Genomic DNA, 48,934 nt, shown 5'->3' on the forward strand with positions numbered 1-48,934 from the left:
CATTTCGCAGCTCCTACCATAAAGATCGACTGTAATGATCGCCTTCGTGCGATCTGTAATCTTTTCTTCTATCCGATCCGGGTCGATCAGCAGGGTAAAAGGATCCGGCTCAACAAAAACGGGTTTTAAATGAAGATAGCTTACGGGCAATACGGACGCAATGTAAGTATTGGCCGGAACGATCACTTCACTGCCCTCCGGAAATTCGAACGCCTTCAATATCAAGGTAATAGCATCGAGCCCATTGGCGACTCCTACGCAATATTCCGCTTCACAATAATTGGCAAATGCTTGCTCAAAAACCCTTAACTCATTCCCAAGAATGTACCAACCCGACCGGATTACGCGCGTGCAGGCTTCTTCAACGGCTTCGAGATAAGGAGCGTTTACCTGATTTAAATCCAAAAAAGGGATCATTGAGATACGGTCTGTTTCTGTAGGTAAGGTTCGTCAATGTAATCCGCCTGGTCGTAATATTCATTGGAAAGTACAAGAAGGATGGCGTCTTCTGAGAAAGAATCCATGATATGCCAGTCTTTTGGTTCGAGGATCAGGCAGGAAGTCGGACTGTCTAACAAAAAATACTCTTCTTTTTGCCCGTCGTTGGAGTATATACGGCAACTTCCATGGATACAAATCAGCGCGTTCCAGGTCTTATGGTGCCTGTGTCCGCCGCGTTGAGTTTCACCAGCTCCATAGATATAAAAAACACGCTTTATAGTGCCGGGAATAATCTTTTCGAAAACTGTAAGATTACCGGAGTCAGTGTTGAAAGTATTGAGTTCAACTAATAGTGGCATATAGAAATTTGCATGTTAGGAGCCAAGTTCGGACATTTTTTGCTGAAAATACAAAAATACAGTTTACATAAAAAAACCGATTATCTGCAGGTCGATATCAATTATTTTTCAGTCAATCATTTAGAAAGAAAAGATTATCAATTCCCCAGGTAACCGATAAAGGTAATATTCATTTTTTAATGAAAAATAGAAATTGTCAAATAGTCAGTTAATCGAAAAAATTCCAGCATAACACCCGATCCAGGTACATCAAGCCTTTTACCGGAAAAGGTTCAAGCCAGAGGATTTTGTTATAACCCATATAAAACACCTGTGGATGGCAAACGCACACTACCATTGAAAAGAAGAAAACAATCCTGACAGACCGTAGTGATGCTGTTTTGAACAAAATAAATGCCGCCAGCAGAATAAAAGGAAAGCCGTAGGAAAGCGCCCTGTCAATGTCATGCACATAAATTCCGGTTGCCAGCAACACCGCAAAACCAATAAATAGTGCGAAAAGAACAAGGTAGCGTTTAGTAAGCCACAGGCTTAGTAGTGCTGCACCCATGATTAGCCAGGTCCCTTCGAAAGCGCCCCATACACTACTGCCAAGCCCATTACGATGCGCATCGGCGAACAGGACCGGCGTCCCGATCGTGGAATAGCTATGGTGCGGAAAGTATTTTTGCTGGACATATTCCCGGATACCGAAATAGACGATCCACGCGACCCATATCACTGCACTTTCTCCTGTGAATGCGGCTTTAAACAACGCTGAAAGGCTAAAATCGTTCTTATCATAGGCTTTCGTCACCATCCACCACAGCAGCAGGTAGCCACCTGCTACAACTGCCCTTTCATCGGTAAAAAAAGCAAATTGTACGGACAAGAATATGACGACAGGATTGCGGCTCAACAATGCAGTCAGCAGAAAGAAGTAGGCAAATTCATCGCCATAGCCATGTACATCCGCAAACGCCCACACGCTTACAAATATGTTGGCGAGCGACATGACGAATAAGGCAGTCGCAATTTTGTCGCCAGATACCGAAAAAACGTAATCCCCGGCCTTTTTCAGAAATAGAATGCCCAATATGCCTTGCAAAACCACGATCAATACCACATTATGGTTCGTCAGAAACGACAATAGCGGAAGTGTCCACCGGAAAATCATATTTTCGCGACGCACATCGTATTCCATATTCTTGGGATGGAACAGATCCTGTGCCTGATTTTGCACAAAAACCCAAGCATCCAGCTTACTCCCGTAAACACTCAAATGGTCCGCCAGAAGCGAATAAGGGGGAAAAGCAAGGAACAGAGAAACAAAAACCGAAACGAATGTGAGTTTCCACATCCAGTTTTTGTCCGCTAATTTGGCTTCAATCCAGAAAAAAAATATCTTGTAGAAGTTTTCTAAAAGCATAAAAGGTCAGAGGGCGAATTCCAGGTCAAATATACGGTTTTAAGCAGGATTCAAAATGGCCCCCATGTAACCGATACTAGCATAGAGATGAATAAAAATGACGGTAACTTCGGTTAATTATATTATTTTTGGAAAATTTTAGACTTTTTGAAAAGACTTGTACCCATAGCGCTTCTCGGTTTACTGCTGTACCATACCTTTGGATTAGCTGTGGCGGTTTTGTGTTTTGACAAGCAATTTGAAAATGTCTCCACTGCCTATGACACTGCCATTCCCGAAGTTATGGCTGTTGCAGTGCCCTCCCTACCTTACACAGATTCCTGGGAGAATGAGAACGGTACACCCGGCCTCGTCAAAAAGAATGGTGAATTTTACAATGTGATTCATCAGAAAATAGAAAATGATACGCTTTATGTGACGTTGCAGCCTAATGTATCCGCAAGAGAGCGGTTTGTTGAGCTTGCCGAAAACATGAACCACCTCAGTGATCAGAAACAAAAAAGTGAATCTACGTCGGATAGGGCTGTAAAACTATTGAACGAGCTGCTCAAATGTTACCTTCCTTTTTCCCCGAAATCAATTCTGCATCCCGATATTTACATTACTAATCTTTCAATCGACTTTCCCTATTGTGCAGGCTCTGCCACCGCACCACTTCTTTCTACCATTGTTCCCCCGCCCGATCGCGCTTAGTTTTTTTCTGTTAATTTCCTCTTCAATGGCTGCCTATACATTTATAGATCAGCACATTGTATTTACTTATAACTGAAAATATTAAGTCCCGATGAAAAAAATATATACCCTGTTACTGGTTCTTTGCCTGCTTAGTACTCATTTAACAACCAATCTGTTCGCTCAGGGCTGCGTAGCTATCCGTGGCATGAGCACTTGCAGCCCAGGTGCGACATCTGCCGACTTTTTCAAACAACAGAATGGCAAATTTCAGATCAATGCGGGTTACCGTTTCTTCCGCTCATTCCGTCACTTCCGCGGTGACCATGAGGAAAGCGAACGCGTTGAAAATGGAACCGAGGTAATCAATGTGGCGCATGCACTGGATTTAGGACTAACTTATCAGCCCAGCACACGTTGGTCTATTTCTGTCAACCTTCCGATTCAGCACAATGACCGTTCATCGCTATACGAGCATTACGGCAATCCTATCACCGCAAATCCTGAACAAAAGCGTTTCCACACCGGATCAAAAGGAATAGGTGACCTTAGAATATCGACGAGTTATTGGCTGCGCGACCCTCTGAAAATGCCCAAGTTTAATATTTCCATCGGTGGCGGGGTCAAGCTTCCAACCGGTGATCGGCATGTTGAAGGCGAATTTCATAAACTGGACAAAGAAGGCAACGATTACACCATCGTAAAACCGGTGGATCAGTCGATTCAGCTAGGGGATGGCGGCGTGGGAGCATTCCTGGAAACACAGGGTTACCTTTCGTTCAGTCACAAAGTAGCGTTGTATTTCAATGGATTTTATCTTTCCAATCCACGGGAAACCAACAAAGTGAACCGTAATCCGCAAGCAACTACCATTGACCCAAACACAGGCTATTTCAGCGTTGCAGATCAGTTTGCGGGCAGATTAGGTGTCAGTTATGCGCTGGGCCACAGTGGTGTATCGGTGATGCTGGGCGGTCGTGTAGAAGGAGTACCTTCTGATGACCTCATCGGCGGCAGCAAAGGTTTCCGTCGCCCGGGCTATGTAGTTTCGGGAGAGCCTGGAATCTCTTACATCAAAAATAAATTTTCAGCTTCTGCAAGCGTTCCGTTCGCATTGTACCGCAACAGGACCAAAAGTTATGCTGACAAACTGGATATTACCGGAAAAACGCAGGGAGACGCGGCTTTTGCTGACTACCTGATTTCGTTGAGTGTAAGCCGCTGGTTTTAAAAAAAGCAAGACTTGGTAAGTCTGAAAGACTTGCCAAGTCTTATTTCCAACTAGCCACAATGCGGCTACCCTCTTCACTCTCCTTAATACTCAGATAAGTCTGAATTTCCTGCTGCAAATCCTCCACGTGGCTGATGATACCCACGATCCGGTTCTCTTTCCGAAGCGATTTCAATGTTTCAAAAACCGTTTGCAGCGCATTTTTATCCAACGACCCAAAACCCTCATCGAGGAAGAAGAAGTTGTGTTTCGACTCATTGCGGACGTGAATGTGATCGGCAAGTGCTAATGCCAACGATAATGCAGCCTGAAATTTCTGTCCCCCCGACAATGTTTTGAGCAACCGCATGTGGCCACCATTCAGCAAATCTCTCACCCAGAAACTATTACCTTCTCCCAGTTCCAAATGCAGCTGCTGGTGAGTCATCTGATGAAAACGGTGATTGGCAGCCTGGATCAGGTTCTGCAAATAAATGCTCGACGCATAATCCACAAAGCCGCTGGAACGGAACAGTTTGGCCAATTCGCCCAAATGCTCTCTTCTCAATTCCAGACGACCTTTATCTTTGAGTAACAATGCTTTTTTAGCCAAATCCTCTGCCATTTTTTTCAAAAGACCGTCTAACCTGCCCTCTTCTTTGCGCTGGTTATGAAGAGTCCCGGCCAATAATTCCTTGGCCTTGGTCACTTCCTGGTGCTTTGCAATGTCATATAGTTGCTCAGGATTCTCATTGAGCACATTTTGCAAATCGCGTCCCGTTGTTTCCAGTGCAAATTTATATTCATCAATGGCCTTTCGCTCCATGTCAATCTGAATAGGTTTTGCAAGAATGCCATTCACCTGGGTTTCCGACTCAAATGTGTATTTGTTCAGTTGCTCTTCAATTTTCGCCTGTACTCCCAGAAGATCTTTCTTGCCGTTTTCCAATGCTACTAATAAGGTAGTCTGACTTCCCGACAATGTGTGTTTTTCTTTTTCAAGAATGTCGATTTGCTTTTCTGCTTGTTCAAACTGATCGGTGATCTGACGGTACCGCAATTTCAATTCATCGATTTTTTTCGCGATTGCAGGTTTTTCCTGCCCTTCAAAATCTGCTGGATTTACCTTCATCAATTGCTCTGCCAATGTGAGTACGGTGTTTTCCAATCTCAGCATCTCGTCTCTCAGGTTTTGCAATGGCTTCTCGATCTTTTCTGTTCTTTCGAGAATGTCAGCCTCAATTCTGCTGGTCAGCAATTTTATCGCCGCCTCCATTTCCTTAATCTCCGCCTGGTTTTTATTGACTTCTGCGAAATGTTTGTCAAAACCTTCCCGATCACTTTTATCAAATTTGGGCCATATAAATCCAGCCTGATGCAGTTCCAGCCGTGATTTCGCTTCTGCAAACCGCTCCCTGATCGCCACCTTCTGCTTTTCCAGGTTTTCGATTTGATTAAAAATCTTTTCAATGGGCGATTGAAGTTGCCTCATTTTTTTCTCCTGATCTTCCAATGCAATAATTTGCTTCTCAAGAGTTAGAATTTCAGCAGAAAGCCCATGATCTGAATGTAGAATCGCCGGGTGATGTTCCGAGCCACAAAGCGGGCAGGGTTCACCATTTTCCAAATCGCCCGCGTACTGATGCAAAGCCAGTTTGGTGTTGATTTGAAGTAATTGTTTGTTTAATGTTCTCTGTTGAGCCTCTCTGTTACCAAGAAATTCAGCGACAACATTTTGAAAAGATTCCTGAGTCGGAGTTTCAGTCAAGTCGAGCGAAGTTAATGCGACTATTTCTGCCAGTTTCTCTTTCAATCCTTCATGTTGTCTGACAATCTCTGCCTGCAAACTTTCCGCCTCATTTTTGACCAACAGGCGGCTTTCAGTCAATGCATCCAAAGTGTTGAACCAGGATTTTACGAGACTAATCTCCTGAATGTCTGAAATTTGATTCTTACGCAGCTCATTTTCCGTTTCCCTATCGAGTCTTTGTTTTTTAAGCAGGACAATGTTTTTCTCCTTCTCTTTCAACTGCTCCTCTCCACGCAATAATGCTTCTTTTCTTTTGACTAGTGCAGCCGTATTTTCCAATATCCGGATTACTTTTTCCAACTCGTCCGCAGTATCCAAAAGCTCCTCCCGCTTCTCATATTGCGATTTCAATTGGAGCAAAACCTCCTTTTGTTTTTCAAGAATTATGGTCATTTCGGCCGTCCGCACCCGATTGGCTTCGTACATTTTTTGATCCCTGCCAATGTTGCCGGACAGATTTGATTTTTGATCCAAAAGCGACTTAAAATGCAATGAACAGATCTCAAAAGTCCGCAGTATCTCCTCGCGCAACTGCATAGCGGGCCGCTGCGCTTCCAAAGACTGTAATTGAGTTTTCAGCAGCTGAATTTTCTCCGCAGTCAATTTCAACTTCTGAAACTGGCTTTCCAACTCAGTCTGAACGATTAACTCATCATTGATTTTTTTAATTTCAAGCCTGACCGCATCCCTTGTTTTTTCCTCCGCTTCCACCATTTCCAATGTCACTTCGCCGAGGCCCATCAACTGTCCGTCTACATTAGATAATGCGAGGTCGTTCTGCTTGCTCAGTGACCCAACGTTTCGGCTCAAATCATACTTTTCCAGTTGGAAAAGCTCCTTCATCATCCGCGTTCTCTCCGCATCTTTCAGTTCGATAAATTCCTGAAACCGTCCCTGCGGAATGATAATGGTACGACGAAAATTGTCATAGCTCAACCCTATGATACTTTCTGTTGATTGGTTTTCAGAAAGCGGTACCCAGGCATCATCCTGCCAGATATAAGCTTTTCGCTCAAAAGTTTTTACATCCTTAAAGTTCTTACTGTTCCTTTTGCCTCGTACCGTAAACCGGTAGCGATCACCATTCTTCCCTGCAATGCACTCAAAATCAATCAATAAATCATCCGACCGGAGATTCATCATGTTGTAGGTACGGTCATCACCCGACTTATTAAGCCGCTCGGTATCACCATACAATGCAAAAGTGATCGCTTCCAGAATAGACGACTTGCCGCTACCCACCGAACCGAAAATCCCAAACAGGGATGCCTCCGTCAAAGGATCAAAGTCGATCTCCTGCTCAGTTTGATAAGAATAAAGGCCTTTAATTTTAAGGTACTTAGGGATCATTTTGGCTTTCGGCTTTCGGCAGTCGACCGTCAGCTTTGGAAGAGTTGATAAAAATGAATGATTGGTGAAATTATGAAAAAGCAGAAAGCTGAGAGCCGACAGCCGAAGTTACCTAGATACTTGCCAACAAATCATCCAGATACTCCCTGGTGTTGCTAAGCCTTGGTACCTTATTCTGTCCGCCTAGCTTGTGCAGTTTCCCCATCCAGGAGTAAAACGTTCCGGCGGGGACAAAATGAATTAATGGAGGCAGCAGCGCCATGTCTTTGTATCGCTTGGCATCATAATCAGAATTCACTTCACGAAGTGACTCGTCCAGAATCTTTTCAAATTCTTTGCGATTTTCAGGCTCTTTTGTGAACTCAATGATCCATTCATGTCTGCCCCGCGATCCGTCGCCCATGTACACGGGCCCGGCGGTGTAGTTCGCCACCAGCGCATCGGTTTGCTGCGCTGCTATTTTAATCGCATGATCCGCATTTTCCACAATCACCTCTTCACCAAATGCATTGATAAAATGCTTGGTGCGCCCGCTTACTTTGAGACGAAAAGGATATTTGGAAGTAAATTTGACAGTATCACCAATCAGGTAACGCCATAAGCCTGCATTAGTTGAAATAACAAGCGCGTAGTTTTTACCTATCTCAACTTCATCCAGCAAAAGCGCTTTCGGGTGTGGCTTCCCAACCTCTTCGACCGGGATAAATTCATAAAAAATGCCGTAATCCAGCATCAAAAGCATTTCTCCAATCCTGTTCACATCATCCTGAATCGCAAAAAACCCCTCAGAGGCGCTATAAGTTTCCAGGTAAAGAACCTGGTCGGAAGGGAAATATTTGGTCATGAACAAATCACGGTAGGGCTCAAATGATACCGCTCCGTGGACAAAAACCTCAAAATCAGGCCATACTTCAAGCATATTCTTTTTGCCCGTCAACGCGAGGATCTGATCTAGCAGTACAATGGTCCAGGTAGGCACACCAAGAATGCTCGTAACATTCTCCTGAGAGCATATCGACGCCATTTTTTCAAGCTTGCTTTCCCAATGGTCCATTAATGCGACATCCAATGGTGGCGTACGCATAAATTCCGCCCAGGAAGGCAAATTCTGCATAATTACTGCCGACACGTCCCCTACTTGTGTATAATCATCAAAAGGATTGGCATGCAATGTACCGCCGATAGACAGCCCTTTCCCATCAAACACCATGGTATCAGGACGGTTATTGATCAGGAGCGTCATCATGTCTTTCCCGCCTTCGTAATGACATTCTTCCAACGCTTCGGGAGATACAGGCAAAAATTTGCTACGTGCATTGGTAGTCCCTGATGATTTGGAAAACCATTCTATTTGGGAAGGCCACAACACATTAGGCTCGCCTTTGAGAACCCGCTCAATGTAGGGATATAATTCTTCGTATGAAGAAACAGGCACCTGCTCCTGAAACTCTTTGATGGTCTTCATTTGACCGTAATTGTATTTACTACCCCATTCAGTGTAACGCGCCGTTTCAATTAATTCCGAAAACACGCGTTGCTGGGTTTCAATGGGGTTTTTCATAAACTGCTCGATCCTTTCAAAGCGCCGCTTTAAAAACCAGACAGTCATGTCATTCACCAGCTTCATATGCTATCAATTAGTTAGGATCCTCAAATTGCAAAGTTGTAAAAATAGCAATAAAAAATGGTGAGAGAACAGTTTTTACCGCTTCTCACCATCCTCAAATTATAAAGACTTTTATGACTTGCTGCTACTATTGATCATAGAACATATTGCTACCTCCTGCCTTTCTCTGGATGGTGGACGTGATCTCCAATGCCTCTTCATCCTGCAAAGTTCTGGCACCCTTCACCTGGCGTGTGATCCGCGTTCCGGTTATCCGAAAAAGCGCCTCACCGAGCAGCGGATCTTTGGGATTGCCATAAGGATACAAAATATTACCTTCACTCACCTGTGCATCGGGAACAAAGCCGGTATGGTAATTGGACTCATGCTTACTGTTCAGGGATTTGGATACAATCGGCTGCAGTCCCCATTTAATTCCCTTATCCTTCCCGCTCAATGTAACAGAACCGACATTTTTACCCACCGTTTTGCTACCTACCAGCGTCACATCCATATATGGCTTTAATCCATTGATCATCAATTCGCTGGCCGATGCCGAGCGAGATGAAACTAAGAAGACCAAATGTTTGAGATCCGCACCGATATTCTGGCTTTTGGTAACGAATTTGTCATAGAAGTAAGAATCGCCATACTTCTTCCGGCTCGTTTCCGTGACCTGCGCATTATATTCTTTGTAATAAAAAACATCATTGGCAGTAGCTTTCGCGATCAGGCTCGCAAAATTCGTAGCCGAGCTGACATAGCCTCCCGGGTTGTAACGCAAATCAATGATGAGCGAATTGACACTACCTGATTTGAATTTGGCAAAAATCGCGTCCAGTTTTTTATCATACTCCTTGTCATTCCCTTTGTAAGGCTCTGGAATGAACTGGTGGTAAACTACATAGCCGATTTTGTCAGCACCATAGCTAAACAGTGTATCAAAGAAAACTGGATCTTCCTGCAAGACAATTGGCGTCACATCGCGCTTTGTCGCACCTTCTTCCAGTACACCGTCCTTATCTATTTTTGCCAATGTGTAAGTCAGCTTTTCCTGTGTATTGAGCAACTGGCTATAATTAGAGCCAGTTAGTTTTTGTCCATTCACACTACTGAAAATGTCGCCTCTCGTAAAACCAGCCTTGGCAGCCGGCGAATCAGGAATCGTGTACAGAACGATACCGATCACATTATTAGTCCCAGAAGGGTAATATACGAGTTTGAATTCCATCCCGGAAGTCTTCGATTCGCCTCCTAGTGATGCTTCCAGCTCATCGGCACTTTCCTGAATCCATGAAAAACGGTCGCCGTCGGGGCGCAGTGTCGCGTCGTATTTGTAAAGTAATGATTCGAAAAAGGCGGCTGGGTCTTTTGTTAAATCCGGCTTGGCAGGGATGTGATCAGTCCAGTAGTACCAGTATTTCATGTTGTCGTAGATCCACTGATTGGTTTCTGTTTCCGTCGCCGGATCTACGTTTTTATCCTTGCATGAAACCAATGCTGCTCCAAGAAAAAGGACTGATAGAAATAGTTTTATTTTCATATAGTGCTATTCATTTCAAGAAAGACTTCATCAATAATATCGCAGGCCTGGTTCATTTGTTCCTCCTTGATCACCAGTGGGGGCGCAAAACGGATCTTGTTTCCATGAGTCGGTTTGCAAAGCAGCCCTTTTTCCATCATTTTGTAACAAAGGTCCATAGCCATGCTGCTATCCTCCTCGTCCTTGATCACAATTGCATTCAAAAGACCCTTACCTCTAACGACTTCAATCAGAGAAGATTGTTTCTGCAAAGCAAGAATTCTATCCCTGAAAAGTCGTCCCATTTTTTCCGCATTTTCGGCCAGATTTTCATCTTCCATCACCTGCAATGCGGCGATTGTCACGGCGCAGGCCAGCGGATTTCCGCCATAGGTGGAGCCATGTTCGCCAGGAGCGATCGTGAGCATAATTTCGTCGTCGGCCAGTGCAGCCGATACCGGCATTACCCCGCCTGATAATGCTTTCCCCAAAACCAAAATGTCCGGCTTCACGCCTTCCCAGTCGCAGGCGAGGCGCTTACCTGTGCGACCAATGCCTGTCTGCACTTCGTCCGCGATAAAGAGCACATTGTATTGGGTACACAGATCTCTTACTCCTTTCAAATAACCTTCCGCCGGAACTACCACACCCGCTTCGCCCTGGATAGGCTCCACCATAAAGCCCGCAATATCGGGATCAGCTTTGAATGCGTCCTCCAATGCAACGAGATCATCGTAGGGAATGATCTGAAAGCCTGGTAAAAAAGGCCCGTAATCATTGGTACTCGACGGGTCCGTAGAAGCTGAAATGGCAGCCAATGTTCGTCCCCAGAAGTTGCCCGACGCGTATACGGTTTTTGCTTTGTCGGGTGCAATGCCTTTTACTTTATAGGCCCATTTCCGGGTCAATTTTAAAGCAGTTTCGCCACCTTCCACGCCCGAATTCATCATCAGGACTTTGTCATACCCAAAATATTCGCAGAGGAATTTTTCACATTCTCCCAGCTTGTCATTATAAAAAGCCCTCGAAGTAAGCGTCAGTTTCTGGGCCTGCTCTATCATGGCATTCACAATGTGCGGATGGCAATGTCCCTGGCTTACAGCACTATATGCCGACAAAAAGTCGAGATACTGCTTTCCTTCTACATCCCAAACATACACCCCCAGTCCTCTTTCCAGGACGACCGGCATTGGTTTGTAGTTATGCGCCCCGTATCGGTATTCCAATTCCATCGCCTGTTGCGAAGCACTGATATCCATGGTGTCTGTATAGTTTGCCATTGCTGTATTGAGTATGCTAGTGAGTTCGTTTGAGTTATGTAAAAATAAGGAAATGTGAATTCATTATATTTGTAAATAAGAAAATTCAATTACACGAAACTGGCTTTCCAGCTGCAAATCACTCGAATGAGACTTCAGTACATATCAAATAGCAAAGGGGTGACAACCGGAGTATACATTCCAATCTCAGAATGGAATGCGCTGAAGAGTAAATATCTCGAAATAGAACAAGAAGAAACCAGCAGTATCCCTGATTGGCACAAAGACATTGTCTTGGCCAGGCTGGAAAATTATCAAGATGATCTTTCTGAACTTCTAGATTTTGAAACTACAATGGATGATCTTGATAGAGACCTTAATTTTGGAATATTACATACTAGCCTTAATCCTGACATTTGGAAAAAAAGGGTACAATAAATGCTGCTTTTCTTGAATGCTGCGCGTCTGAACATTACTTTTACAGAATATCTCAAGGGGTGCCCTACCGAACGGGCTGAGATCATACCCATATACCTGATCCGGGTAATGCCGGCGGAGGAAGAGAAAGCTTAATCATACAGCTGATCCTTAATTTTTTTATTGAAACATTGATAGGTGGCCCCTGCCTGTTGTAACCATTGATCGCAATGCGAAACGTTACTACCTATCTTTTCATGCTGATTCTCAGCATATATACTCCGGTTTTTGCACAAAAAACCATCACAGGACGCGTTACCGACGCGGAAGATGGTAAAGCCCTGCCGGGAGCAACGATCAAAGCAAGTGAAATCCGAGGTGCCAACACGGATAAGGACGGGAATTTTACTCTGAAAAATATCCCCGATAACATTACTTCCCTGGACATTTCATACATCGGGTACCAATCTGTCAAAACCGAAATTGCGTCGGGTGCATTCGACATCAAACTAAGCAAAAGCACTTACCAGGCCGACGAAGTCATTATCAATGCGACCCGAGTCAACGACAAAACCGGAATGGCTTATACCAATGTGAGCGCAGCCGCAATCGACAAGCAAAATCTGGGACAAGACCTGCCTGTACTGCTCAATTTTACACCTTCCCTCGTGAGTACGAGCGACGCGGGTGGCGGTGTGGGCTACACGGGTATACGGATCAGGGGCTCGGATGCGACCCGGATTAATGTTACGGTCAATGGAATCCCTTACAACGATGCCGAAAGTCAGGGTGTGTTTTGGGTTAATATGCCTGACTTCGCCTCCTCGGTAAGCAGCATTCAGGTGCAGCGCGGCGTGGGAACTTCAACGAATGGTGCGGGGGCTTTTGGAGCAACTGTCAATATTAATACCAATGCGTTCCGTCAGGAGCCTTATGCAGAGCTAAATAATTCGTACGGGTCTTTCAATACGTTCAAAAATACATTGAAAGTTGGCTCGGGATTGATCAAGGATAAATTCACATTTGATGCCCGATTGTCGCGTGTTTCTTCGGACGGCTTTGTGGATCGCGCTTCCTCGGAGTTGCATTCCTACTATCTATCTGGTGGTTATTTTGGTAAAAAAAGCTTTGTTCGTGTCAATGTATTTTCGGGAAAAGAAAGGACATACCAATCCTGGAACGGTGTTCCGGAAGCTAAGCTGCGTGGTGATCGGGAAGGTGTGTTAAGTTACATTGACAGAAATGGCCTCAGCGAAAAGGATGCTAAAAATCTGCTGGACTCCGACGACCGGACTTACAATTCATACACTTACAAAAACGAAGTCGACAACTACCGCCAGGACCATTACCAGATCGTTTCTTCCCATAACCTGAGCGATAAATGGACATTTAATCTCAATGCTTTTCTGGTGCGTGGCCTCGGCTATTATGAACAGTACCGCACCCAGGACAAATACAGCAATTACAATTTACCCAATGTCATTGCCGGAAAGGATACCCTCACCAAAACTGACCTGATCCGTCGTCGCTGGTTGGATAACTATTTTTACGGCTCAACATTTTCATTGGATTACAATAGTTTCAAGAAACTCACTGCCAGCATTGGCGGTGGCTGGAACAAATACGACGGCGACCATTACGGACAAATTATCTGGGCCCGCAATGCCGGAAATATTGAGAACGAACATCAGTACTACCAAAGTAAAGGCATTAAAAAAGACTTTAACATTTACGGAAAACTGTATTACCAGCTCACTGACAAGCTCAATGTATTTGCCGATTTACAGTACAGAAATGTTCGTCACAACATTGCTGGAACGGATAATGACCTGGTTCAATTGAACTATGACGAGACATATTCCTTCATTAATCCCAAAGCAGGACTTACCTACCAGCTAGCTTCTCAAAGCTCAGTATACGCTTCTTACAGCATTGGAAACCGAGAGCCAAACCGCGACGATTTCACTTCTTCGACAGCTGGATTGTTCCCAAAAAGTGAGAGAATGCAGAATGTAGAGGCAGGATTTCGCACCCAGCAAGGCAAGTGGGCCTTTTCAGGAAATTATTATTTGATGAGTTATAAAAATCAGTTGGTACTGACGGGGCAGATCAATGATGTGGGTAATTCAGTCCGCGTGAATGTTCCTAAAAGTTATCGGACAGGGGTCGAGCTGGAAGGTGCTGTTGCTTTTAACAAATTCCTGAAATGGAATGCGAATGTGACATTCAGCCAGAACAAGATCGACAATTTCACTGAATACGTCGTGAATTACGACGATGGCGGTTATAACACCATTAACCACGGAAAATCCGACATTTCCTTTTCTCCGAATGTGATCGTGGGAAGCCAGTTTTCTTACAATCTGAGAACAAACCTGGAAGTAGCGCTGCTGACCAAATACGTCGGAAAGCAATATTTGGATAACACCTCCACGGAATCGAGAAAGCTGGATGCCTACCTGACCAATGATGTACGTCTCTCATGGACGATTAAACCGGCCTGGACCAAGGAAATTACATTCAATCTGCTGGTCAACAACATCCTCGATGAAAAATACGAATCGAATGGATACACCTACGGCTATTTCGCTGGAGGCGCGCTGACACAGGAAAATTTCTACTTCCCGCAGGCAGGAAGAAACTTTTTGGTCGGGGTTAATTTTAGGTTTTGAGAGGTATTTTGATGTGTATGTGTCACCTCATACTATTTGATGCCTACCGTTCGGACTTTTGAATGTACTTACAGCAAGAAATTTCCATAAATTGCTATTGACATTAACCGTTCGTTATAGGTTAAACTACACACAACCACCCATCGATTATTTGAAGTCAGATACCGCTGCCATTTTCGGAGTAGGAACGGGGATTTATACTATTCCCGATATTTCGGCCATACTTGGTTTACCACAAGCCAAAGTCAAGCGATGGCTGCTTGAATACTGGAATGCCCGATTTGGAAAATCTAGCGGTTCTGCTTTCTCTGACGGCTCAGGTAGAGATCTTGTAACTAATTTTTACACCCTCATTGAATTTTTTGCATTCTACCAATTGCGCGAGGAAGGTGTGAGTACACAGAAAATTATCAAGGCGCACCAAGTTCTTGAGAAAATCTTGCAAACAAATTATCCATTTGCCAAGTCTAATATCTTTACAGATGGGAAACAGGTGCTATTTGCCGGAGTGGTTGGCGAGATCATAAAAGCCGATGAAACATTACAATTGACTATCAAAGAAATTTTTGAGCCATTTTGTAAAAAAGTGGATTTCAATAACAATCATCTCGCAGAGAGATTTTTCCCTTTGGGAAAAGATCATAAGATCATTATCGATCCTAAAAGACAGTTTGGACAGCCGGTTGTTGGTGGTACCAATGTTTTAACCGAAACAGTTTTTAATCTTTTCCGTGGAGGGGAATCCATCGAAGTAATAGTCGGGCTTTACGATTTGACCGTAGATCAGGTGAAAGATGCCATCAGCTTTCATCGTAATGCGGCATGAATAGAATTTATATTGATGAAAATATCTCTCCGCATCTGGCATCCGGATTACACATACTTGAAAGGCCTAATGGAGATGCATTTGAGGTTTTATCCATAGAAAGTGTTTTTGGAAGAGGCGCCTTGGATGAATATTGGTTGCCAAGAATTGGCCAAGAGAACGGTGTTGTGATCACACAAGATTTGAACATTCATCGTACCCGACGGCAGAGAGAACTATTTGAGGAGCACCATGTGGGTGTATTTTTTCTAAGTCCGCCTTCAAAAACAGGCTATCAGTACTGGGAAATGGTCGAGCAAATCATCAAGCGGTGGCGCAAAATCAAAAAACTTTCCAAAGGAAACAGACCCTTTGCATATCGCTGTACCCAGAGAAGTACCGATTTTGAGAGGCTTTAAACTACTCGTCTTTCCTATTTTGCCTGAAATCTATTCCAAGACCTTACTTAGCAAACTTCTCTTTGACCGCTTTCTGTTATAACTTTGCCGCATGAAATTGAAAAATGACCTATTGCTTCGGGCGGCGCGCGGAGAGAAAACGGAACGCACACCTGTATGGATGATGCGGCAGGCAGGACGGATTTTGGCGGAATACAGGGCGGTCCGGGAGAAAGCGGGAAGCTTTATAGCATTGGCTACTACGCCTGAAATGGCTGCGGAAGTTACATTGCAACCCGTCGATATATTAGGAGTAGATGCCGCCATTATTTTCTCCGACATTCTGGTAATCCCGGAGGCGATGGGATTGCCTTATGAAATGATCGAACAGCGCGGGCCTGTTTTTCCTGCCACCGTGCATACCATTCAGGATCTTGACAAACTGCACATTGCCGAACCGGAAACGGATTTGAAATATGTGCTGGACGCTATCAAGCTGACGAAAGAAGGCCTGGCTGGCCGGGTACCTTTGATTGGTTTTGCCGGCGCGCCTTTCACTATATTTTGCTACATGACCGAGGGAAAAGGCTCCAAGACTTTTTCCGTTGCGAAAAAGCATTTATATGCCGATCCTGAGTTCTCTCATTTACTGCTTCAAAAAATAACCGACAGTACCATTGCTTACCTGAAAGCGCAGATTGCTGCTGGTGCTGATCTGGTCCAAATATTCGACTCCTGGGCGGGAATTCTCTCTCCCGAGCAATACCGGATTTTCTCCTTGCCATACATCAAACAGATCTGTGATGCGATTACCGAAGTTCCGCTCACAGTTTTTGCAAAAGGCGCGTTCTTCGCCCGTAAGGAAATCAGCGAGCTCGACTGCTCGGTAGTAGGACTGGACTGGAATATGGACATCGCCGAATCCCGCGCACTGATCCCGAACAAGACTTTACAAGGCAATCTTGATCCTTGCGTCTTGTACTCATCTTATGATCAGATCAGGGCGGAAGTGAAGAAAATGGTTGGTCAGTTCGGTACGCAACGTTATATTGCCAACCTCGGTCACGGTGTTTACCCGGACACAAATCCTGACAAAGTGCGTTGTTTCATTGAATCGGTTAAAGAATATTCCTCCTAGTTTCAGCCTTATGTCTTTACCCAAAACAAAATGCGTATTCCTTGATCGCGACGGAGTACTGAACGAAGATTGCCCGGACTATTTGTATAATCTGGACGAGCTGGTGATCCCGGAAGGTGTTGCGGAAGGATTAAAATCGCTAAAAAGTGCAGGTTATCTGCTGATCGTCATTACTAATCAGGCAGGTATTGCAAAGGGACTGTACTCGGCTGAAAATGTGTACGCTATCCACGAAGCATTACAGAAAATATCAGATGGCGCACTGGACGACATTTATTTCTCTCCCTACCACCCGGCTCATTCCGGTAATTCTCTTTCCCGTAAACCAGGTTCGCTGATGCTGGAAAAGGCGATTGCAAAATATAATATTGATCCTGACCAATCGTGGATGATCGGTGATCGGGACCGGGATATGGAAGCTGGCAAAAATGCGGGGGTACGGACCATTCACATTGTCCGTGAAAATGAAACTTCAGCAGGAGATTACGCTGCGTTCAGTTTACTAGAAGCGGCAAAAAAAATAATATTGAGCCAGTAATTAGACCCTTTCAGTAGGTACTGGCTGCGTAGTTTTCGGAGTCGAACCATAAGCAGGGCAGGCATGCTTGGTGCAGGATGCAACCGCCAATGTTCCGCAGATAGCGATAAGAAATATTACTTTTTTCATTTTCCTGTTCGTATAAGATTTTGTCACCGCAAAAATATAAAAATAAATTCTTTGAATGAGACTTTTAGTTTGACTAATAACGAACTCATTCAAAGAACTTTATATATCACATCAGATTTTTGTTTCTGCTAATTCCTCTTCTGCTTCAACCGGTTGCATTTCGGTACTCTTGTTGGTATCGGCCACTGTATAGGATTCATCTTTGAAACCCAGGATTTTCAGCATGGAGTCGCTGTGCTGCTCTTCTGCGAAAACACGTGTCACTATCTTGCCGTCCTCATCTTTATCTACCAAAACGTGTTTTGGAGCGGGAATAAGGCAATGTTGAATACCGCCATAACCTCCGAGCGATTCCTGATAAGCACCGGTATGGAAGAATCCAATGTATTGCTTTTCAGAATCTTCTTCAAAAATCGGCATATACAAATCTGCACTGTGCATTTCACTGTTATAAAAATCCTGTGAATCGCAAGTCAGCCCGCCGAGGTTTACTTTTTGGTACGGACTATCCCAGTTATTGATCGGCAGCATGATGTATTTCTGGTTCATGCCCCACGAGTCGGGAAGCTGCGTAATGAATGAGCCGTTGATCATGTACCAAAGCTCTTTATCATTCTGCAGTTTCTTGTCAATGATCTCGTAAATCACCGCGCCGCTTTCTCCCACGGTATAGCTTCCGAATTCCGTAAAAATATGCGGAACAGGTACATTGTTCTTGTTACAGATCCACTGAATGTTCTCTATAATCTCATCGATCATTTGCTGATAATCATATCCAGCTTGCAATGACGTCTGAATAGGCAATCCGCCACCAATATCGATTGAATCAAGTTCCGGACAGATTTTCTGCATTTCACAATACTTGAACATAAAGCGAGTCAACTCACTCCAATAATAAGCACTGTCCTTGATACCCGTATTGATAAAGAAATGGAGCATTTTGAGCTTAAACTTCGGATTCGGCTCTATTTTCTCCTTGTAAAGCTGCTGTACATCATTATACCGGATACCCAAACGGGACGTATAAAAAGCAAAATTTGGCTCTTCATCCGTCGCAATGCGCATTCCAAAATTCACCGTATCCGCAGTTACCTGTTGCTCATAGGATTCGATCTCTTTCAGGTTATCCAATATTGGAATAACATTGAACCCTTCATTGATCAACTCGCTGAGGTACTGGGTATACCGGGGCAGTTTATAACCATTGGCAAGAATATAAGTGCCTTTGGTTACCTTACCACGGCGATATAGTTCGCGGATAATGGGGATATCAAAAGACGAAGAAGTTTCGAGATGTATATTATGCTTCAAAGCCTCTTCCAGCACGAAACTGAAATGTGAAGACTTTGTGCAGTAGCAATACGTGTAGCTTCCTTTGTAGTTATGTCTTTTGAAGGCATTACGAAAAAACATATTTGCATTTTCGATATGCTCCCCGATTTTTGGCAGGTAATTGATCTTTAACGGCGTACCATGTTCCTTGATGATATCCATCAGTGGTACATTGTTGAACAGCAATTCATTATTATCAACGTTAAATTCCATGGTAGGAAACTCGAACGTCTGCTGAATCAGGTCAATGTAGCTTTTCATTGATTTGTTTGTAGCGATGGCAAAAAGTGAATTGTGAGTTAATACTAAAGAACAAAAAGACTCGAAATTTGGTCAGAATATGTGTCATTTCCAAACACCGTTCAGTCGTAAATCATTCCCGCCCCGCATCGATTTATCTGCTTATTTGCCAAGTTCATACCCCAAATAATCCGTTTAATAATTTTTTGATTGACCTTCTGCTAATTGCCTGCCTACTTTTAGAGCTCATAATTATATGTACAGCATCCAATTAGTTACATTTGCAGCTCGTGATTCGATTTATTCTGAAATAAAAAATCTTATTATATTACTATTTTCAATTTTATAAACGCTTCATCCAAACTCCACTTCCCCTATGAAAACACACCTTACTACCCCATCCTTACGCGCCGTAAACAGCTCCGAATCGTCTGTTATTTAACAATTTAGTAACATTTCAAACAGAGGTCTCCTATCTGAAACCGTCGGCCTTCGAAGAACGCCCAGAAAACTTTCAACATTTATAAAGTTTTCTTAGTTTTTTTCATTCGAATATTTCAAATTTGCTCTGTGAAAGAGCGAATTATAAAATCAGCATTAAATCTATTCTGGCGCTACGGAATCAAGAGCGTTACCATGGATGATATTGCCAAAGACCTGGGAATTTCGAAGCGGACCATTTATCAGCATTACTCCGACAAGGAGGCGATTCTGGCACTTGTAATACAAGAAGCAATCACGGCGCAGAAATGCGAGATGGAAAAATTGGATGAGCAGGCAGACAATCCGATTGAGCAGATGATGTATGCTTCCGTGCAAATGCGGGATACATTGTCCGATATGAATCCAACGCTTTTGTATGATTTGAAAAAATATTATCCGGCAGCATGGGAGCTTTTTCAGACTTACAAGCATGAGTACATTATCAAAAGTATCCGGGATAACCTGATCAAAGGAATCGAATTGGGGCTTTATCGACCTGATATAGATGCGGATGTACTTTCAATGTTACGCGTTGAGCAGATTGTAATGGCTTTTGACCCAACGATTTTCCCAGCCAGGAAATTTAACATGACGCATACCCAAATGCAGTTTCTGCTACATTTTTTGAGAGGCGTTTTGTCGGAAAAAGGATTTGAATACTACAACACCATAAAAGATAAATCAGCAATTGAAATCAATACCCATGAAAAATGACCGAATATTTCGCAACAGTTTAGCGCTGCTGGCGATTTTACTGAGTTTTGCGCCCCTGCATGCGCAGGAAGGCAGCTATTCCCTGAAACAAGCCGTGGAATATGCCATCAAGACAAACATTAATATCAAAAACGCTAAAATTGATCAGTCCAGCGCCAATGCACGTGTTCAGGAAGTGAAGGCTATTGGTTTACCTCAGGCGCATGCTACGGTGAATTATACCAATAATCCTGCTGTTCCGCGTTTCTTCATCCCAGCCAAAACGTTCGATCCGAATGCCGCGGAAGGTGACGTTGTGGCAGCCAAGTTTGGTGTAACGCACTCAGCCAGCGCCGCCGCCAGCCTTAGTCAGATTATTTTTGACGGCTCCTACCTGATCGGTTTGAAGGCTTCTCAGACATATAAAGATCTGTCTGTAAAAAATCTGCAGGCGTCAAAGATCCAGGTCGCAGAAGCTGTTACGAAGGCATACTATAATGTGCTTGTAAATGACGAGCGTATCGGACTTTTGCAAAACAACCTTTCCAGGCTCGATTCAACTTATCGTGAAACGGTTCAAATGAATATCCAGGGTTTTGTTGAAAAACTGGACGTTGACAGACTGGAAGTACAACGAAACAATCTCACTACTGAGCTTGAAAACATCGTGAAGTTGCAGGAGGTTGCTGTAATGCTTTTGAAATTCCAGATGGGCATGGACGTTGAAGAGCCGATTAAGCTGACTGATAAGCTATCGACAACAGATGTTAGCCAGTTTGTCGCTGCTAATGAAGAAGTGCTTTCCAATTATTCGCTTCGCGTTGAATACTCCACGCTCGAAGTTCAGGAAAAATTGCAGATGCTGGACATCCGGAATATTTCTGCCGGTTATCTGCCATCACTGACGCTGAATGCTAACTACGGTTACTCTTCTGGTACAGACATATTTAGCAAGTTTTTTACCCAGCCATGGTTTAATCAGGCCTCCATTGCTCTCAACCTGAATATTCCGATTTGGGATAGTTTCAGCAAAAAGAACAAGATCATTCAGTCAAAAAATGCACTTGAAAAGATCAAGCAAAACCAGAAACTGCTGCAGCAATCTATCAATCTTGAAGTTAGGCAAAGCCAGATTCAGTATTCAAATCTTGTGAAGCAGCTGAAAGAACGCCAGCGAAACCTGGATTTATCGAAAGAAATTATTCGGGTAACGCGAATCAAATATAAAGAAGGTATAGGATCAAATATTGAAGTGATCAATGCCGAATCTTCTTTTAAAGAGGCGCAAACAAATTATTTCACAGCACTTTATGATCTGATGATCGCCAAAGTGGATTTGAGTAAAGCAAAAGGTGAGCTTTATGTGGAATCAGGACAATGACATTAACACTAAACAAAATTTGAAACAGCTACTTACCAATATCATGAAAAGACATATTTTGATCATAACGGCCGTTGCTACTTTGCTCGCTTCATGCGGAGGAGAGAAAAAAGATGGCATTGAAGGCAAAAAAGAAGAACTGACCAAGCTGAAAAGCGCGCAGGTCGAAAACGAAAAAAAGATCAAGGCACTCGAAATTGAAATCGCCAAGCTCGACCCTACCAAAACGGTGGAAGCCAAAGTGAAACCTGTTGCCATTGATACACTCAACGCTGCTGTTTTCCGGCACTATGTGGAACTGCAAGGTACCGTCGATGCCAAAAACAATGTGTTGGTCACTCCGAAAACCGGCGGTGTCATAACAGCCATGTACGTTCGTGAAGGCGACTTCGTGAAAGCAGGCAGCGTTATCGGAAAAATTGACAATAGCATTCTGACGGAATCGATAGAAGAGCTTAAAACCCAGCAGAGCCTTGCCAATACAGTTTTTGAGAAACAGAAAAATCTTTGGGACCAGAAGATCGGTACTGAAATGCAATATCTGCAAGCCAAAAACAACAAAGAATCACTGGAAAGAAAGCTGAGCACGTTAAATACACAGCTTTCGCAAAGCAACATTGTTTCACCCATGGCTGGCGTAGTGGACGTGGTCAATGTTAAAGTAGGTGAAATGGCTTCTCCGGGAGTAGGCGTCGTTCGGGTTGTCAACCTGAGTAACCTGAAAGTGGCGGCAAAAGTGTCGGATACTTACGCTGCCAGTGTGAGAAAAGGCGATGAGGTGATCATCAAATTTCCCGATCTAAAAAAAGAGTTTAAAGCAAGGGTAACATTTGTGAGCACGGCTGTCGACCCGCTTTCCAGAACATTCACCATCGAGGCCAACCTTCCTTCGGACAAAGATATCAAGCCTAATATGATGGCGCAGGTTCAGATCAACGACGCTACCAGCAAAAATGCCCTGGCGATTGACCAAAACTATGTTCAAAGCACTGAAAAAGGGAACGTAGTATATGTAGCGGTAGCAGAAGGCAACAAAAAGGTGGCCAAAGCCCGCGAGGTTAAAACCGGTTTGAGCTACAATGGTAAAGTGGAAATTCTTTCAGGATTGACCGCCGGCGACCAGCTGATTACATTAGGTTACCAGGAAGTTTCTGACGGTCAGCCGATCAGTTATTGATAAAAAGAGTGATATCGCCAGGTAATCCGTGGTCAAGAATTGTGAGATAAAATTACAATTCATTCGCTCATTCGCTCATTCATCGCACCGGCGACCCGGTCATTCAAAATTAGCATTATGAAATTTGAAGAATATAAAACCCTAGGCTTCACCAACTGGTGCGTAGAGAATCGGACGACGATTTACATATTTACGTTCATCATTACACTGGCCGGGTTCATGGTTTATAATAACCTGCCCAAGGAGCAGTTTCCCGATATCAAGATCCCTCAGATCTATATCAACACCATTTATTTCGGAACAGCTCCGGCTGATATTGAAAATACGATCAACAAACCCATTGAAAAACAGCTGAAATCGCTGAGCGGGGTTAAGAAAATTAAATCCAATGCATTACAGGACGTTTCTGTGATCCTGGTTGAATTTACACCGGATGTAGCCGTAGAAGTTGCACTCCAGCGAGTCAGGGATGCGATTGATAAGGCTAAAACGGATTTACCACAGAACCTCGACTCCGGCCCTACCGCACAGGACGTTAACTTCTCGGAATTCCCGATCATGAACGTCAACATTGCGGGTAACTTTTCACTGAAACAGCTGAAACAGTACGCCGAAGATTTGCAGGATGGGATCGAAGCACTTCCGGAAATTACCCGTGTGGATATTCTGGGTGCGCTTAACCGCGAGATTCAGATCAATGTTAACCTGGATCGCATGAAATCGACGGGCTTGACATTCTATGACATTCAGACTGCTATTCAGAGTGAAAACATCAACGTTTCCGGTGGTGAACTAAACGTAGAAGGTGTACGCCGGACGCTGCGTGTAAAAGGTGAGTATACCAATGTAGCCGACATGGCCGATATCCGCATACGTACCTCGACAGGCGCCACTGTACGCCTGGGAGATGTAGCAGAGGTTTCTGATAATTTTGAAGAACAACAGGATTTTGCACGTTTGGCCAACAAAACGGTAATTACGCTGAACGTCATCAAACGCTCGGGAGAGAACCTCGTGGAAGCGGCTGATAAGATTGAAAATGTAATTGCAGATTATAAGGAAAATCGCTTTCCTCCGGGCTTAGACGTAAAAATCACCGCCGATCAGTCTATCCAGACGAGGGCAGACCTGCATGACCTTATCAACACGGTTATATTGGGTTTTATCTTTGTGGTAATGGTATTGATGTTCTTCATGGGAGTCCGTGATGCGATATTTGTCGGCCTTTCGGTTCCGCTTTCCGCACTGGTAGCGTTTGTAATGATGCCGATTATCGGACCGATGGTTGGTACAGAATTTACTTTGAACACCATTGTGCTCTTTGCGTTTCTATTAGGTATCGGGCTAGTGGTGGATGATGCCATTGTAGTTATTGAAAATACGCACAGGCTTTTCAATAACCATAAAGACTGGACGATTCAGCAAGCCGTGAAAGCTGCCGCAGGGGAAGTATTTATTCCCGTACTTTCTGGAACGCTTACCACCGTTGCACCATTCTTTCCATTGCTTTTCTGGACAGGTATAGTGGGGGAATTCATGAAATTTATGCCACTGACGCTCATTATTACACTAGGGGCCTCGCTTTTTGTGGCCTACGTCATGAACCCTGTATTTGCCGTGTCGTTTATGGGTCGTCACGATGACGAAAAAGAAGCGCACGACACTAGCTTTAAAGCGATCCGTCGTCCATTGATTATCCTTATCGTAGCTGCCGCGATCGGATATCTGATCGATCGCGGCGTTGGAAACTTCATGGTTTTCATATTAATACTTTGGGTATTTAACCATTACATTCTGACACCAAGAATATTAGTACCATTCCAGGACCGGTTATTGCCATCATTGAAAAATGGCTACCGCAAGCTGATCGACTGGTTGCTAAGAGGTTGGAGACCAGTAGTTGCTATTCTAATCGTATTTGGATTGCTGATCTTCACATTTGTACTGACTGGTATTGTTCAGCCCAAAGTACTCTTCTTCCCAAGTGGCGACCCTGATTATGTCTATGTGTACAATAAATTGCCGATCGGAACTGATGCCCGGGTGACGGACTCTGTGACCAAGATCATTGAAAAAAGGGTTTTTGATGTACTTGAAAAGGAAAAAGCAATGGATATGGTCAATTCGGTGATTGCCAATGTTGGTAAAAACGCTGGTGATCCATATAATCCTGACCGTTCCGCGACACCGCACAAATCCAAAATAACTGTTGCATTTGTTTACGGAACAGAGCGTGGCGGGCGATCATCAGAAGCGATTTTGCGCAAGATCCGGGAAGCTGTAAAAGGAATTCCAGGCGCTGAGATTTCTGTCGAACGCGAAGCCGTAGGCCCTCCAACTGGCAAGCCGATCTCCATTGAGATTTCCGGGGATGACTTTGCTATACTTCAAAAACTAGAAAAAAGCGTGCTGCAAAAGGTACAGCAATCCGGGATCGAAGGTATCGATCAGCTCCGTTCGGATCTTGTTACCAATAAACCTGAGATTGTTATTGATATCAATCGTGAAAAAGCACAGCGTGAAGGCATAAGTTCACAGCAAATCGCGCTGGCGGTCAGGACTGCCCTTTTCGGACTTGAAGTTTCTAAGTTCAGGGATGATAAGGACGAGTATCCGATCATGGTAAGGCTTGAAAAAGACGATCGTGAGCAAATAGAGAAGCTTTTGAGTCTCAATATAGTATACCGTGACATGATTATGGCCGGAGCGCTACGTCAGGTTCCGATCACTTCCGTGGCCGACATTCACTACTCCACTACTTTTAGCCAGATCAACCGTCAGGACCAAAGCAGGATTGTGACGTTGGGCTCCGATGTATTGCCAGGTTATAATGCCAATGAAATCGTGGCGCAAATAGAAACGTTGATCCAGGATATGGAAGTCCCGAACGGCTATATCATTAAAATGGGTGGTGAGCAGGAAGAGCAAAATGCGTCCATGGCATTCCTTGGGACCGCTTTCGGAGCTGCTATCCTGTTGATCTACCTGATCCTGGCCACGCAGTTCAACTCGGTGGTGAAGCCATTCATTATTTTCTTTACCATTCTGTTATCGTTGATCGGGGTACTGCTTGGTTTTATCATATTCAAGAAAGATTTCTCGATTATCATGTCCGGTGTGGGGATCATTGCATTGGCTGGTATCGTTGTGAAAAACGGTATCCTGCTCATCGAGTTTATTGAAGAGCTCCGAGGGCGCGGATACCCGATGCGGGAAGCGATTATCGAAGGTGGGGCGATCAGGCTTACTCCTGTATTGCTGACGGCATCCGCAGCAGTACTTGGACTCGTGCCTTTGGCCCTGGGTATCACTGTTGATTTTGTCGGGCTTTTCCGTAATCTGGAACCGCACCTGATCGTGGGAGGACCGAGCTCCATATTCTGGAACATTCTCGCCTGGACGATCATTTTCGGGTTGACGTTCTCCACATTGCTTACATTGATTATGGTCCCATGTATGTATTATGTGAACGAACGCATTCGCGACAAGTGGTTTAGAAAAGGAAAAGAAGAGGTTGTAAACCCTAACTGGCAGAACGAGACCATCTAACAGAATTCAAGGATTATTGTCTGTTTCAATTTTCAAATTTTTTAAGATTGAAATAGACAATAATCCAAAACATTCCTAGATTTGCAACCCGAAAGAATTACGGGATGTAGCGCAGCTCGGTAGCGTACTTGCATGGGGTGCAAGAGGTCGCAGGTTCAAATCCTGTCATCCCGACATTGATTATCAGGCTTTTAAGTGTAACAACTTGAAAGCCTGTTTTTGTTTAGTCGAGTTATTAGTAGAACATTTCGTGTCAGCTTTTGTATACTTCATCGAATATGCTTAAAGCGGCTGGCCTGTAAACCGTTCCTTCTTGTAATCGTAAGCTTTCCCTAATGCATTCTTAATATCTTCAAGCCGCAAGGGCTTAGATATGTAATAATCCATGCCAGCCTGAATACATGCTTCGCTGTCCTCCCGCAAGGCGTTTGCTGTCATGGCAACGATGAAAGGTTGATCAGCAGCTTTCTGACGGATCCAACGTGTCGTCTCAAGGCCATCAAGTTGGGGCATCTGAACATCCATAAACACAACGTCAAAGCGTTCGGTCATGACCATATTAAACGCCTCCATACCATCTCTGCTGATCAGAGGGGCATAACCCAGCTTTGTGAGGATATTGGTGAACAATTTTTCATTAATCAGATTGTCTTCAGCCATAAGAATGTGCAATGGATACTGCATTGCGAAATCAGTGGAAAGCTTGGGCGATGTGCGTTGGTTGACAGGCTCCCCAGCTTCCCGATTCAGTTTCAACTCCATTTGGACCATCTTACCTAGATCATGATGCCGCACTGGCTTTGTCAAAACAGCTGCAAACAAATCCCTGCGGTTTTTGCCGGTATCATCCCCGACGGAACTGAGTAGAAATAAGGGAAGTGACGGGTACTTCTGCTTGATTTTTGTTGCAAGTTCTATCCCGTCCATTTGGGGCATTTGCTGGTCGGTAATTACAAGGTCAAATTTTGTCCCGCTTTCAAGGATCTTCAAGGCCTGGTCTCCAGATGAGGCTAAACTGGGGGCGAGTTTCAATTGCTCCATCTGCAGCTGCAAAATGCGCAGATTAGTCATGTTGTCATCTACCAGTAACACGGATTTTCCATCATTTGCTGCCGAATTAAAAAGAACATATTGTCTTGTCGCCTGGGTGCTGGCCTCTACAATAATTGTAAAATAGAAGCATGTACCTTTATGCAGAGTGCTTTCCACCCCGATCTCTCCGCCCATTAATTTCACAAGCCGCTGGCTGATGATCAAACCCAGCCCTGTACCACCGTATTTCCGTGTATGCGAGGAATCAACTTGCGAAAAAGCTACGAAAAGTTTGTGAAGCTTGTCCTCAGGAATGCCAATGCCAGTGTCCTGGATGGCAAAACGAAGCTCTATATCCTTGTTGTTCAATGTTTTAGACAGCGTTACGCTTACAAAAATCTCTCCCTGATGTGTAAACTTGATTGCGTTTCCAACCAGGTTGAGCAGTATTTGCCTTAATCGCTGGCCGTCTCCAACAATCTGGCTGGGTACCTGAGGATCAATTTCATAAACGAGATCAAGTCCAATAGCGGCAGCCTTGGCCGAAAATAGATCCAGTACCGCCTCAATGCACTCCCTCAGGTCAAAACTGATCATTTCCAGTTCCATATTCCCGGACTCAATCTTCGAAAAATCAAGAATATCGTTGATTACAGTTAACAAGCTGTCACCACTGTTGATGATCGTCTCGGTGTATTCAGCTTGCTCCTGGGTCTGTTCGGTTTGAGAAAGCAGCATGGCCATTCCTATGACCCCGTTCATCGGGGTGCGGATTTCGTGGCTCATCGTAGCCAGGAACACGCTTTTAGCCATATTTGCTTTTTCGGCCTCCTGCCTGGCCAACTGTTCCTGCTTGTTCTGTATTTGCAATTTATCATTCAGTTCATGTAGCTGGCCCGACTGGTTTGAAAGTTCCTGTTTTTGTTTGATGATTTCCTTTGTTCTTTCTTCAACTTGTTTGACCAGCAACTCTTTTTGCTCTTTCACTACCCGCATACGCAACCAGTATACAAGATAAATCAATCCCAGCGCTAGCGCACCTACTAGTATACGGAACCAGAGTGTCTGCCAGAAAGGTGGCGCAATGTGAATCCTTACCTGCACACCTTCATTATTCCAAAGTCCGTCGTTATTGGCCGCCTTTACCTGAAAAACGAAATCTCCCGGGTCCAGATTTGTATAGGTTGCTTTCCGGGTTGTTCCGCTATAAATCCAGTCAGCATCGAAGCCTTTCATTTGATAAGCGTATTGGTTCTTTTCAGGCATCGTATAATTCAAAGCTGCGAACTCGAAAGAGATAACGGAATGTTTGTAGCTCAGATTGATTTGTTTTGTCTCAATAATATGTGCTGTAAGGGGCGAGTTTGCGCCAAGGGTGGCTTGCTTATTAAAAAGTGAAAAATCGGTCAGGTAAACCGGGGGCACATAATTGTTATCCACCAGCTTATCCGGATAAAAAGTAGTAAACCCTTTTACGCCTCCGAAAAACATCTCCCCATCGCCAGTCTTATAAAATGAATTGCTTTTAAACTCATTCCCTTGCAAACCATCTGCTACTCCGAAATTTCTGAACGCCTTTGTTTTAGGGTTAAATTCGTCTATCCCGTTATTTGTGCTAAGCCATAGGTAACCCTTTTTATCTTCCATGATTCCGTAGATCACATTACTTGATAGTCCATGCGTTTCAGTATAAGCAGTAAAAACTTTTGTTACGGGGTCGAAACGATTTAGACCGCCTCCTAATGTACCAATCCATAAAATACCATCACGGGCCTGTTGTATGGTCTGGATTTTGTTATTGGAAATTGAATTCAGGTCCTTAATGCTATTCTGATACCTTGTGAATGATTTTTTTGTCGGATCAAAAAGGTTTAGCCCCTCGAATGTACCGACCCAGATTTTCCCAAACCGATCCTGAAAAACTTTCGTGACAATATCCCCGCTAATGCTTGTGCTATCCAGCGGATTATGTTGATAGTGTTTTATCCTGCCCGTATTTACATCATAAAATTCCAGGCCTCCTTTCCACGTACCCAGCCAGATCCCGCCATTGCGATCTTGAAAGATATTGTTTACGTCCGCGGTGGAAAGGCTAAAGGGGTCATTGGAGTTTGGCATGTGATGCTCGAACTTCCCGGTACGGATATTGAAAAAATCAAAGCCTCCCATATGATAGGCCAGCCCAAGCACATCTTTTGATACATTGATAATAGATATTACATAATCGTTGCTCGGCGAGTTGCTGTTTGTCTCACTGTGCCGGTAGGAAGTAAACCTCCTGGTTTTTCTGTCAAATACATTTAATCCTCCTCCATCGGTCCCAATCCAGATCTTTTCAGCGTCCGAATCGCCACATATAGCGAGTACCAAATTGTTGCTCAGGCTATTGTTACTGTGGTTATTTTTTTTGTAAGAAGTGAATTTCTTGCCAAAACGCGGAAGAAAATTGACCCCGCCGGCATAAGTCCCGATCCATAAATTGTCAATCCGGTCCCGGTAGATACAATAGACTGAATTGTCGCTGATGGAAGTGTTGTCCTCATCGATATGCTGGATGGCTGTGAAGTTGCCCGTCGATTGATTATAGACGCTGATCCCCCCATTCTCGGTGCCGATCCAAAGGCGGCCGTCGCGGTTCTGGGAAATCGAAAGAATATCGTTATGTGATATGCTCAGAGAATCCGAAGGATTATGCAGGAACGTACGGAAGGACTTACTCTCAGGATTAAAAACAGACAAGCCTCCACCATGCGTGCCGATCCAAATGTCACCAGCCGAATCATTGTACAGAGCCTTAATCCAACTGGACTGAAGACTTTTGTCATCATTTCCTTTGACATAACCTGCATACTTGAAGGTTTCGGGATCAAACCGGTACAAGCCGTACTCCGTACCTATCCAAAGTGCCCCACTGGCGTCTTCAATAATCCTGGAAATATTGGCAGGGGGCTTGTATTTGTTTTTATCTCTATCAACCCGTAAAAATATTCTTTTGGAACCTTTCCGAGGATCGAATAATAGTAATCCATTGCTTGTACCCAGCCATATTCTGCCTTTACTATCCTGAAATATGTCATTAACACTGCGCTTGTTGGAAAAACTGAAATAATGTTGAAAGCTGGCCTTGGCCCTGTCAAACCGGTTTAATCCGCTCGATGTAGCAATCCACAAATCGCCACTTTTATCTTCCATGATATCCTGAATGTAGCTATCATCAATGCTGTTGCTATCGGCTTTGTCATGCTTGTAATGTTTGAAAGTATATCCATCGTACATGTTCAATCCATCATCGCTACCAAACCACATAAAGCCCTTTTTATCCATAAGAATCGACCCAACGTGATTCTGGGAAAGACCGTTAATGGTGGTAAGTTGTCGAAAGCCAGAACCCTGCCCAATCACTAGTGATGGTAGAAAAAGGAGTAATAATAGCCTCATGGAATGATTTTGCTGAAGATTTCGATAGAACGACCATGCTGATATAATGAAAGGTAGCCTTTATTAACCGATATTCAAACCGAATTACTTCGTACTATTTGTGAAGTACTTTGTCGAGCCTTAGCAAGTCATTTCAAGCGTTAACGAAATGACTGCAATAGATTTTCAGTAGTGAGCGAACATAAAATTTTCAGGTCTGAGGGTAGGTTCCGAGAGTGGTGTAGATTGCCCTTGAAATGAATGATACTGGCTATCACATTCATAACGATAAACTATTTACGGCAAATAATTCAAATATTTTACCAACACAGCTACCTTCACCTTGAACCCATGGCAAGGACTATAATTTATATAGCTGCATTCCCTTTGGACGCTCTATGATATACCCATGTAAGAAGTACTAGAATCAAAGCTATGGCGGAAAAAACTGGGCCTAGATGATCGTTCGTCATTAAAAACCCACCAGTCAACGCACCAAATGCCGAACCCGCATCCCTGAAAGTTGCATTGTTTGATACGGCGCGTGTGACGTCGGCTTTCCCAGCAGATGCTGCCCCTGCGGCCAGAGATGCATTAACATTGTAGAAGGTAAATACAAAGATCAATCCTGCTACCACCCAGCCGTTTGCTGCCAGCAGCAAACCTAGACAAATGATTAAGATAGAGCCTGAATATATGTTGGAAAGCCCATACCGATCAGCTGACCAACCTGCAAAAGGCGAAATCAAAAGGGAGCAAATCCGTCGGAAACTTAGAAACCCGGCTGCTGCCGCAGTAATTTCGACAGGCGACCAATCAGGCTGAGCATCTATTAGTAATGCCCCAATTAAAACCACAAGCATTCCTTCCACTGCAAAGGCTCCCAAAAACGCCAGCCGGTTAAAAACAGAAGGATATGATATTTTGAGGCTCAGTTTCCTCCCGGGTGACCGGTCTCTTTCTTTAAGTTTGAAAGCAAAATAAATTCCTGGTGTCGATAGCAAAGCGATTATCACAAATATCGATTTGGGACTAATGATACCAAAAAGTAGTGGCCCAACCAGTAGCGCCAGTAGCGGCCCCGATTCTACAATACTTTGGCTTAAACCCAGCGCCAGGCCTTTTCTGGGATAATCCATCGCGTAGGTAATTGCCGCAACCCGAAGTACAGAATACGATATACCCCATAAGATCCTGAGCAGTAGTAGAATTGCGATGCCAAAACCTGCACCGTAGCCGGCAGTGGCCAGTACGGAAATAGTTACCGCAACAATCACTGGAAGGCGGAAGCCCAAACGGCTGAAAACGCGCAAAATTAGCGGATTTAGCAGAATCCGGGTAAAGCGGTTGATGGATAAAATTGTACCAATCCAGATGATTGGTACATGTATACTCAGCGCATTTACCGGCAGAAATGAATACAGAAACGCATCACCCATCAACGCAAACGTCAAGCTGAAAGACGCATACATAGGTAGCTTCATTTCGCTAATATGATCTTGCATTCAACAGGCTGATCAACAAGTGATTTTCTTCCGGTCTTGCATTTTCAATTTGTAATGCCATCCTATTTTTTGTTCGATTAGCAGCATCCAGAGCCAGGCTGGCAGCTGGCTCCATCCGAGGTAACTAATTCCAGTTCTTGTTTAACAACGGCAGGGGCGCAGCAAGAACTTTCCGCCGACGCTGTACCGCAGCTTTGGTTTCGGGAGAGCGCTTTGCATTGTGTGAAGTCCGGAACGAGGTTAACCGTGAATGCTTCACCATCTGCAACAAACTCACCTGGATACATTTGACGTGTATCGAACTTTGAATTGCCAAATTCGATTTTAACAGTTGCATTCGGATTCAAAGGCATCGTTTTTTCCACCAGGTTCACAATTTTTAGCGCCTTACTTACTCTCATGGAGCGATCTACTTCCTTCACCGATGGCTCCCAGAGCTGCACGATTACCTCTGTCCAGGTGTTCATTTGCCCGCCGCAGTCCACAGATACAATCGGAGCTTGCTTGATTTCGGTGATGTGATAAGAACTATCGACAAACTTGCCTTCTTCATACTGGAATTGAAGGCATAAATCTGTATTTTGTTCCAGGGTGCTTTTGAAATCACCCCATGTCATTGGACCGCGGGTCACCGGACCGCCGGCCGCCGGATTTAACTGGCTCATGTTTCTTATTGGTTAAATGTAATATTACGATTAATTTTTGTAAAAAAATACCCTGCTAGTTGCAGCAGGATGTGGATAGTGTAAATCTATCCAGCAGTGCCCCAAACGCTTCCTGGGCTTCTGACCAGACGATTGGATTAATGCAATAGCAAACCCGCGGCGGGTTGATTTCTCCGTGAATGATGCCGATCCGTTTCAGCTCTTTCAAATGTTGGGAAACTGTGGCTTGGGCCAATTCGAGCTCGTCGACCAGGTCTCCACAAATACAGGACTTTCTGGCAATCAGCAATTGCAGGATCGCAACCCTGGCCGGGTGTGAGAATGCCTTGGCCAGATCTGCAATCCGGTTTTGCTGCTCAGTGAATATTTCGGTTTTCGTAACTCCCATGCTGCAAATATAATGGGTGATTTATTAATTGCAATATTACGATAATTATTTTTTTGTGTAATAAATTCTATCGTATCTTTACGATAGAATTTAAATGATTTAAACTACATGAATCTGATCCATTTGTTATTGCTAACCATTATAACTACTGCTGCAATTATGCCAAGTGACCATCACGACAAAAAGAAAAACCTTAATCCAAAGCTGGCTGTATACATTGAAACGATTAAAGAAGACTTTTCGAAAATACCGCAGGATCGGGTTGTAGAGCTTGACAAGATTGCTGCATTTATCCAAAAGCAAGTAAAAGCATCTCAGCCTGTACAGCTCACCTACATTTGTACCCATAATTCCAGGCGCAGTCATTTCGGACAAATCTGGGGAGCAACTGCTGCTGCATACTATCATATACCCAATGTAAAAACATATTCGGGTGGCACAGAGGCTAGTGCATTTAATGAAAGAGCGGTTGCTGCTTGCGAGAGGGCTGGTTTTGTTATCACAAAAACATCAGAAGGCAAAAACCCGGTCTATAAAGTGAGCTACGGAGCTGATACTGACCCTTTGAAAGCATTTTCAAAGAAATATGACGACGCCGGCAACCCGCAAAGCAATTTCTGCGCGATCATGACCTGCTCCCAGGCTGATGAAGCTTGCCCTGTTGTCAAAGGTGCAGCTGCCCGGGTTGCGGTCCCTTATGATGACCCGAAAGCGTTTGATGGTGCCGAGCAAGAGACAGCGAAATATGACGAACGTTGCAAACAGATCGCAACCGAAACATTGTATGTTTTTTCGAAAGTGAAAATTTAGTAGGTCAAATCGGCCTGTTGTTACTACTGGTACTTACGTATTTTTTTGGTCAGGCGCGATAACAAAATTACGATTCGGCAAAAAGTTCGACCTGGTACCTGGCAATCAGCGATTTCAATGTTCTGCCCGTCCCTTTTATGATGAGTTTATTAAGATTATAATCCGACATATTCAGGCCTTTGGCAATATCCCTGAGCGTAAAACGGCTGTTTTGCTGAATCAGGTCTTTAATGTAGTTCAGCGCCCGGTTTGTCTCCGGATCGTACTCGCTCACCGGCCCACCCGAGGCATTGTCGATGTTCCTGGTCAGGATATTCACTAAAATGAACACGACATTGATTGCAATTTCCTTAGAATAGCCTTGTGGATGAAGTAGTTCGTTTCTTAATAACGGTACCAATCTGGCAACAGAGTCCCTGTCCGTGTCATCACTGATCCGCATCCCCTGAATGATATTCTTGGCCAGAAAAATCTGCTGAATGTGCTGATACAGGTTCAAAAAACTAGTAACCGGCTCGTCTGATTTGTTGTTCGATGAACGGAACAAGCCAAATATGATGACCAGCATACGCGTCTTGGTCGGCGATATACAATCCAGGTCGTGCCGTGGGGGAATCAGAAAAAAACTGTCTTTTTCGTATCTGTACGACTCCTCGCCTAGAATCGCCGTCCCATTCCCTTCTACGATAAATACCAGCCTGAACCGGTTCAGGTACCGCGACAGGTACCCCATTTCATGTGAGTCGCAGCTTACGAGGATAAGCTTGTCCTGTATATCGAATTCCAGCATGGCGAAATCAGGATAAAATTTTAAAATACAATACCACGTCCAATGACACCATGAACGACAAATCGTTGCATAGTCACCGCTAATACACAATTCGCGATTCAAAGGTGTTTTGTAGCAGTCGCATGAAAAAATAAAAGGCGGCCAATGACCGGAAATGGTCGTTGAGTCGCCCTTTCTGATGGAAGAATGATAGTTGTCTTTGGTATTATTTGCCCAACCAATGCTTAAAATCGGCAATCCGGTCGCCACTTACCAATACCTCTTGCCCGATGGAAGGCTGCAGTTCGAGTTGAAGTCGGCCCGCCGATATCGTGTGGATCGTCCGGATGCTGTTCAGTGCCACGATCAAAGACCGGTTGATGCGAAAAAAGTCTTTGGGATCGAGCAGCTGTGATAATTTGTCGAGACTATAATCCATCGCCAAATGCCTTCCTTCATAAGTTTTAAGAAATGTAGCCTTTTGTTCAATCGTAAAATAGGCAATGTCAACCGTTTTGATACTGAACAATTTTGCACCTGCTGATGCCAGAAACCGCTCTTTGAATGGCTCCTGGACGCTGGATTGGTACATGGCTATCAGGGCCGACATATCTGGTACAGGGTTGCTTTTGGGATGGAAAAGCGCAAATTTTTTAACCGCAGACACAAGTTCGTCCGAATCAATGGGTTTTAGTAAATAATCAACGCTATTGGCCTTGAATGCCTTCAAAGCGTATTCACTGTAAGCAGTTGTGAATATGATCGGTATCGTCAGCTGTAAATGATCAATGATCTTGAATGCAAGATCGTCTTCCAAATGCAGGTCCATAAAGATCAGGTCGGGCTTCGCATTACCCTGGTTTCCGAGCCACTGGATACTTTCAGTCACCGAAGTCAAGATCTTAAGAACTTTAACGGTAGGGTCGTACCGGTAAAGGAGACTTTGTAATCGACTGGCACTCAGCGCTTCGTCTTCAATGATCAATACATTCATTGGATCAGGGGAATTTTAACGATAAACTGACCATGCTCCTGATTAACCAGCACTGCCCTATCGATCAGCAGCTTATACCGGTTAATGATGTTATACAACCCCAGCCTGGTTGACGGTTCGGGCAGTTCACGCAGCTGTACCGGGTTACTGACAATCAGGAATTCACCATCGATAACGATTGTGATCGTCAGTGGATTTTGGGCGGACATCCGGTTATGTTTGACCGCATTTTCGATCAGCAGCTGCAATGTCAGCGGTACGACGGAGTATTGGTCCATTTGCTGTGCGGATACTCTCACATCCAGGTTTATTTTGTCTTCAAACCGCGTTTTGAGCAGGAACATATAGGTTTCAAGGAATTCAATTTCGGTTCTCAGTTTGATGTATTCAAAATCCGACTGTTCAAGAATATACCGGTATGCCTTGGAAAGCCGGCCGATAAAAACAATGGATTGCTCCTGGTTTGTCTCCACCAGAGTGGTCAGAACGCTGAAATTATTGAACAGAAAGTGCGGACTGATCTGGTTTTTTAATGCATTGAAATGCGCCTTGATATTTTCCTTTTCCAGTCGCTCTTCATTGATATGTACCCGTTGGAGTCTCTGTGACGCCCGCTTATTGGATGCAAGGTAGTAGGCCGCCATCAGTGCCATGACCGTAATGCTATTGTTGGCCCTCCTCTTCGGGTTAGCCAACCGACTGAGCAATGAAGGCATTTCAAATGTCGTATTGTCCCAAACCGATTCCATCCAGTGCCACAAAATACCGAATGCTGCATTGAACATCACCGCCAGGCCAACGGCGATCAGTAATGTAACAAGCTGGTTCAGAAACCTGAATTCATCTAAAACATCCTCGCCCCAGATCCCGGCAATGTAATGTTGAAGCCATTCCGTTACGATGATCCACAAACTAAAAAAAATGATCGTAATTGTTAATTCGATCAACCACAGCGGGAATTTGTGCAGAAAAGTCGCCTGATCTATCCCCAGCACGTTCATATATATACGAAGGGGCAGGTATATGAACGCCACGCCAGCGCCCAGCTCCAATTTTTGTCTGTTTGTAAGTGGATATATGGATCTTGATTGCGCCATTTGTAAGTATTAATTTCAAAAATATACAAAGTACCCCGGAGAACCTATTAAGAACATTCTCCTGTGTTCCACCTACTTATCATGACCCGTAAAATTCCATATCGATCCATTTTGCCTGTTGTTCGTTTTAGTGCAAATACCGTCCAATACCGGACACTTTTCTTTCTTATTTTTCAAACAAACAGGCCTTCTGAGTTATAAAATGCACTTTTCCGAAAATGGCACGGCATTTGATCGACATTATCGGATTAAATAAGAAACTGTTATGAAACGAACCTTTTTAGGAGAGTTTGAAGAGGTGGTTTTGCTTACCGTGGCCATACTCGGCGAAGAAGCATATGGCGTTACCGTTACTCAGGAACTCGAACAAAAAACCGGCAGGTCCGTCGGATTCAGTACGGTACATACTACCCTGCAGCGGATGGAGGAAAAAGGTCTTTTGTCCTCGAAAATGGGAGGCGCTACGGCTGAGCGCGGAGGGCGCCGCAAGCGCTTTTTCACGGTCACCGCTTTCGGGCGAAAGGCATTGACGGAAGTAAAACAGGTCAGGGAAGAATTGTGGAATGCATTGCCTCCCCAAACGCTTCAATTGATGGGAGGATGATGACGGAACGCCGAAATCCGACCTCCGAAAGCGCCAGTCCCCCTCGCTGGGTTACCAAGCTGCTAACCTGGCTTGCCGACCCGCGTACTTTGGAAGAAGTACACGGCGACTTGCTCGAAATGTACGGTTACTGGCTTCAAACGGGCGGAAAACGAAAAGCAAATCGGCGCTATATGCTAAGTGTGTTTAAGTTACTGCGCCCATTTGCCCGGAGAACAAGATCAACCGATGATTCGAAAATACATTTATTCAGCCGTGATATGATACAAAACTATTTCAAAATCGCACTCAGGAATCTTGTTAAAAGCAAGACCTTTTCCGGCATTAATGTGCTCGGACTAGCGCTGGGCATGGCGTGCAGCTTGCTGATCATGCTTTGGATTAAAGATGAACTGAGCATCGATGCTTTTCATGCCAACAAGCAACAGCTTTACCGGATCTACATGCGGGAATATTTCAGTGGAAAAGTACAGGGCGTGGTTTGGACGCCCGGTCCCCTGGCCGCAGAGCTGAAAAAGTCGGTACCCGAAATTGAAATGACCACTCCTTATGAATGGGTTAGTAGCGAAACGTTTTCGCTGGGCGATAAAATCCATAAACAGCAAACGAATGCAGCGAGTGCCGATTTTTTCAAAATGTTCACCTACAAACTTTTGCAGGGAACACCCGCCGCCGCATTGAAAGACCCGAATAGCCTCGCCATTTCCAGAAGCATGGCCGAGAATTTCTTCGGAAGCCCCGAAGCGGCCATCGGGAAAGCCATTCGATTTAATAATCGTAAAGATCTGATGGTTACAGCCGTATTCGAAAATATCGGCCAAAATAGTACGTTGAAATTTGACTGCCTGCGCAATTGGGAAGGGTTTGTGGAGGATAATGATTGGGCAAAAGACTGGGGTACTACCGATCCCCTTACGTTTTTTATGATCCGTAATGATGCTGACCCCGCCAAAGTAGAGGCAAAGATCAAACACCTGCTGGATAAATATAACCGCGACCAGGGTAAGCCGTTCAAAACGCAACTGGCGATGCAGCCATTTCATGAATACTACCTGAACAGCAACATCAAAGACGCGCACATGGACGGTGGACGCATTGAATATGTGCGTCTATTCAGCCTGGTGGCGGTTTTTATACTGCTCATCGCTTGTATCAATTTCATGAACCTCGCTACCGCCCGCTCTGCTAAACGCGCGAAGGAAGTAGGTGTAAGGAAGGTCGTCGGCGCGATGCGGTCAATGCTGGTAGGACAGTTTATGGGTGAGGCCATTCTGCTCACCATTTTTTCGATCGTGCTGGCGGTACTTATGGTCGCCTTGGTGATTCCGTCATTTAATGTGCTCACCGAAAAGCAAATCACGCTGCCTCTCTACCAACCTTCGTTCTGGGGAATTCTGGCCGGTTTATTGCTGGTGACGGGCTTCGTCGCGGGAAGCTATCCAGCATTCTTTCTGTCATCGCTCAATCCCGTTCGCATTCTCAAAGGCGCCTTCAAGCTTGACACGAAATCAACCTGGCTGCGGCAAGGGCTGGTGGTATTTCAGTTCGGGCTTTCCATTATCCTCATTGTCGGAATGATCATTATCTACCAGCAGGTGGATTTTGTACAACACAAAAACCTGGGCTACGACAGAGAAAATCTTATTTATTTCCCATTAGAAGGCGATTTGAGTAAAAATTACGAAGTACTTCATGCAGAGCTCTCACAGGTCCCGGGCGTGAAGCAAGTATCTCACATGACGTCTTCGCCAGCTTCAAACGGTTCGGGTACGGAAGGTATCAGCTGGACGGGTGGCGACCCGAATGATAAGGTCAGGTTTACGCCAGTTGGTGTGGGATATGATTTTGTCAAGACAATGAACCTTAAATTGGTAGATGGGCGTGATTTTTCCAAAACATTCGCGACCGATTCCACAGGTTTTCTCATCAACGAAGCCGCCCTCAAAGTAACCGGCTACAAAAATCCGATCGGTAAGCCATTGAAATGGGGAAATAGGGAGGGCAGGATCGTTGGGGTATTGAAAGATTTTCATTTCCAGTCGCTGCACAGTTCGATCAGGCCGTTGATTGCCTATCTAGGCGTCAAAGAGCATCATGGCAATGCGATTATCCGGATTGAAGCTGGCAAAACCGTAGAGACGCTCGCCGCTATCGAAAAAATTTGCAAAAAACTCAATCCTACATTCCCTTTCACCTATTCATTCACCGACCAGGAATATGCCCGCCAGTATCAGAGTGAGCAGGTAGTGAGTAAGTTATCCAACTATTTTGCATTCCTGGCCATTTTTATTTCTTGCCTGGGACTATTTGGATTGGCGACATTCACTGCGGAGCAACGCACGAAAGAAATTGGTGTGCGGAAAGTGCTCGGTGCCTCGGTAGGCGGTATCGTGGGGCTGTTGTCCAAAGACTTTTTGAAACTGGTAGCCATCGCCATCGTAATTGCATCACCCCTGGCCTGGTGGCTGATGAACAAGTGGTTGCAAGGCTTTGCATACAAAATCGAGATTGAATGGTGGATGTTCGGTCTGGCCGGTCTGCTATCCGTGCTCATTGCAGTCGCGACCGTAAGTTTTCAAAGCATTAAGGCAGCATTGATGAATCCAGTGAAGTCATTAAGGAGCGAGTAAGCATGAGAAAACAGCCTCCCCGCTGGATTAGCAAGCTTCTGACCTGGCTTGCCGATCCTAACACAAAGGAAGAGCTCGAAGGTGACTTAATGGAAATGTATGCGTATTGGTCCAAAACCTTGGGTGAACGGAATGCGGACCTTCGGTATTTTTTGAGTGTAATAAAACTATTGAGGCCTTTTGCGAGGCACAAAAAATCGGATCAATTTTCACGAACCCCAATAGCCAGTCCAGCCATGATACGTAACCACTTCAAAATCGCTTTTCGAAATCTTGTCAAAAATCCCGGGTATACTGCGATTAACATGGGCGGTTTGGCGCTTGGCATATCGGTCGCCATGCTGATAGGACTATGGATCTACGATGAAATTTCTTTTAACAAAAATCATAAAAATTACGACCGCATCGTGCAGGTCATGGAGCAACAGACCCTGGATAGTGAGACGCAAACCGGTCAGAATGTAGCTATTCCGGTAGGTAAGGAGCTTGAAACCTCTTATGGAGATCATTTCAAGCATGTCGTCATGTCGTCCTGGTCAACGAGACATTTGCTGACTTATGGTGACAACAAACTCACCAAAATGGGCAACTTCATGGCTGTGGCTGCACCAGAAATGCTCTCTCTGAATATGGTAAAAGGCAACTGGAAAGCATTGAGCGACCCTTCCTCGGTGATTCTTTCCGAGTCTGTCGCCAAAGCACTTTTCGGGACCGCCGACCCGCTTGGAAAAATGATCAAGATTGATAACGAGCTCAATGTTCGGGTAACGGGCGTATACGAGAACATTTCGCATCATTCTGAATTTCGCGACGTTCATTTTATCGCGCCGTGGGATTTGTATGTTTCTACTACCGACTGGGTACGTAACGCGAGGGATAACAATGAATGGGCCGGCAGCTCATTTCAAATCTATGCACAACTCAGTGAAAAGGCTGATTTGACCGCTGTTTCGGCAAAAATCAGGAACATGAAGATCTATAAAGGTGATAAGGAAGAACTGAAATTCAAGCCTCAAATCCTGCTGCATCCGATGAGCCGCTGGCATTTATATTCGGAATGGGAGAATGGCGTCAATACCGGCGGACGCATTCAGACCGTCTGGCTTTTCAGTATCATCGCCGTTTTTGTGCTGTTGCTTGCCTGTATCAATTTCATGAACCTGAGTACGGCCCGGTCTGAAAAACGATCTAAGGAAGTAGGTATCCGGAAAGCGATAGGTTCCGTCAGGTCGCAACTGGTGATACAATTTTTGAGTGAATCTTACCTGATTGTCATTGCAGCCTTTGTTATCTCCATTCTTCTGGCACAATTGGCATTGCCGTTTTTCAATGAAATAGCGGACAAGGAAATGGTCATGATGTGGACAAATCCATGGTTCTGGATGATCAGCATGAGTTTTTGCCTTCTTACCGGTCTGGTTGCAGGTAGTTATCCGGCATTGTACCTATCGTCTTTCGATCCGTCAAACGCGCTACGTGGCGTACTTCCTTCCAGAGTTTTCGGAGGTCTTATCAATGCCGCGCCGCGCAAAATATTAGTGGTTTTACAGTTCACAGTATCCGTTACGCTCATTATCGGTACGATCGTGATCTACCGTCAGATCCTGCACGGGCAAAACCGGCCGGTCGGTTATGACCGCGAGGGACTGGTATCCATGTACGTAAGTACCCCCGAGATCCACAAGCATATAGACGCATTCCGCGATGAACTGATCAAAACGGGGACGGTGAGCGCCGTTTCAGAATCAATGGGGCCTACTACCGACGTGCGGTCTGTCAACAAAGAGTTCAACTGGAAAGGTAAGGATCCTGCCATGCAGGTTGACTTTGTGACAATGGCTGTGGGGCATGATTTCGGTAAAACCGTGGGCTGGAAATTTGTCGAAGGCAGGGATTTTTCCAAATCTTTTTCTACCGATTCTTCCGGCTTTGTCCTCAACGAAACCGCCGCGCGCCTGATGGGTTTTTCTGAAAAAGCAGCCGGCGAGTTTGTGCAATGGGAAGATAAAAGGTTCAAGGTGATCGGCGTAGTCAAAGACATGATCATGACGTCGCCGTATGAGCCCGTGAAGCAAACGATTTTTTTTATAGGTCGTCGTGCCGGAAGTTTCATTACTGTCCGGATTGATCCGAAGGCGAACGCAGCCGATGCATTGCGGAACATTGAAAGTGTTTTCAAGAAATATGACCCTGCCTCGCCGTTTCAGTATGATTTTGTGGATGACGAATATGCATCCAAATTCGCTGATGAGCAACGGATAGGAACCCTCGCCGCTTTTTTCGCACTGCTGGCCGTCCTGATTTCGAGTCTGGGACTTTTCGGACTGGCATCATTTGTTGCCGGGCAGCGCACCAAGGAAATTGGAGTCCGCAAGGTACTCGGGGCTTCGGTGGCTAATCTTTGGCTGCTGCTTTCCGGGGATTTTGTGCTGCTGGTTGCCATCGCCTGCCTGATTTCCGCTCCGATATCCTGGTATTTTATGAATTCCTGGCTCGAAAAATACACCTACCGGACAGAAATCTCCTGGTGGATCTTCGCAGCCTCAGCGGCTGGCGCATTGCTATTAACATTACTGACAGTGAGCTTCCAAGCCATAAAAGCAGCACTAATGGATCCGGTGAAAAGTCTCCGAAATGAATAAAGAGCACTTGAAAAGCAATGTATCACCGCCCAAATGGGCAATGAGGCTGCTAGCCTGGCTCGCCAACCCCAACACTTTGGAAGAGGTCCAGGGCGACCTGCTGGAAATGCACAGCTATTGGGCAAAAACGAACGGTGAGCAGAAAGCCCGATGGAAATACATTCTGAGCGTGTTCAGGTTACTACGCCCATTTGCCAGAGAGAAACATTCCAATGATTATTCCAAAACCTATTTCTTCAGTCATGCCATGATTCGTAATTATTTCAAAATCGCTTTTCGTAACCTGTTAAAGAACAGGGGTTATGCCGCTATTAACATTGGCGGGCTGGCCGTCGGGATGGCTGTTGCTATGCTGATCGGGCTCTGGGTGTTCGACGAAACATCATTCAATAAAAACCATGAAAACTATGACCGTATCGCTCAGGTGATGCAAAGTCAGACATTCAATCATGAAATTCAGACGGGCGGAAATGCGCCTATGCAACTTGAACCTGAGCTACGGAACAAGTATGGAAATAATTTTAAATACATCGCACTGGCAGGAGGACGCGGAGATCACCTGCTGACTTTTGGCTCTAAAAAAATCACGCAGAACGGCTACTATATGGGACCGGAAGCAGCTGAAATGCTCTCGCTGAAAATGCTGAAAGGTACAAGATCTGGTCTCACAGATCCTAATTCCATCCTCCTTTCCGAGTCGGCAAGTCAGGCAATTTTCGGAAACGCAGACTCGATGGATAAGATCGTCAAAATCGACAACAGCCAGGTGGTGAAAGTGACGGGAGTATATGCTGATTTACCCCGTAATGCTACATTCAATAGTCTGGCATTCATTGCGCCCTGGAAGCTCATGGAGCAGAATTTGCCACCATGGCTCAGCTGGGGAAATAACTGGTTTGAGATTTATGTGCAGATCGCCGATAAAGCCAATATGGAGCAGGTTTCGGCCAACATTAGTAAGGCCAAACTCGATCATATCGATGCCGAAGAAGCCAAATATAAACCCGTGGTGTTTTTGCAGCCTATGGCTAACTGGAATTTATATTCTGAATTTAAAAATGGCAAAATCGTAGGGGCAAGATCGCGAATGTGCGGTTATTCGGGATCATCGGTCTGGTTGTCCTTTTATTGGCGTGTATCAATTTTATGAACCTGAATACGGCCAGAAGCGAAAAACGCGCGAAAGAGATAGGCGTCCGCAAGGCAGTCGGCTCGGCCAAAGCCCAGCTGGCATTACAGTTTCTGGGTGAATCGTTAATGGTGGTGTCCATTGCCTTTGTCTTTGCCATTATCCTGACGGCAATTTGCCTCCCGCAATTCAATCAGGTTGTGGATAAACAGATCAGTATCCCCTGGAATGTTCCTTACTTCTGGCTTTCGTGCCTGGCGTTCGTTCTCTTCACGGGACTGACCGCCGGGAGTTATCCTGCCCTTTATCTCTCTTCATTTAAACCTATTTCAGCATTAAAAGGTGTGACCGCGAGGTTGAATACCGGACGTTTCTCAGGTTCGCCGCGCAAGGTTCTGGTGGTGTTGCAGTTTACCGTTTCCGTGACGCTGATCATCGGGACCATTATCGTTTTCCGTCAGATCCAGTTTGCCAAAAACCGTCCCATCGGTTATAGCCGGCAACAACTGGTAAGTAGCCCCATCAAGTCCGACGAAATCATCAAACACTTTGCTGCCTTTCGGAACGACTTGCTCAATACCGGTGTGGTGGAGGAAATGGCTGCCACCGACAGTCCCGTTACCAATACCTACGTGACCAACGGGGGCTTTACCTGGCCGGGTAAAGATCAGGCGATGGCCGATGAATTTGTAACATTGCGGATTACCCATGAATTTGGCAAAACCATTAACTGGAAAATCAAAGAAGGCCGCGATTTTTCAAAAGAATTCCCCACGGATTCAATGGGCTTCATTCTCAACGAAGCCGCTGTCAAATACATGGGACTGAAAAATCCGGTCGGTCAAATCATTCAATGGGGTAAAAATGGCGGGTATAAAGTAGTGGGCGTAGTTAAAGACCTTGTTACGCAATCGCCTTATGAGCCCGCCAATCAGACAATCTTTTTTATCAACTACAAGAGGATCAGTTTAGTAAACATGAAGATCAGGCCTTCCGCAAGTGCATCTCAGGCATTGGCTCAAATTCAGGCTGTTTTCAAAAAGTACGATCCGGAAAATTTGTTCCAATATAATTTCGCAGACCTGGAATACGCGAAAAAATTCAGTGACGAAGAACGCATTGCAAAGCTGACGACATTCTTTGCGGCCCTTGCCATTTTGATCTCCTGCCTGGGACTGTTCGGGTTGGCGTCATTTGTGGCCGAGCAGCGCACCAAGGAAATCGGCATCCGCAAGGTGCTGGGAGCCTCAGTAGCAGGGTTGTGGCGGCTTTTGTCCAAAGATTTCGTGATCCTGGTGATCGTTTCTTGTTTCATTTCCGCACCCATTGCCTGGTACTTAATGACTGGCTGGTTGGAAAAATATTCCTACCGCACCGAAATTTCCTGGTGGATATTTGCTGCCTCCGCTGCCGGAGCATTGGGCATGACATTATTGACAGTAAGTTTTCAGGCGATTCGTGCAGCGCTGCTAGATCCTGTGAAAAGTTTGCGGAGTGAATAATGTTAAACGCAAAAAGGCTGTCCCGAAAGACAGCCTCGTGTGGTATAGATGAATATTACTACCGAACCTTAGCGAACATTGACATTAAAACTTCCTTCTGTCAGGGTGCGTTTCACTTTACCGGTTGCATCAAAAGCCGTGAAACTGAACGTACCCTGCAGTTGTGTTGCCGTTTTCTTGGTGATCGTCACTTTACCGTCTCCTCCGTTAATGGTCGAAAAATCTTCTTTATTAATTGTCACAATACCGAAGTTCACGGCATTGATCGGATAGGTACCCTCTACTGCTGAGTTCGGCAAAGCAATGGCCACTACATCACTCGTTCTGCTATCCATGCCATAAACCGCATAATAACCATTCGCTCCTGGAAAGCTGGCCAGTGCATAAGCGTAATCAGGTGCATAAGTTTTGCCATCTACTTTTACCTGAAAGCCTACTGTTGCCGCCGGGTCAGGAGTAACATCGTCTGATTTTTTGCTGCATGAGCTGAAAGTAACAAGGCCGATGATTGCGAAAAGGACTGCGAATTGGAAAGTTTTCATAACTAATAAATGATTGGATTGTTGTTTAAAATTTTGAACCGGAAACAGACAGGGTACTATTTTTTGTCTTTATTTCCTTTTGACATTTCAAAACTAATACAACAAAAAGGCTCCGTAGAAGGGACTATATAGGAGGCTGGTTTTGGTTTAAAGTCGGCGGAATTAACTCTACATCCGGCAGAAAATAAATGCAGCTCAACGGAACCTGGCAGGTTGGCCGCCTATTTCAATTTGCCGGAATTCACGTAGAATTCAGACAACAGGGACAAAAATTCGTCCTTACGGCGGCGGGAAACCTCTATTTCAGTATTATCGCTCATCCATACCTGCCCGCCATCCCCTTTCACATAGCGCTTAATGTGTTCCAGATTAATGATATTGGACTGGTGAACACGAAAAAAGTAGTAATTGTCTAAAATCTCTTCGTATTCTTTCAATAACCGGGACACGACAATAGCAGGACCTTTTACAAGATGAAATTTGGTATACGACCCCAGCGACTCACATTGAATGATGTCAGTCATTTGCACAAAATGAATTCCTTCTGCAGTCGGCAATGCAATGCGCTGGTTATCATTCCGCGTACGCTGAACCAGGCGGAGACTGCGCGCAGGATCGAGGTGTTCCTGCAAAATCTGCAACTGCTGAGGATTTACACTGGCAACTTGTGACTTAAATTTCGATACGGCAGCTTCCAGTTCCTCAGGATCAATGGGTTTGAGCAAATAATCGATTGCGCTGAACCGGAATGCCCGGATCGCGTACTCCTGATAAGCAGTAGTGAAGATCACGCCAAAATCTACTTTTTCAAATGAAGCAAGCAGATCAAATCCGGTCTTGCCGGGCATTTGAATGTCCAGGAAAACCAGATTGGGCTTTACTTTGCCGATCAGTTCAATACCGAGGTCAGCGTTTTTGGCCTCACCACAAATTTCCACTTCGGGGCAAATCAATGCGAGGAGGTTGATAAGCGCCTCACGGGCATTGGTTTCGTCGTCAATAATAATGGCACGGAGATGTTGTTTCATACGTTTTCAAGTGGAATCGTCAGCTTTACCCGTGTTCCTACGGGATTATTTTCAGAATCAATCAAATCAATCATTTCAATTTTCGCCTCGCTGTCTTTCCGGCGAAGTGACTCAAAAATCCCTTTGGTCATCTCCTGTCCGCGCGAGATGTGCCCCTCGGCCCTTGGCGCAAACGTACGCCCGACCCCATTATCCTCAATGGTACAAATCAGATGCTTTTTCTCAACCCTGGCCGTGATTTTCAGTTTTTTCTCTCCCTCTTTTGGCATCAGGCCGTGCCAGATCGCGTTCTCCACATACGGCTGCAGCAACATAGGCGGCAGATGTGCATCGAGCAGTACATCGTTCTCTTCGATATCAAATTCGTAGCTGAACTCGTGGCTGAAGCGGAAAGACTCGATTTCGACATACATTCTAAGGGTGTCGATAATCTGCTCGAAAGAAAGATATTGGTGGTTTGAATTCTCCATGATCCGTCGCACCAGCTTGGAAAATTTGGAGAGATACTTAGCCCCCTCGACCCCCCGGTTGGTCAGCAGATAGTTCTGTACGGAATTGAGGGAATTGAACAGGAAGTGTGGGTTCATTTGCGATTGCAGCGCTTTGAGCCGCCACTCGGTAATTTCCAGGTCCAGGCGGTTTCGCTCTGCAAGGGTATTGACCCTCCACCGCATCATCAGTACGATCAGCGCGGCGATAGTCAGCCCGATCAATGTCCTGAAAAACCAGGTATTGGTAAAATAAGGCTTCACCGTGAAATGTATGACCAGCGGCTTATCGCTCCGCTGTCCCGAGCTGTTGCTGCTCTTAACCCGCAAAGTGTATGATTTGGCGGCTAAATTGGTAAACGAAACGGAATGCTGATTACCGAGGTTCACCCAGGCGGATTCGAACCCTTCCAGCTGATAGCTGAACAGGTTTTTGGATGTCGGCTCGAAATTCAATGTTGAAAAATTGAATGTAATGGAATTTTCGTCCGGTTGCAGTTCTATTTCCTTGCTCAGATCGTGGTGCAGCATTTTACCCTTCACTTCAATGGAGCTCATTTCGACACGCGGCTTAGTAAGGTCCCCGTTTAATTGATTGACATTTAAAATGTTAATCGCATTGGTCAGCCCCAGCAGCAACTCATTCTTCTGATTATAGTAAAACCCGACAGGTGCGTTACTCCGAAGCCCGTCGATCGTCGTGAGATAGCGTACCGTACGTGTTTTGGGATTGGCGATGTGGATACCTTCGTTGGTACTAAACCAGATATTCCCGTCCGGCATTTCCGCAATGTTGGCACAATAAGTGTCGATCAGTAAACCCGATTTGAACTCGAATGTCGTCAGGATTTTGCCTTTTGATGAAATCTTGGATACGCCTCCCCAGCTAGCGATCAGGATAGAGCCATCGGCTGTTTTCTGCATCCCATTAATGCAATCCCCGCCAATCCTGAGGCCTTTATTTTCCGGGAGCTTCTCGATGTTCACAAATTTGGAATGTTCTTCATCAAAGAAAAACAGGCCCCGGGAACAGGACGCGACCCAGATCCTCCCATCATCGCCTTCCACAATGCCCTTCACATAGCTAAGCTGCACGAGTTTGC

General features: G+C 44.9%; 37 protein-coding genes, 1 tRNA gene and 1 riboswitch (1 of these 39 running past the window's edge). Of the genes, 19 read left to right on the top strand and 19 right to left on the bottom strand.

Annotated features, from left to right (window positions below; translation table 11 throughout):
- The 3 genes from ABIO93_RS19490 to ABIO93_RS19500 form a co-directional block, all read right to left on the bottom strand.
- Positions 1-417, bottom strand: the 5' end (the start) of a protein-coding gene (locus ABIO93_RS19490; RefSeq protein ID WP_348070688.1) for a DegT/DnrJ/EryC1/StrS family aminotransferase. Its footprint begins 681 nt before the window's first position; 417 of the gene's 1,098 nt are visible here — the first part of the coding sequence; its start codon is at positions 415-417; the stop codon falls past the left edge of the window.
- Positions 414-800, bottom strand: a complete 387-nt coding sequence (locus ABIO93_RS19495) for an FdtA/QdtA family cupin domain-containing protein (protein WP_348070690.1) — start codon at positions 798-800, stop codon at positions 414-416. Before ABIO93_RS19495 ends, ABIO93_RS19490 begins: the two co-directional genes overlap by 4 nt.
- 208 nt (positions 801-1,008) lie before the next feature.
- Positions 1,009-2,208 carry a hypothetical protein gene (locus tag ABIO93_RS19500; RefSeq protein ID WP_348070692.1) on the bottom strand — a complete coding sequence of 400 codons (1,200 nt, stop codon included), beginning with the start codon at positions 2,206-2,208 and terminating at the stop codon, positions 1,009-1,011.
- 147 nt (positions 2,209-2,355) lie between these two features.
- Here ABIO93_RS19500 and ABIO93_RS19505 point away from each other — a divergent pair, with 147 nt between their 5' ends.
- Positions 2,356-2,901: a hypothetical protein gene (locus tag ABIO93_RS19505; RefSeq protein ID WP_348070694.1), complete on the top strand. Its 546-nt coding sequence runs from the start codon at positions 2,356-2,358 to the stop codon at positions 2,899-2,901.
- A gap of 91 nt (positions 2,902-2,992) precedes the next feature.
- Positions 2,993-4,111, top strand: a complete 1,119-nt coding sequence (locus ABIO93_RS19510; RefSeq protein ID WP_348070696.1) for a hypothetical protein — start codon at positions 2,993-2,995, stop codon at positions 4,109-4,111.
- Between the two features lie 40 nt (positions 4,112-4,151).
- On the opposite strand, the gene ABIO93_RS19515 is transcribed toward ABIO93_RS19510, so the two are convergent.
- From ABIO93_RS19515 to rocD, 4 genes are all read right to left on the bottom strand, one after another.
- Complete coding sequence (locus tag ABIO93_RS19515) at positions 4,152-7,250, bottom strand: SMC family ATPase (RefSeq protein ID WP_348070698.1); 3,099 nt, start codon at positions 7,248-7,250, stop codon at positions 4,152-4,154.
- 112 nt (positions 7,251-7,362) lie between these two features.
- Entirely contained in the window at positions 7,363-8,877 is a 1,515-nt protein-coding gene (locus tag ABIO93_RS19520) for a GH3 auxin-responsive promoter family protein (RefSeq protein ID WP_348070700.1), read from the bottom strand.
- A gap of 127 nt (positions 8,878-9,004) precedes the next feature.
- On the bottom strand, positions 9,005-10,399 hold the full coding sequence (locus tag ABIO93_RS19525) for a S41 family peptidase (protein WP_348070702.1): 1,395 nt from the start codon (positions 10,397-10,399) through the stop codon (positions 9,005-9,007).
- The gene (gene rocD, locus ABIO93_RS19530) at positions 10,396-11,658 is read right to left on the bottom strand and encodes an ornithine--oxo-acid transaminase (RefSeq protein ID WP_348070704.1); all 1,263 of its coding nucleotides are present in this window, start codon (positions 11,656-11,658) and stop codon (positions 10,396-10,398) included. Before rocD ends, ABIO93_RS19525 begins: the two co-directional genes overlap by 4 nt.
- Positions 11,659-11,784: 126 nt before the next feature.
- Here rocD and ABIO93_RS19535 point away from each other — a divergent pair, with 126 nt between their 5' ends.
- The 6 genes from ABIO93_RS19535 (at position 11,785) to ABIO93_RS19560 (ending at position 17,605) form a co-directional block, all read left to right on the top strand.
- Positions 11,785-12,075: a hypothetical protein gene (locus tag ABIO93_RS19535; RefSeq protein ID WP_348070706.1), complete on the top strand. Its 291-nt coding sequence runs from the start codon at positions 11,785-11,787 to the stop codon at positions 12,073-12,075.
- Positions 12,076-12,120: 45 nt separating this feature from the next.
- A riboswitch (TPP riboswitch) is annotated at positions 12,121-12,214 on the top strand.
- A gap of 70 nt (positions 12,215-12,284) precedes the next feature.
- A complete protein-coding gene (locus ABIO93_RS19540) occupies positions 12,285-14,726 on the top strand; it encodes a TonB-dependent receptor (RefSeq protein ID WP_348070708.1) in 2,442 nt (813 codons plus the stop codon).
- Positions 14,727-14,784: 58 nt separating this feature from the next.
- Complete coding sequence (locus ABIO93_RS19545; protein WP_348070710.1) at positions 14,785-15,552, top strand: DUF433 domain-containing protein; 768 nt, start codon at positions 14,785-14,787, stop codon at positions 15,550-15,552.
- A complete protein-coding gene (locus tag ABIO93_RS19550) occupies positions 15,549-15,950 on the top strand; it encodes a hypothetical protein (protein ID WP_348070712.1) in 402 nt (133 codons plus the stop codon). The genes ABIO93_RS19545 and ABIO93_RS19550 overlap by 4 nt, the downstream gene beginning before the upstream one ends.
- A gap of 91 nt (positions 15,951-16,041) precedes the next feature.
- Positions 16,042-17,067: a uroporphyrinogen decarboxylase gene (gene hemE / locus ABIO93_RS19555; protein WP_348070714.1), complete on the top strand. Its 1,026-nt coding sequence runs from the start codon at positions 16,042-16,044 to the stop codon at positions 17,065-17,067.
- Positions 17,068-17,077: 10 nt separating this feature from the next.
- Positions 17,078-17,605, top strand: coding sequence for an HAD family hydrolase (locus ABIO93_RS19560; RefSeq protein ID WP_348070716.1), 528 nt, complete (start codon positions 17,078-17,080; stop codon positions 17,603-17,605).
- On the opposite strand, the gene ABIO93_RS19565 is transcribed toward ABIO93_RS19560, so the two are convergent.
- Together ABIO93_RS19565 and ABIO93_RS19570 are read right to left on the bottom strand one after the other, a co-directional pair.
- Positions 17,606-17,734: a hypothetical protein gene (locus ABIO93_RS19565; protein WP_348070718.1), complete on the bottom strand. Its 129-nt coding sequence runs from the start codon at positions 17,732-17,734 to the stop codon at positions 17,606-17,608.
- A 111-nt stretch (positions 17,735-17,845) separates the two neighbouring features.
- The gene (locus ABIO93_RS19570) at positions 17,846-19,327 is read right to left on the bottom strand and encodes an arginine decarboxylase (RefSeq protein ID WP_348070719.1); all 1,482 of its coding nucleotides are present in this window, start codon (positions 19,325-19,327) and stop codon (positions 17,846-17,848) included.
- Between the two features lie 549 nt (positions 19,328-19,876).
- Here ABIO93_RS19570 and ABIO93_RS19575 point away from each other — a divergent pair.
- The 5 genes from ABIO93_RS19575 to ABIO93_RS19595 all read left to right on the top strand — a co-directional run bounded on the left by ABIO93_RS19575 (position 19,877) and on the right by ABIO93_RS19595 (position 26,763).
- A complete protein-coding gene (locus ABIO93_RS19575) occupies positions 19,877-20,503 on the top strand; it encodes a TetR/AcrR family transcriptional regulator (protein ID WP_348070721.1) in 627 nt (208 codons plus the stop codon).
- Complete coding sequence (locus ABIO93_RS19580; RefSeq protein ID WP_348070723.1) at positions 20,493-21,863, top strand: TolC family protein; 1,371 nt, start codon at positions 20,493-20,495, stop codon at positions 21,861-21,863. The genes ABIO93_RS19575 and ABIO93_RS19580 overlap by 11 nt, the downstream gene beginning before the upstream one ends.
- 43 nt (positions 21,864-21,906) lie before the next feature.
- Complete coding sequence (locus ABIO93_RS19585; protein ID WP_348070725.1) at positions 21,907-23,040, top strand: efflux RND transporter periplasmic adaptor subunit; 1,134 nt, start codon at positions 21,907-21,909, stop codon at positions 23,038-23,040.
- Between the two features lie 117 nt (positions 23,041-23,157).
- Positions 23,158-26,589 carry an efflux RND transporter permease subunit gene (locus ABIO93_RS19590; RefSeq protein WP_348070727.1) on the top strand — a complete coding sequence of 1,144 codons (3,432 nt, stop codon included), beginning with the start codon at positions 23,158-23,160 and terminating at the stop codon, positions 26,587-26,589.
- 100 nt (positions 26,590-26,689) lie between these two features.
- Positions 26,690-26,763: transfer RNA gene (locus ABIO93_RS19595), tRNA-Pro, on the top strand.
- Positions 26,764-26,871: 108 nt separating this feature from the next.
- Here the strand turns inward: ABIO93_RS19595 and ABIO93_RS19600 are convergent.
- The 4 genes from ABIO93_RS19600 to ABIO93_RS19615 form a co-directional block, all read right to left on the bottom strand.
- On the bottom strand, positions 26,872-31,059 hold the full coding sequence (locus tag ABIO93_RS19600; protein WP_348070729.1) for a two-component regulator propeller domain-containing protein: 4,188 nt from the start codon (positions 31,057-31,059) through the stop codon (positions 26,872-26,874).
- Positions 31,060-31,406: 347 nt separating this feature from the next.
- Positions 31,407-32,543, bottom strand: coding sequence for an MFS transporter (locus ABIO93_RS19605; protein WP_348070731.1), 1,137 nt, complete (start codon positions 32,541-32,543; stop codon positions 31,407-31,409).
- A gap of 77 nt (positions 32,544-32,620) precedes the next feature.
- Complete coding sequence (locus tag ABIO93_RS19610; protein WP_348070733.1) at positions 32,621-33,208, bottom strand: DUF6428 family protein; 588 nt, start codon at positions 33,206-33,208, stop codon at positions 32,621-32,623.
- A 55-nt stretch (positions 33,209-33,263) separates the two neighbouring features.
- A complete protein-coding gene (locus ABIO93_RS19615; protein ID WP_348070735.1) occupies positions 33,264-33,596 on the bottom strand; it encodes a metalloregulator ArsR/SmtB family transcription factor in 333 nt (110 codons plus the stop codon).
- 108 nt (positions 33,597-33,704) lie between these two features.
- Between ABIO93_RS19615 and ABIO93_RS19620 the strand changes: the two genes are divergently transcribed.
- Positions 33,705-34,406 carry a protein-tyrosine-phosphatase gene (locus ABIO93_RS19620; protein ID WP_348070737.1) on the top strand — a complete coding sequence of 234 codons (702 nt, stop codon included), beginning with the start codon at positions 33,705-33,707 and terminating at the stop codon, positions 34,404-34,406.
- A gap of 67 nt (positions 34,407-34,473) precedes the next feature.
- Here ABIO93_RS19620 and ABIO93_RS19625 read toward each other — a convergent pair whose 3' ends face one another.
- The 3 genes from ABIO93_RS19625 to ABIO93_RS19635 all read right to left on the bottom strand — a co-directional run bounded on the left by ABIO93_RS19625 (position 34,474) and on the right by ABIO93_RS19635 (position 37,266).
- A complete protein-coding gene (locus ABIO93_RS19625; protein WP_348070739.1) occupies positions 34,474-35,196 on the bottom strand; it encodes a hypothetical protein in 723 nt (240 codons plus the stop codon).
- Between the two features lie 205 nt (positions 35,197-35,401).
- On the bottom strand, positions 35,402-36,169 hold the full coding sequence (locus ABIO93_RS19630) for a LytTR family DNA-binding domain-containing protein (RefSeq protein WP_348070741.1): 768 nt from the start codon (positions 36,167-36,169) through the stop codon (positions 35,402-35,404).
- Positions 36,166-37,266 (bottom strand): histidine kinase, encoded by a 1,101-nt coding sequence (locus ABIO93_RS19635; RefSeq protein ID WP_348070743.1) that lies wholly within the window; start codon positions 37,264-37,266, stop codon positions 36,166-36,168. Before ABIO93_RS19635 ends, ABIO93_RS19630 begins: the two co-directional genes overlap by 4 nt.
- 265 nt (positions 37,267-37,531) lie before the next feature.
- Here ABIO93_RS19635 and ABIO93_RS19640 point away from each other — a divergent pair, with 265 nt between their 5' ends.
- The 5 genes from ABIO93_RS19640 to ABIO93_RS19660 are packed head-to-tail and all read left to right on the top strand — an operon-like array spanning position 37,532 to position 45,773.
- The gene (locus ABIO93_RS19640) at positions 37,532-37,870 is read left to right on the top strand and encodes a PadR family transcriptional regulator (RefSeq protein WP_244822377.1); all 339 of its coding nucleotides are present in this window, start codon (positions 37,532-37,534) and stop codon (positions 37,868-37,870) included.
- Positions 37,867-40,500 carry an ABC transporter permease gene (locus tag ABIO93_RS19645; protein WP_348070745.1) on the top strand — a complete coding sequence of 878 codons (2,634 nt, stop codon included), beginning with the start codon at positions 37,867-37,869 and terminating at the stop codon, positions 40,498-40,500. Before ABIO93_RS19640 ends, ABIO93_RS19645 begins: the two co-directional genes overlap by 4 nt.
- Positions 40,501-40,502: 2 nt before the next feature.
- On the top strand, positions 40,503-43,142 hold the full coding sequence (locus ABIO93_RS19650) for an ABC transporter permease (RefSeq protein WP_348070747.1): 2,640 nt from the start codon (positions 40,503-40,505) through the stop codon (positions 43,140-43,142).
- Positions 43,135-44,292, top strand: coding sequence for a permease prefix domain 2-containing transporter (locus tag ABIO93_RS19655; protein WP_348070749.1), 1,158 nt, complete (start codon positions 43,135-43,137; stop codon positions 44,290-44,292). The genes ABIO93_RS19650 and ABIO93_RS19655 overlap by 8 nt, the downstream gene beginning before the upstream one ends.
- Positions 44,289-45,773, top strand: a complete 1,485-nt coding sequence (locus ABIO93_RS19660; protein WP_348070751.1) for an FtsX-like permease family protein — start codon at positions 44,289-44,291, stop codon at positions 45,771-45,773. The genes ABIO93_RS19655 and ABIO93_RS19660 overlap by 4 nt, the downstream gene beginning before the upstream one ends.
- Positions 45,774-45,841: 68 nt before the next feature.
- Here ABIO93_RS19660 and ABIO93_RS19665 read toward each other — a convergent pair whose 3' ends face one another.
- From ABIO93_RS19665 to ABIO93_RS19675, 3 genes are all read right to left on the bottom strand, one after another.
- On the bottom strand, positions 45,842-46,315 hold the full coding sequence (locus tag ABIO93_RS19665) for a DUF6252 family protein (protein WP_348070753.1): 474 nt from the start codon (positions 46,313-46,315) through the stop codon (positions 45,842-45,844).
- A 221-nt stretch (positions 46,316-46,536) separates the two neighbouring features.
- The gene (locus tag ABIO93_RS19670) at positions 46,537-47,343 is read right to left on the bottom strand and encodes a LytTR family DNA-binding domain-containing protein (RefSeq protein ID WP_348070755.1); all 807 of its coding nucleotides are present in this window, start codon (positions 47,341-47,343) and stop codon (positions 46,537-46,539) included.
- The coding region (locus ABIO93_RS19675) for a histidine kinase (RefSeq protein WP_348070757.1) at positions 47,340-48,934 on the bottom strand (1,595 nt) is incomplete at its 5' end. The genes ABIO93_RS19675 and ABIO93_RS19670, both read right to left, overlap by 4 nt.

The sequence above is a fragment of the Dyadobacter sp. genome, from assembly GCF_039919315.1.
GTDB lineage: Bacteria > Bacteroidota > Bacteroidia > Cytophagales > Spirosomataceae > Dyadobacter.

Bases quoted from the DNA above. Each gene is read 5' to 3' on its own strand.
- rocD (WP_348070704.1), bottom strand. From the start codon at position 11,658: ATGGCAAACTATACAGACACCATGGATATCAGTGCTTCGCAACAGGCG.
- ABIO93_RS19670 (WP_348070755.1), bottom strand. From the start codon at position 47,343: ATGAAACAACATCTCCGTGCCATTATTATTGACGACGAAACCAATGCC.
- ABIO93_RS19535 (WP_348070706.1), top strand. From the start codon at position 11,785: ATGAGACTTCAGTACATATCAAATAGCAAAGGGGTGACAACCGGAGTA.
- ABIO93_RS19565 (WP_348070718.1), bottom strand. From the start codon at position 17,734: ATGAAAAAAGTAATATTTCTTATCGCTATCTGCGGAACATTGGCGGTT.
- ABIO93_RS19495 (WP_348070690.1), bottom strand. From the start codon at position 800: ATGCCACTATTAGTTGAACTCAATACTTTCAACACTGACTCCGGTAAT.
- ABIO93_RS19640 (WP_244822377.1), top strand. From the start codon at position 37,532: ATGAAACGAACCTTTTTAGGAGAGTTTGAAGAGGTGGTTTTGCTTACC.
- ABIO93_RS19630 (WP_348070741.1), bottom strand. From the start codon at position 36,169: ATGAATGTATTGATCATTGAAGACGAAGCGCTGAGTGCCAGTCGATTA.
- ABIO93_RS19660 (WP_348070751.1), top strand. From the start codon at position 44,289: ATGAACCTGAATACGGCCAGAAGCGAAAAACGCGCGAAAGAGATAGGC.
- ABIO93_RS19515 (WP_348070698.1), bottom strand. From the start codon at position 7,250: ATGATCCCTAAGTACCTTAAAATTAAAGGCCTTTATTCTTATCAAACT.
- ABIO93_RS19610 (WP_348070733.1), bottom strand. From the start codon at position 33,208: ATGAGCCAGTTAAATCCGGCGGCCGGCGGTCCGGTGACCCGCGGTCCA.
- ABIO93_RS19655 (WP_348070749.1), top strand. From the start codon at position 43,135: ATGAATAAAGAGCACTTGAAAAGCAATGTATCACCGCCCAAATGGGCA.
- ABIO93_RS19665 (WP_348070753.1), bottom strand. From the start codon at position 46,315: ATGAAAACTTTCCAATTCGCAGTCCTTTTCGCAATCATCGGCCTTGTT.
- ABIO93_RS19580 (WP_348070723.1), top strand. From the start codon at position 20,493: ATGAAAAATGACCGAATATTTCGCAACAGTTTAGCGCTGCTGGCGATT.
- ABIO93_RS19645 (WP_348070745.1), top strand. From the start codon at position 37,867: ATGATGACGGAACGCCGAAATCCGACCTCCGAAAGCGCCAGTCCCCCT.
- ABIO93_RS19560 (WP_348070716.1), top strand. From the start codon at position 17,078: ATGTCTTTACCCAAAACAAAATGCGTATTCCTTGATCGCGACGGAGTA.
- ABIO93_RS19570 (WP_348070719.1), bottom strand. From the start codon at position 19,327: ATGAAAAGCTACATTGACCTGATTCAGCAGACGTTCGAGTTTCCTACC.
- ABIO93_RS19625 (WP_348070739.1), bottom strand. From the start codon at position 35,196: ATGCTGGAATTCGATATACAGGACAAGCTTATCCTCGTAAGCTGCGAC.
- hemE (WP_348070714.1), top strand. From the start codon at position 16,042: ATGAAATTGAAAAATGACCTATTGCTTCGGGCGGCGCGCGGAGAGAAA.
- ABIO93_RS19540 (WP_348070708.1), top strand. From the start codon at position 12,285: ATGCGAAACGTTACTACCTATCTTTTCATGCTGATTCTCAGCATATAT.
- ABIO93_RS19615 (WP_348070735.1), bottom strand. From the start codon at position 33,596: ATGGGAGTTACGAAAACCGAAATATTCACTGAGCAGCAAAACCGGATT.
- ABIO93_RS19620 (WP_348070737.1), top strand. From the start codon at position 33,705: ATGAATCTGATCCATTTGTTATTGCTAACCATTATAACTACTGCTGCA.
- ABIO93_RS19650 (WP_348070747.1), top strand. From the start codon at position 40,503: ATGAGAAAACAGCCTCCCCGCTGGATTAGCAAGCTTCTGACCTGGCTT.
- ABIO93_RS19550 (WP_348070712.1), top strand. From the start codon at position 15,549: ATGAATAGAATTTATATTGATGAAAATATCTCTCCGCATCTGGCATCC.
- ABIO93_RS19510 (WP_348070696.1), top strand. From the start codon at position 2,993: ATGAAAAAAATATATACCCTGTTACTGGTTCTTTGCCTGCTTAGTACT.
- ABIO93_RS19585 (WP_348070725.1), top strand. From the start codon at position 21,907: ATGAAAAGACATATTTTGATCATAACGGCCGTTGCTACTTTGCTCGCT.
- ABIO93_RS19525 (WP_348070702.1), bottom strand. From the start codon at position 10,399: ATGAAAATAAAACTATTTCTATCAGTCCTTTTTCTTGGAGCAGCATTG.
- ABIO93_RS19635 (WP_348070743.1), bottom strand. From the start codon at position 37,266: ATGGCGCAATCAAGATCCATATATCCACTTACAAACAGACAAAAATTG.
- ABIO93_RS19520 (WP_348070700.1), bottom strand. From the start codon at position 8,877: ATGAAGCTGGTGAATGACATGACTGTCTGGTTTTTAAAGCGGCGCTTT.
- ABIO93_RS19600 (WP_348070729.1), bottom strand. From the start codon at position 31,059: ATGAGGCTATTATTACTCCTTTTTCTACCATCACTAGTGATTGGGCAG.
- ABIO93_RS19500 (WP_348070692.1), bottom strand. From the start codon at position 2,208: ATGCTTTTAGAAAACTTCTACAAGATATTTTTTTTCTGGATTGAAGCC.
- ABIO93_RS19590 (WP_348070727.1), top strand. From the start codon at position 23,158: ATGAAATTTGAAGAATATAAAACCCTAGGCTTCACCAACTGGTGCGTA.
- ABIO93_RS19605 (WP_348070731.1), bottom strand. From the start codon at position 32,543: ATGCAAGATCATATTAGCGAAATGAAGCTACCTATGTATGCGTCTTTC.